Raw genomic sequence first — 56,320 nt, forward strand, 5'->3', positions numbered from 1 at the left:
ACAGCGGCGTCGAGGATAGGGACGATATCGACCGCGGCGGCTGTGGCTGGGGCGCTGGGCGGTTTGCTCTGAGCGGGGGAGGCCGTAGGCGCCGGACTGGGCGCTGCCGACGGCGAAACGGGAGCCTGGGCGGGCGGTGTCTTTGGCGCGCCGGCTGCGGCCGGTTCGGCTGCTTTTGCTTCTCCGAAGATTGCATGTTTGATCTTGTCGAAAATGCCCATCCTTGAATCTCCAGTTTCATTAAATGAGAACATGCTGAAACATGGAATGCCGGACGGACTTATCCAGACAAGAGAGAAGCTATTTTCGCAGGTCCAATCGTCGGCAGAAAAACAAATTCCTCGGATAGCTGTGCCCGATTTTTTTGAAGAGGTTCTGCGACAGGATGAAGATATGGAGTGCAACCGGAAGCTATAGTTTCGATCGCCGCTGCAAATGTCTCAGGATATGCTCCGTTTTGGCGCAATCGGTCAGGAAATTCGTATTTCGATAACCGTAAAGATCATTGCCGGCGATTAAATCGGCCAGCTGTGCGACGTGCTGAAACATTCCGCATCCCACCACGTTGCCTTGCCACGGATCGCCTGCAGTCAGCAGGCGTCCAAATGATCGAAGGTACGCGCGTCCCTCGATTTTCAACTGCCGGAGAGATCGCCGGCGAATGAAAACGGAGGAAGAAACATGACCCATAATCATCACGGACTATCGCTTGCGGTGCTTGCGTCGACTTGCGCCCTCCTTGCCATGCCGGCAGGCAAGGGGCATGCGGTCGATGTCGGCGTGTCGGTGACTACAGGCAATGCCGTCAGCGCCGATGCCGGCGCGTCGCTCGGCGGAGGGAGCGGCATCGCTGCAGACGCCGATGCCTCCGTCGGCGGCTCAGACGGCATCAATGCCGATGTGAGTGCTGATGCCGGTGGCGGCAGTGGTCTCGACGCAGACGCCAATGCCCGGCTCGGCGGTTCCGATGGAATTGACGCCAATGCCACGGCTTCGATCGGACGCAGCAGCCGGGTCGATGCCAATCTCGCTCTCGGCGGGGCGGAGGAGCAAGGCGGCGAAAGGTCCGCGGCTTACGGCACTCTCAACACCTCCGAGGCGCGTATCGTGGAACTCTTCCGCAGCAGGCCCGTCGAAGAACAGCGCAAGATGCTCGTTCGTTGCGTCGATCTCTCCGCGTCAGGCGGTGGCGATTCCGGCCTTGCCGGTCTCTGCAGTCTGTTGCAGGCGACGGCCTCCCGCTGAACATGAAAGACCCGCCGAACCCAAAGGGTGCGGCGGGTCCTAAACTTAGCGTTCCGGTCAGTGCAGGATCTGGCTCAGGAACAGCTTGGTGCGTTCGTGCTGCGGATTGTCGAAGAATTCGGCCGGCGAATTCTGTTCGACGATCTGGCCCTGATCCATGAAGATGACGCGGTTGGCGACCTGGCGGGCAAAGCCCATTTCATGCGTGACGCAAAGCATGGTCATGCCTTCCTCGGCAAGCCCCACCATGGTGTCGAGCACTTCCTTGATCATCTCAGGATCGAGCGCCGAAGTCGGTTCGTCGAACAGCATGATCTTCGGGCTCATGCAGAGCGACCGGGCGATCGCCACGCGCTGCTGCTGACCACCGGAAAGCTGACCTGGATATTTGTTGGCCTGTTCGGGGATCTTGACGCGCTTCAGGAAGTGCATGGCAATCTCTTCCGCCTGCTTCTTCGGCATCTTGCGCACCCAGATCGGCGCCAGCGTGCAGTTTTCGAGGATCGTCAGGTGCGGGAAGAGGTTGAAGTGCTGGAACACCATGCCGACTTCGCGCCTGACTTCATCGATCTTCTTCAGATCGTTGGTGAGCTCGGTGCCGTCGACGATGATCTGGCCCTTCTGATGCTCTTCCAGGCGGTTGATGCAGCGGATCATCGTCGATTTACCCGAGCCGGATGGGCCGGCGATGACGATGCGCTCGCCGCGCATGACCTTCAGGTTGATGTCGCGCAACACGTGGAAATCGCCGTACCACTTGTTCATGTTGATGATTTCGATCGCCACTTCCGTTGCGGAAACGGTGAGCTTTTTAGCTGGAACTTCAGCCATGATTGTTTTCCCTCATTCTTATCGTTTGTGGCCGGTGTCGAGGTGACGTTCGACGAATGCTGAATAGCGCGACATGCCGAAGCAGAAAAGCCAGAAGGCGAAGCCGGCAAATATCAGTCCCGTCAGCGGCGTTACTGCGGTCGCCCAGTTCGGATCGACGAAGTTGAGGCGAACGATGCCGAGAAGGTCGAACATGCTGATAATCGAAACCAGCGAGGTGTCCTTGAACATGCCGATGAAGGTGTTGACGATGCCAGGGATCACCAGCTTGATTGCTTGCGGCATGATGACCAACCGCATCTTCTGCCAGTAGCCAAGCCCCAGCGAATCCGCTCCTTCGAACTGCCCCTTGGGAATGGCCTGGAGGCCGCCGCGTATGACTTCCGCCATATAGGCGGAGGCAAAGATCGATACGCCGATGATCGCGCGCAAGAGCTTGTCCACCGTCCAGCCGGCAGGCAGGAAAAGCGGCAGCATGACGCTCGCCATAAAGAGGACCGTAATCAGCGGCACGCCGCGGACGACCTCGATGAAGACGATGCAGACCGTGCGGATGACCGGCATTTGCGAGCGCCTTCCGAGCGCCAGGATGATGCCGAGCGGGAAGGAGACGGCGATGCCCACGAAGGAGAGCACCAGCGTCACCAGCAGCCCGCCCCAGAGCGGTGTCTCGACGATTTCCAGCCCGAATCCGCCGTAAAGCAGAAAGAAGGAAACGATCGGCAGCACGCCGAAGAGCAGGAGGGCGTTGATGCCCTTGCGTGGCGCCGAGGGGATGAGCATCGGCACCAGCAGAAGTACGAAAAGAATGCCGACCAGCGTCGGGCGCCAGCGCTCGTCGAGCGGATAACGGCCAAAAATGAATTGGTCGAATTTGGCGTTGACGAAGGCCCAGCACGCACCGTTCCAGCCATCCGGCTGGATGCCGCCCTGTACGGCGGTGGCGCAGAAGGTGCGGTCCGGGCCGGTCCAAACCGCCTGCACGAAGAGCCAGTCGATCGCGTGCAGGAGGGCCCAGCCGACGACGACCAGCGCCAGGATGGTAAGGACCATGTCCTTGGGTGTCGCAAGCAGGTTGCGACGAATCCAAGCGACCATGCCTTTTTCTCCTGGGGGAGGCGGCTCGGGCGCCAGTATGGCGGTTCTGACGAAACTGTTGCTCATCTTACCTCTCCACCAGCGCCATCTTGGCATTGAACCAGTTCATGAACAGCGAAGTCACGATACTGAGGCCGAGGTAAACGACCATCCAGATCAGGATCACCTCGACGGTCTGACCGGTCTGGTTCAGCGTCGTGCTGCCGACGGCGACGAGATCGGCAAAGCCGATGGCGATCGCGAGCGACGAGTTCTTGGTGAGGTTGAGATACTGGCTGCTCAGCGGCGGAATGATGATGCGGAAAGCCTGCGGAATAACCACAAGCCGGGTGATCGACGAAGGGTACAGACCGAGCGCGGCTGCCGCTTCCGTTTGCCCTTTTGCCACGCCGCGGATACCCGAGCGCACGATCTCGGCGATGAAGGCCGCGGTGTAGAAGGAAAGCGCCAGGAAAAGCGACATGAATTCGGGGCCGACCACGGAGCCGCCGCTCAGATTGAATTTGCCCGCAATCGGATAATCGAAGGAGAGCGGCGCTCCGGCAACCAGGAAGGCGAGCAGCGGCAGGCCGATAAGCAGGCCGAGCGAAGCCCAGATCGTGTGGAACGGCTGACCCGTCGCAGCCTGCCGGCGATGCGCCCAGCGCGCGGTTATGACAACGGCGACGATCGCGATCAGGAAGGCGACGCCGACGATCCAGAAACCTTCTCCAAAGATCGGTTTCGGGAACGAGAGACCGCGATTGTTGAGGAAGGAGCCGAACGGCAGCTGCAGCGATTCGCGCGCATTGGGCAAAATCGCCAGAACGCCCGAATACCAGAAGAAGATCACCAGCAGCGGCGGGATATTGCGGAAGACTTCGACATATACCGTGCAGAGCTTGGCGATCAGCCAGTTCCGCGACAGGCGGCCGATGCCGATGATGAAGCCGATGATGGTCGCGGTGATGATGCCGGTCACTGCGATCAGGATCGTGTTCAGAAGGCCGACGAGCAGCGCGCGTCCGTAGGTCGAATCGCTGGAATAGGCGATCAGCGATTGACCGACCTCGAAGCCGGCGCGGCTGTTCAGAAAGCCGAAACCTGAAGCGATGTTGGCACGCGCCAGATTGACTGCCGTGTTGTGAGCAATCCACCAGATGAGGGTGACCAGCAACACGATGGTAAGAACTTGGAAAAAAATGCCCCGAATCTTCGGGTCGTAGAGGGCGGACTGGAAGCTCCAGCCGCTCCTAGGCAATGGTGCCGAATCCGCAACATGATGCGTCATGCCTGGCCAATTCCCCATGTTATGCGCTCCTTTTCGGAGCTTTTTTATAGGAGGAGGAAAGGCGGTTGCCCGCCTTTCCCGCTTTCATGCGTCGTGCCGATCAGCGAACCGGCGGAGCGTACTGGATGCCGCCCTTGTTCCACAGAGCATTGAGGCCGCGCGCAATCTTCAGCTGGCTGCCCTGGCCGACATTGCGCTCGAAGACTTCGCCGTAATTGCCGACGTTCTTGATGATGTTGTAGGCCCATTCATTGGTCAGGCCGAGATCGGTGCCGATCTTGGTGTCCGCCTCGACGCCGAGGAAGCGCTTGATATCAGGGTTCGGCGAGTTCTTCATGTCGTCGACATTGGCCTGGGTGATGCCGAACTCTTCAGCATTGATCAGCGCATAGCCAACCCAGCTGACGATATCGAACCACTGGTCGTCGCCCTGGCGAACGGCCGGGCCGAGCGGCTCCTTGGAAATGATTTCCGGCAGGATCGCATGCTCGTCGGGGTTCTTCAGCGTCAGGCGCAGCGAATAGAGACCGGACTGGTCGGTCGTGTAGACGTCGCAGCGGCCGGCGTCATAGGCCGCATTGACCTCATCCAGCTTTTCGAAAACAACAGGATTGTACTGGAGGTTGTTTGCCTTGAAGTAGTCGGCGAGGTTGAGCTCGGTGGTGGTGCCCGACTGTACGCAGACGGATGCGCCGGAAAGCTCGAGCGCCGACTTCACGTTCAGGCTCTTGCGGACCATGAAGCCCTGGCCGTCATAATAGTTGACGAAACGGAAGTTCAGGCCGAGAGCGGTGTCGCGGTTGATCGACCAGGTCGTGTTACGGGCCAGAACATCGACTTCGCCGGACTGAAGCGCCGGGAAACGGTTGGCGGCGCTGAGCGGGGTGAACTTCACCTTCGTGGGGTCGCCGAAGACGGCTGAAGCGACGGCCTTGCAGAAATCGACGTCGAAGCCGGCCCAATTGCCGGAAGCGTCGGGTGCAGCAAAGCCGGCCAGGCCGGTATTGACGCCGCATTGTACGAAACCCTTCGCCTTGACGTCACCGAGAGTGGTGGCCGAGGCTGCCGATGCGCCAAGTGCCAAAACCGCTGCGCCGATGGCGGCGGACAGGAGCTTATTCTTCATTTTCCCAACCTTTTTCCGTTGTCTTATCTTTATCTTGTGGGGAGTGCGCCTGAACGTTGCGTCGGCCTCCCCAAGCGTCTCGACACCCTCCCGGCGCGAGTGGGTCTATCACAGTCGCAAATGTCACTATGGTCAAGTGTCGCCATCAATAATTGCGGCAAAATTCAGAAATTTGGTCAATTGCGCCGCATTCATGGGCGGCTGGTCAGGAAATGGGCGTCCGATTGCGGAAAAATAACGCGAAAATCATACTTTTCGATGCGATCCGCCGCAAGGTCCCAGGGGTTGACCGGAGGCGGCGGGGCGTCCAAAAGTCTCGTTTTCGCGTCCCTTGCCAAAGGCTATTCCCGACATGAAAGACAAAGTCAGCTTGCTGCAGAATGCCGGCATCAACACCCGCCTGAGCCATATCGGCAACGATCCCTTCGACTATCACGGTTTCGTCAATCCGCCGGTCGTGCATGCCTCGACAGTGCTGTTTCCGAATGCCCGGACGATGGAGACGCGTTCGCAGAAATACACCTACGGGACCCGCGGCACGCCGACGACGGATGCGCTCTGCGAGGCGATCGACGCGCTCGAAGGTTCGGCCGGCACCATCCTCGTTCCCTCGGGGCTTGCGGCCGTCACCATTCCGTTCCTGGGTTTCGTCGCCGCCGGCGACCATGCTCTTGTCGTCGATTCGGTTTACGGTCCGACCCGCCATTTCTGCGACACGATGCTGAAGCGGCTCGGCGTCGAGGTGGAATATTACGACCCATCGATCGGCGCCGGCATAGAGGCGCTGTTCCGGCCGAACACGAAGATCGTGCACACCGAGGCTCCGGGCTCCAACACCTTCGAGATGCAGGATATTCCGGCGATCTCGGCGGTCGCCCACCGCCACGGCGCCGTCGTCATGATGGACAATACCTGGGCGACGCCGCTTTATTTCCGGCCGCTCGATCATGGCGTCGACATCTCCATCCACGCGGCGACGAAATATCCGTCCGGCCATTCCGACATTCTGCTCGGGACGGTGTCGGCCAATGCCGAGCATTGGGAGCGTCTGAAGGAGGCGAACGGGGTGCTCGGCATCTGCGGCGCACCCGATGATGCCTACCAGATCCTGCGCGGATTGCGCACCATGGGGCTGCGCCTCGAGCGTCATTATGAAAGCGCGCTTGCTATCGCCGAATGGCTGGAGGGCAGGGAGGATGTCGCGCGGGTGCTGCATCCGGCGCTGCCGAGCTTCCCCTCTCATCATCTCTGGAAGCGCGATTTCAAGGGGGCGAGCGGCATCTTTTCCTTCGTGCTTGCCGCCGATGGTCCCGAGCAGTCCAGGGCAAAGGCGCATGCCTTCCTCGATGCGCTGCGGATCTTCGGCCTCGGCTATTCCTGGGGCGGCTTCGAAAGCCTCGCTTTGCACGCCTATCTCAACGACCGCAGGGTCGCCAAGGCGCCGACCGACGGCGCGGTCATCCGCCTGCAGATCGGCATCGAAGATGCGGCCGACCTCAAGGCCGATATCGAGCGCGGGTTTGCGGCGGCAAGCGCCGTCTGAGGGCAGGCGTGGAGCGCCGCCGTCGCTTGCGGCACTCTATGGGCGCATAGCGCGATAGCCGTAGATCCAGTCGAGATCCGCCGCCAGGCTTTGCGGCGGCTTCAGCCCGAGCACGAGGTCGCGGCCGATCCGGATCGGCCCTCTCGCATGATAGGCAAACCGGTTGAAGGCGCCGCGCTGGCGAAGCTTGGCGATGCGCGGCGCGCGATGCCTTTCGAAATGCGCCAGCGCTTCGGCGACGGGACGATCCGAAAGAAACGCGGCAAGTTCGTAGGCATCTTCGATTGCCATCGCCGCTCCCTGGGCGGCAAAGGGCATCATCGCGTGAGCGGCGTCGCCGATCAGAACCGCCCTGCCGTCCTGCCACGCGCCTGATGTGGTTTCGAACAGCGGCCAGAAGGTCAGCTTCCGCTGCCTTTCGAGCAGCGAGACGATGGCCGCGTTCCAGCCGGCAAGACGCGATCGCAGCTGTGCGCGCTGCTCTGCCGTCGGCTCGCTTTGCCAGGCCTGCGGCGCAATGTTGCCGGCGGTGATTGCCACCATGTTGAAGCTGCCGGTCTCCTTCAGCGGATAGCTGACCAGATGCGCCGACCCGCCGAGGAAAGCGGAAACGCTTGTCCGCTCGAGGAAGCCGGGGGCTTCATCCTCGGCGATGGTGAAGCGGTAGGCGATATTGCCGGAAAAACGTGGCGAGGGGCTGCCCGCAATGGATTGCCGCAGCTTCGACCAGACGCCGTCGGCGCCGATGACGACATCGACCGGCCGTTCGGAAGGCGGCGGACCCGCTTCCATGCGCATGCCGAGACGAAGCCGGCAGAGCGGATCGGCTTCGACGGCGGCGAGCAGGGCTTTCTGCAACGTGGTGCGGTGCAGGACGCCATAAGGCGCGCCCCAGCGCTGCCGCGCGAATTTGCCTGCCGGCACTGCCGCAAGCTGGCGCAGAGAACTGCCCGAAATCAGTCGGATGCTCTCCGGTTCGAGCCAGATCTTGGAAAGCCCGTCGAGGATGCCGAGGTCGGCAAGAATGCGCGAGGCATTCGGCGAAAGCTGCAATCCGGCGCCGACTTCGGTGAGTTCGTCCGCCTGCTCGAAAATCTCCGAGCTGATGCCCCGGCGCGAAAGCGACAGCGCAGCGGTCAGCCCCGCAATTCCGGCGCCGATGATGGCGGCATGTTCGACCGGCATTGCCTGTCCGATCCGGATTCTGGTCGGGTTACGCCGCCTTCACATGGAAAACGCAGCCGGCCGGATTGGTCTGGCTGGGCTTGAGGGAAGAATTGAAGCGGTAGAGCGTCGAGCAGTAGGAGCAGACCTTCTCGTTATCGTCGCCCATGTCGATGAAGATGTGCGGGTGATCGAAGGGAGCCGAAGCGCCCGTGCACATGAATTCCTTGACGCCGACTTCGATGACGCGATGACCGCCGTCGTTCTGGAAGTGAGGAATGTTGTGGCCGGCCATGTCGCTCTCCGAATGCTTTGAAATTTGCGCGAACCTTATAAGCCTTCGCCGCAAATGTGTAGAGCCAAAGCGCCGCGGCAAGCACAGTTTTCAGCCACGGTTTTTGGCTTCACGCTGGCAGGCGGCTCGATTATGGTCGCGCCAAAAAGGAAGACCCGATGAACCTGAACACGCCAGTTTTTTCAAGCTTCACCCATGACGGATTGCGGCTCGTCTTTTTCGACGAAGGCGATCCCTCCGGTGTACCCGTCCTGTTGATTCACGGCTTTGCCTCGACGGCAAACGTCAACTGGGTGCATCCGGCCTGGCTGAAGACGCTCGGCGATGCCGGCTACCGGGTGATCGCCATCGACAATCGCGGCCATGGCGCGAGCGACAAGCCGCATGATGCCGAAGCCTATCGTCCATGGGTAATGGCCGCCGATGCGATCGCCTTGCTCGACCATCTCGGCATCGCCGAAGCCAACCTCATGGGGTATTCGATGGGCGCGCGCATTTCCGTCTTTGCCGCACTCGCCAATCCGCATCGCGTCCGCTCGCTGGTGCTCGGCGGCCTCGGCATCGGCATGACCGACGGCGTCGGCGACTGGGATCCGATTGCCGATGCGCTGCTGGCCCCGTCGCTGGACGTCGTGACGCATGGCCGCGGCCGCATGTTCCGCGCCTTCGCCGAACAGACGAAGAGCGATCGCACTGCGCTCGCCGCCTGCATTCGCGGCTCGCGCGATCTCGTCGCCCGCTCGGATATGGCCAAACTCGACATGCCGGCGCTGATCGGCGTCGGCACCAGGGACGATATCGCCGGCTCGCCGCAGCAGCTGGCGGCACTGATGCCCGAGGCCGAGGCGCTCGATATTCCCGGCCGCGATCATATGCTCGCCGTCGGCGATAAGGTTTTCAAGCAGGCGGTGCTGGCCTTCTATGCAAGGGTCGGCGAGGGCTGACATCATCGTGATGCCGAAAAGCCGTTCTAAAAAACCATGGTGACGGCACCCATTTATGTTATGGGCGTTTTCCACTATATACTGGCATTGCGAAAACGGCATTCCTGTTGGTAACGAGGAGAGCGGCGATGGTCGCCAAGACAGACATTCGTGCTTTTGAAACAGGCCATCCATTGAAGGTGATGGATCCCATCTGGGACAGCCTGCGCGAGGAAGCCCGCACTGCCGCCGAAACGGATCCGGTTCTCGCCGCCTTTCTCTATTCGACGGTGATCAACCACCGTTCGCTCGAAGAATGCGTCATTCACCGCATCTGCGAACGCCTCGATCACCCCGACATGCAGGCGATCCTCCTGCGCCAGACCTTCGAGGAAATGCTCGCCGATTGGCCGGAATGGAGCTCGATCCTGCGCGTCGATATCCAGGCGGTCTATGACCGCGATCCCGCTTGCCTGCGCTTCATGGAGGCGGTGCTCTATTTCAAGGGTTTCCATGCGCTGCAGACGCATCGTCTGGCCCATTGGCTGCTGAACCGCGGCAGGCGTGACTTCGCCCTCTATCTGCAAAGCCGCTCCTCCAGCGTCTTCCAGACCGATATCAATCCGGCCGCCCGTATCGGCAAGGGCATCTTCCTCGATCATGCCACCGGCCTCGTGATCGGCGAAACGGCTGTTGTCGGCGACAATGTCTCGATCCTGCATGGTGTCACGCTCGGCGGCACCGGCAAGGAGGGTGCCGACCGCCATCCGAAGATCGGCAGCGGCGTCATGATCGGCGCCGGCGCGAAGATCCTCGGCAACATCGAAATCGGCTTCTGCTCGCGCGTCGCCGCCGGTTCCGTCGTGCTCAAGGCGGTGCCGCCGAAGAAGACGGTCGCCGGCGTGCCGGCCAAGGTCGTCGGCGAGGCCGGTTGTTCCGAACCGTCGCGCAACATGGACCAGGTGATCGGCGCCGATATCTGAGCGCCTGTTGGAAAAAGGATAGGAAAAGCCGGCAGGAACCGAGCGGGGGACAGCCACTGCCCAAGCGGCAGCCCGCCTTTACACCGCTGCTTTTCCTGTGCAAGAAGCGGCCAATCAAGACCGCTTACGGAGATGACAGAGTGAAGCCTGAAGAAATCAAGAAGCTCGACGCCTATTTCAAGCGCATGTTCAACCCGCAGATGATCGTCAAGGCGCGTCCGCGCAAGAATGATTCTGCGGAAGTCTATCTCGGCGAAGAATTTCTGGGCGTCGTCTATATCGATGACGAGGACGGCGACCGCTCCTACAACTTTTCGATGGCGATCCTCGACGTCGATCTTTGATCGCGCTCGAAAGTTTCAAGAGGACCGGGCGGCGCGATCCGCCCGGTTTTTTTGTTTTTTTGCTTCTCAAGCAAATTTTTTTTAAAATCTCCGGTTGTGGCCATCTGATATATATTAGCAAAATCAGTTAAAGACGTACGTGCCCCGGCCCGCGGCCTTTGTTTTATTGTTGTCATGCAACCTCTGGGTTGTTTTGCGCTGCACAAGACTACTTGACTATTTGTGCATCGCAGCTACCCTGTCGCCATCCCACAGCCCAACGGAGGACGGTCATGTTCAACTTTGACGATGCAAACAAGAAGAGCAAGGAAGCCGTCGATACGGCGCTGAAAACCTATTCCGATACGGCGAGGGGCTTTCAGGCAATCGCCGCCGAAGCTGCTGAATATTCGAAGAAGTCCTTTCAGGATGCGGTGACGCATTTCGAAACGCTGGCCGGCGCCAAGAGCTTCGAGGCCGTGTTCGAACTGCAGACCAGCTACGTCAAGTCCAGCTATGAGAACTTCGTTTCCGAAGCCACCAAGCTCGGCGAAATGTACGCCGATCTCGCCAAGTCCGCCTACAAGCCTTACGAGGCTCCGATCGCCGCTGCCGTCGCCAAGACGGGCAGGCAGGCGCCGCCGGCAACGCCTGCCGCTGCATGAGTTGATTGCCACGGCGCAACCTGCGCGACATATTGAAATACCGGGGCCGGCTACGCATCTGTAGCCGGTCTTTTTTTGTTTCCACTTTCGCCACAGCGTCCGCTTGGATCGGCCCGGGGACTTTTTTAGTCTTTCCCGTGCATGCCGGCATTTCTTGATTGCAGTGTCTGACAGGGGGCTTAAAATCGGCCTATTATGAACTAAGTTAGTGTTTCAGATATTCGGCGGGAAAAGCACCCTCCCATGCTCCGCCGGATTGATCGAGGAATGAATGACAATGATCGCAAAGCCGATCCGGATGCAGAACGACAGCGAAAGGAACGGGGACAACGGAAATCGCGGAACCTCGGTCATCACACGCACGAAGCCGAAGACCAAGAAGCCCAACCTCTATCGCGTGCTGCTTCTGAATGACGACTACACGCCTATGGAATTCGTCATTCACATTCTGGAGCGTTTTTTTCAGAAGGATCGTGAAAGTGCCACCCGCATCATGCTCCATGTCCACAATCACGGCGTCGGCGAATGCGGAATATTCACATACGAGGTAGCGGAAACGAAGGTCAGCCAGGTGATGGACTTCGCCCGGCAGCACCAGCATCCGCTGCAATGCGTCATGGAAAAGAAGTGAGGATCTGAACGTGCCAACATTTTCGCCTAGTTTAGAGAAGGCGCTCCATCAGGCACTGACCTTTGCCAACGAGCGGCATCACGAATATGCGACGCTCGAGCATCTGCTGCTCGCCCTGATCGACGATGCCGATGCGGCCGCGGTCATGGGTGCCTGCAACGTCGATCTCGACGCGCTGCGCAAGACGCTCGTCGAATATGTCGATAACGAACTTTCCAATCTGATCACCGGATATGACGAGGATTCGAAGCCGACCTCCGGCTTCCAGCGCGTCATCCAGCGCGCTGTCATCCATGTGCAGTCTTCCGGGCGCGAAGAGGTGACCGGCGCCAACGTGCTTGTCGCGATTTTCGCCGAGCGCGAAAGCCATGCCGCCTATTTCCTGCAGGAGCAGGAGATGACCCGCTACGATGCCGTCAACTACATCTCGCATGGCATTGGCAAGCGGCCGGGCGCCTCTGAGGCCCGCCCTCCGCGCGGCGCCGAAGAGGAAGCCGAGAGCAAGCCGACGGCACGCGGCGGCGAGGAAGAGGGCGGCCCCAAGAAGCAGCAGGATGCGCTCAAGGCCTATTGCGTCAATCTCAACGAGAAGGCCAAAGGCGGCAAGATCGATCCGCTGATCGGCCGTCACGCCGAGGTGAGCCGTACCATCCAGATCCTGTGCCGCCGTTCGAAGAACAATCCGCTCTATGTCGGTGATCCCGGCGTCGGCAAGACGGCGATCGCCGAAGGCCTTGCCAAGCGGATCGTCGAAGGCAAGGTTCCCGAGGCGCTCGCCGATGCGACGATCTTCTCGCTCGACATGGGCACGCTGCTCGCCGGCACGCGCTACCGCGGCGATTTCGAGGAGCGCCTGAAGCAGGTCGTCAAGGAGCTGGAAGAATATCCGGGTGCGGTGCTGTTCATCGACGAGATCCATACGGTGATCGGCGCCGGCGCCACCTCGGGCGGGGCGATGGATGCGTCGAATCTTTTGAAGCCGGCGCTGTCATCCGGCGCGATCCGCTGCATCGGTTCGACCACCTACAAGGAATATCGTCAGTTCTTCGAGAAGGACCGGGCGCTGGTACGTCGTTTCCAGAAGATCGACGTCAGCGAGCCGTCGATCAACGATGCAATCGAGATCATGAAGGGCCTGAAGCCCTATTTCGAAGAGTATCATCACCTGCGTTATTCGAACGACGCGATCAAATCGGCCGTCGAACTCTCGGCCCGCTACATCTCCGACCGTAAGCTGCCGGACAAGGCGATCGACGTGATCGACGAAACCGGTGCGGCCCAGATGCTGCTGCCGCCGTCGAAGCGCCGCAAGCTGATCACCGAAAAGGAGATCGAGGCAACGATCGCCACGATGGCGCGCATTCCGCCGAAGACCGTCTCCAAGGACGATGAAGCGGTGCTCGCCAATCTCGAGCAGGAACTGCGCTCGGTCGTCTACGGCCAGGATATCGCCATCGAAGCCCTTTCGACCTCGATTAAGCTGGCGCGTGCCGGCCTGCGCGAGCCGAACAAGCCGATCGGCTCCTATGTTTTCTCCGGTCCGACCGGCGTCGGCAAGACCGAGGTCGCAAAGCAGCTGGCGTCATCGCTCGGCGTCGAGCTTCTGCGCTTCGACATGTCGGAATATATGGAGCGGCATACGGTCTCGCGTCTGCTCGGTGCACCTCCCGGCTATGTCGGTTTCGATCAAGGCGGTCTTCTCACAGATGGCGTCGACCAGCATCCGCATTGCGTGGTCCTGCTCGACGAAATCGAAAAGGCGCATCCCGACATCTACAACATCCTGCTGCAGGTCATGGACCATGGCACGCTGACCGACCATAACGGCAAGAAGATCGACTTCCGCAACGTCATCCTGATCATGACGACGAATGCGGGCGCGTCCGAAATGGCCAAGGCCGCGATCGGCTTCGGCTCGTCCAAGCGCACCGGCGAGGACGAGGAGGCGCTGACCCGTCTGTTCACGCCGGAGTTCCGCAACCGTCTCGACGCGATCATTCCCTTCGCCGCGCTGCCGACGGCTGTCATTCACAAGGTCGTGCAGAAGTTCATCATGCAGCTGGAGGCTCAGCTTTCCGAACGGAACGTGACATTCGACCTGCATGAGGACGCGATCGCCTGGCTGGCGGAAAAGGGTTACGACGAGAAGATGGGCGCCCGCCCGCTTGCCCGCGTGATCCAGGACACCATCAAGAAGCCGCTTGCCAACGAAATCCTCTTCGGCAAGCTGAAGAAGGGCGGCGTCGTCAACGTCACCGTCGGTCCGAAGGAAGACGGTAAGCCCGGCATCGTGCTGGAAGCCATACCGGATACGGCGCCGATCAAGCCGAAGCCTGAAGCCGAGGTCGTGCATCCCGAGGCCGACGGCGAGGGCGATGGCGAGCTGAAGACGAAGGCGGCCCCCAAGACCCGTGCCAAGACGGTCCCGCAGGCCGAGCCTGAAGTTCGCGACGCCCCGAAGAAGGGAAGCACGGTTCCGAAGGTTCCGCGCAAGAAGTGAGATCTTGCCACTGAATTGGAAAAGGCCGCGTCATCCGCGGCCTTTTTGATTTTCCGCTTTGTTTGTTAGCTAAGGGCGCAATGTAAAATCGCGCACGAAATCTGCAAAAAAGGCTGAGGCATGAACGGATCTTTTATGCACGGCGATCGTCTGGGGGATTTCGGAGAATGTTCCTTCCACGAGCCGGAAGCCTGAAATTCTTTCCGAAGTTTGGATGAGATATTCGGTCAGTCCAGCAGCCGCAGCGCACTGCGATTCGACAAGCAGATTGATGGCCGTTGCAGGGCTATCGGTGTGGGAGACTGAAGCTCTTTGAAGGATTCGTTCGAGCTGCTTCGTATAGGCTGCACTCCTTGCAGAGGCGATCTGGACTCCTTCGACGTCAATATCTTGGACACGCCGGAAGGACGAACTGTCAGGCACGAGATAGGTCGCTTTGACGGAGATGTATGGAGGTGAGAAGGAGAAGCGGTCGGCTCTTGATGGATCCGAGGCAATGAAAGCGATGTCCCATTCGTCGCCGTCGGCATTGGCAAGTATGTCGGCAGCCGAGCCGTACTGGATTAGAGAGAGGCCGCAATCCAATTGTTCGGCAATCTTGTGGGCTATCTGGGCGCTTGGACCGACCAGGGCGCCCGCCTCATCGTCCCATCGGACCAACGCCGCATTTGACATATTGATGGCGGCCCTGATAGCGCCGGTCGGCGCTATCTCAGCCAAAATCTGCTTCCGCGTCGACATCTTCGAACTCCCTAAGATGCGAACCTGGCCGCGAGCGCTTCGGATCCTCTTGCGAGTAGGGCGACATCTACACCGACTGCGGTAAACAGCGTCCCCAGCGAAATGCAGCGGGCTGCAAACTTCTCGTCGGGGGTGAGTATGCCCGTCGGCTTTCCAAGCGCCTTCAAGCGGCTTATCGCGTCCTCGACCGCCACAACCACTTCAGGGTGGCCCGGTTGACCAGGATGGCCAAAGCTCGCCGCGAGATCAGCCGGGCCGATGAAGATGCCGTCCACTCCTTCGACAGCAGCGATGGACTCGAGATGATCGAGCGCTTCCCGGGTCTCAATTTGAACAAGCAAGCATATCTCCTGCTCCGCGATCTGTGCGTAGTTCGAAACGCGCCCGAAGCGTGTGGCACGCGTCAAGGCGGAGACACCGCGAATCCCGCGCGGCGGATACCGTATGGCTGCTACGGCGGCCATCGCCTCCTCTTCATTCTGCACATACGGAACGAGCAGCGTCTGCACGCCGATGTCCAGGAACCGCTTGATCAGCACAGGGTCGTTGAAGGCAGGGCGTACGACGGGAGAAACGCTGTAGGGCGCGACCGCCTGCAATTGGGGCAGGACGGTGAGGACGTCGCTGGGAGAGTGCTCGGTGTCGAACAGCAACCAGTCGAAGCCCGCCGGCGCCACGATTTCCGCTGCGTAGCTTCCCGGAAGGCCGCACCATAGACCGATCTGGCTTTGCCCAGCCATAAGCTTCCGTTTAAAGTGATTGACGGGGAGTTCCATCGCAACCTCACACAAACGAAACGCCGATGGAGCCGACCGGCCCGTAATCAGCCTGGATGACATCGCCCTTGGCGATATCCACGGGGCGGGTGAACGAACCGGCAAGAACGATCTGGCCCTTCTTCAAGCCGCCTCCGACAGCATGGAGCTTGTTCACGAGCCATGCGATTCCGGCGGCTGGATGCCCCATGATGGCTGCGGAAACGCCCGACTCCTCGATGGTTCCATTTTTCGAAAGCGTTGCGCCGACCCAGCGGATATCGATATCCATCGGCCGGACGATACGACCACCCACGACGATCGCTCCGAAAGCCGCGTTGTCGGCGATCGTGTCGGTGATCGCTCTTGGCACTTCGGTTCGATAGTCGATGATTTCGAGAGCGGGAACGACAAATTCGGTCGCCCTCATCACGTCATAGATACGGGTGCTTGGACCTTCAAGATCCTCACCCATTACGAATGCGAGTTCGACTTCGAGACGAGGCTTGATGAACAGATCCGCTTTGATCTGCGCTCCATCATTGAAGAGAGCGTCGTCGAGAATGACGCCGTAATCGGGCTCCGTCATCTTCGAGGCCATCTGCATTGCCCGCGACGTCAGTCCGATCTTGTGGCCGACGATCCGTGCACCTTTAGCAATCCGCGCCTGCGCCCAGAGCGCTTGTATCTTGTAGGCGTCTTCGAGTTCCAGGTCCGGATATGTCTTGCTTGGCTGGATGATTGGCTTGCGTTCGACTTCGGCCCTCAGCAGCGCGTCGGCTGCCTCCTGGCGTTCCTTTTCCGTGATCATGATTTGGCTCTGCTGGTTTCGTTATTTGATCGGAGGGCGCGGCAGGGCTGCCTCACCCGGCTCCATGACATAGGTGTAGTCGAGCGAGAACCACGGTCCTGCGACGTCCGCGTCGGACGGGTGCGGTTCTTCATGCCGGACGAAGTTGCCCGTCAACGCCGCGGTCACGCCAAACTGCACGTCGGAGTCGATATTTGGATCGCTCGGGTCGAAGACCTGGGAGATGAGTGTCTTGTACCCGCGCTTAAAGATGAGTGCGTGCAGATGGGCGGGGCGATAGGGGTGACGGCCTTGCGCCTTGAGAAGGCGACCCACGACCCCGTCCACCGGGATCGGATAACCAACCATCTTGACCGTTCTGAACCAGAAGCGGCCTTCTTCGTTCGTGGTGAGCTTCCCACGGAGATTCATTTCTGCCTGATCGGGATCCTGGTTTTCGTAAAGACCGACAGGCGACGCATGCCACACGTCGACCTCGGCGCCTGCTACAGGCTTGCCGTCCCGATCGATCACCTTCGCATGGACGAACAAAGGCGTGCCTGGAGTCTCGGACCGGATGATGGTTCCACCGTTCTCCACTCGCGGAGAGTTAAGCCGCCAGAATGGTCCGAGCAACGATTGCGACGTCTCCGTCTGCCCTTTGTCACCGTTATTGAGCAGGCAGACGAGCGAAGAGACGCCGAGCGATCCTGCCATCAGCACGAACTCGTTGTGACTATCAGTCTGCAATTGGCCAATTTCGTTGAGGAGCGCTGTAGCCTCGCGGAATTCAGCTTCCGAAAGCCTGACCTCCCGTACGAACGCGTGGAGGTGCTTCACCATTGCGACGAGTATTTCACGCAGCCTGGGATCCGCGGTGTGGTTCATCACGGCGAGGACGGCAGGCGTCAACTCGCTCTCGGTTCTGATTGGCATGCTGCCACCTCCTCATGTCGCTCCAGTATCAAAATAATCGATTATTTGTCAAGCTGAGTAGCTGCTGCTCAACCGCTATGTTTGCCCTGTTTAACTGATAAAGACGAGTTAAAGTACTGGTATATAACAGAAATATTGTCTTCGGTGAGCGGATTTGTGGGGCAAAATCTGCTTTTCCCAGGGTCAAGTTGACATTAATAATCGTTTATTATATCGATCATCGAAAGTTTTGATTGTCTGGGAGGAGAGATGGACTCGAGCGACGACGGCGCCCGTGGCGCACTGACAGAAGAAGACGCGCCGTCCGCTGCTTTTGCCGACGATGGAAAAAACACCATCGGCAGCCAGCTCGCTTCGCGTCTTCGAGAGGCCATCATTTCCGGGGAACTGGAGGCGGGCAGCAAGATCAATCTCGACAGGGCGCGAAAGACGTTCAACGTCAGCCTGAGCCCCTTGCGCGAAGGCCTGGCCCGACTCATTTCCGACGGCTTGGTTGAGTTTCAGGACAATCGAGGCTATCGCGTCGCCCCGATCTCGCTTGCCAATCTCGAAGAAGTTACGACCCTTCGGGAGGAGCTCGAGGTCTTCGCGCTGCGCGAATCCATTCGCGTCGGCGACGTCGAGTGGGAGGGCAACATCATGCGTGCGCTCCATCGTCTGAACCGCACTGAGCGCGATGCCGCCCGTCCCGAAACCCTGGAACACTGGGAGGCGCTGCACCGCGAATTCCACCTCACCTTGATCTCGGGCTGTGGCAAGCCCCTGCTTCTTCACTTCTGCAATCTTCTGCTGAATCTGAACGATCGATACCGCCGCGCCTTCCTTGTCCGCACATCCGGGGACCGCAATGTAGGTCAGGAACACAGCGAGATTGCGCAGGGCGCCGTAGCACGCGACGTTGAATATGCTTGCGAGAAGCTGCGACAGCACATCCATCGCACCGGAACCAATCTTCGCAACCATCTTGCGACGAAAGGCGTCGTATGATGGCCGCCTCAAGACCAAAAGCGGCGCTCCCGATCGGCGTCGCGCACTTCTCGTCTATAATGCTGCCCCCTACGGAGTTCGCAAAGATTGCCGGACGCGCAGGTTTCTCCAGGGTCGGCCTCAGGCTCCATCCAGCCTTTCCCGGCGCGCCGTACTATGAACTGCCTGTCGGTAGCGCAGCAGCCAGCGAGTTGAAGGCTGTGCTTGCCGGTGAAGAAGTAGAGGTCTTCGATATCGAGTTCTTCGTCATCGATCCCTCTTTCGACGCGTCGTCGGTGGAGGCGACCCTCGCCGCTGCTGCGAACATTGGAGCGCGTCAGCTCAGCGTCTGTGGTGACGATCCGGATCATGCCAGACTGTTATCGAACTTTTCGGATTTCTGCGTCCTCGCGGGACGGTACGGCTTGGCGGTAGACATCGAAAACATGGGCTGGCGGGTGGTCAAAGCCTTTGAAGACAGCATCGACCTCGTGAGAGGGGCGGGGATGGATAATGCCGGCGTTCTCGTCGATGGCATTCATTTCTTCAGGAACGGCGCGGCTCTGGCAGACTTGCGGGCCAACCTCGACAAAGTGAAACATGTTCAACTATGCGACGTAGCCGGTCCGGCGCCGACAAAGCCGGAGGAAATGATCGCGGAAGCAAGAAGCGGCCGACTGCCTCCAGGCGAGGGGGAGCTGCCTTTGGGCGATTTGGTTGCCGTGGTCGGCACCGCCGCTTCCATCTCGGTGGAGGTGCCTCTGGTCGGATCCGTGGCGCCGGAGGTTCACCTCAAACATCTTTTCAACTGCGCGGAAAGAACGGTCAGACCGGATCGATAGTCCGGCGCGGATGCAAATGATCCGCACCGGAAGGAGGAAATCATACATGGGTTATACATTCGAATTTGGTGCGGTCTTTGACCGCGCCCCGGAGTTGCTTTGGGGTTCGCTCGGTACGATCGGTCTGGCGCTGGCCGGAATGCTCCTCGCGCTCCTAATCGGCATTCTCGGCGTTGCCGCAAAAACGTCCAAGATCCCGCTCGTTCGAGCTCCCGTGACCGGGTTCGTCGAAGTCGTCCGGAACACGCCTTTCCTCGTGCAGATTTTCTTCATCTATTTCGCGCTTCCCTTGATGGGGATACGCCTGAACCCGACCGTCACTGCGATCATCGCGCTCGGCATCAACGGCGGTGCATACGCGATCGAGATCATCCGCGGCGGCGTCGAGAGCATCAGCAAAGGTCAGATCGAGGCAGGCTTCGCGCTTGGCCTCCATAAGGGCGATGTCTTCCGGCTGATCGTGCTGAAGCCGGCTCTCCGGGCAATCTACCCGTCGCTCACAAGTCAGTTCGTGATGCTGACCCTCACGACCTCTGTCTGCACCTCGATCGCAGCCTACGAGCTAACATCGGCGGCGCAGAGAATCGAATCCGATACGTTCCGCAGCTTCGAGGTCTACTTCACCGTAACCGCCATCTACCTCGTCATTTCGACCCTGATGATGGGTATGTTCGCCCTCATTTCCCGCCACCAGTTCAATTACCCGACGCGATAGGAGGCACTTATGAGTCCCATCGGCGAAAACGAATTTCTCTTCATCTTGCAGGGCCTCAAATGGACCGTACTGCTAGCGATCATCGGCTTTGTAGGTGGAGGCGTGTTCGGGATATTGATCGCCCTGGCGCGCACATCGAAAAATCGGACCGCGCGCATTGCGACTTCGGGCTACATCGCACTCTTCCAGGGCACGCCGCTTCTGATGCAGCTTTTCGTCGTGTACTACGGCGTGGCGTTGCTCGGCATTGACGTCAATGCCTGGCTCGCGGTGGCTATTGCCTTCACTCTTCATGCGAGTGCCTTCCTCGGCGAGATCTGGCGCGGCTCCATCGAAGCCGTTCCGAAAGGTCAGAGCGAAGCCGCAAACGCGCTTGGCCTGCACTACGTATCGCGGATGAGGGACGTCATCCTTCCGCAAGCCCTGAAAATCTCCATGCCTGCGACCATCGGCTTCCTAGTCCAGCTCATCAAAGGAACCTCGCTCGCCGCGATCGTCGGCTTTATCGAGCTGACCCGAGCTGGACAGATTATCTCGAACCAGACCTACCGGCCGCTCCTCGTCTTCGGGATCGTCGGCGTGATCTATTTCATCATTTGCTGGCCGCTGTCGCACCTTGGAAGCGGCCTCGAAAAACGGATGGCGAAAGCAGTCCGCTAACCGCTTCGTTAGAAGCAAAACCAAAGAGGAGGAGTAAGCAATGCAGATCAACCGTAGGAAATTTCTGGGAGTCGCTTTTGCAACGGCCGCTTTCGCCACCATCGGCGCCGCCGCCGCATCGGCCGCCACGGTCGAAGAGATCAAAGCCAAGGGCACTCTCGTCGTCGGCATTCAGGGCGACAACGCACCATGGGGCTTTGTGAATACGAGCGGCAAACAGGACGGCTTCGACGCCGACATCGCGACGCTGTTCGCCAAGGAACTCGGCGTGAAGGTCGAGTTCCAGCCGCTCGCGGTCGCCAACCGAATTCCGGCGCTGACGACGGGGAAGGTGGATATCCTGTTCGCCACAATGGCCATGACCGAGGAGCGTGCCAAATCGATCCAGTACAGCAAGCCGTATGCGGCGAACACAATTTCGCTCTATGCCGCCAAGGCCGATGCCGCAAAGGCGCCGGCCGATGTAGCTGGCTGGGAGATCGGTGTGCCGAAGTCGAGCTCGCAGGATAAGGCTGTGACGGACGCCGTAGGATCGACTGCAACGATCCGCCGCTTCGACGATGACGCCGCCACGATCCAGGCTCTCATTTCGGGACAGGTAAAGGCTGTCGGCGGCAACCAGTTCTACGGACAGAGGCTCGATGCGGCCAGCGCCGGGACTTACGAGCGTAAGATCGACTTCCTGAAGACCTATAACGGCGTCGGAACTCGCCTTGGCGAGAAGGACTGGAACGAAGCCGCCAACAGCTTCCTCGACAAGATCAAGGCAAGCGGGGAGCTGGCGGCCATCACCAAGAAGTGGATGGGCATCGACCTTCCTACATTCCCAGAATCCATCCCCAACATCCCGTTCACCGTCAAGTAAAGCATACATGGAGGGCGCCGTGCTCAATTCTTCAAACGATCAGTCGACGTTGATTTCACTCGAGAAGCTGGAGAAATGGTACGGCTCCTTCCATGCTCTGAAAAACATCAGCCTGTCGGTTCGCAAAGGCGAGAAGATCGTCCTTTGCGGCCCATCGGGTTCTGGCAAATCTACTTTGATCCGCTGCATCAACGCGCTTGAGACGATCCAGGACGGGAAGGTCGTCGTCGAAGGACAGCTGCTGGATGGCAGCACCAAGGCTGTGGACACGATCCGACGCGAAGTGGGCATGGTGTTCCAGAGTTTCAATTTGTTCCCTCACATGACCGTACTTCAGAACTGCACGCTAGCCCCCATGCGCGTTCGCGGCACCAGCCGCGCCGACGCCGAACGACTGGCACGAAAATATCTGGAGCGTGTCCGTATTCTTGATCAGGCGGAAAAATATCCCGCCCAGCTTTCCGGAGGCCAGCAGCAGCGCGTCGCGATCGCGCGTGCGCTCTGCATGGAGCCGAAAGTGATGCTGTTCGATGAGCCCACGAGCGCGCTAGACCCCGAGATGGTCAAGGAAGTGCTAGATACAATGATCGGGCTCGCACGCGACGGCATGACCATGATCTGTGTCACCCATGAAATGGGCTTCGCCCGCCAGGTAGCAGACAGGGTCATCTTCATGGCCTCCGGTGAGATCATCGAAGAGGCTGAACCCGAGATTTTCTTCAAGGCTCCTCAGCACGAGCGCACCAAGGCGTTTCTCGGCGAAATACTTGCCCATCACTGATTTGGTAGAGCTATCAAAATGGACAACAGGAAATTTCATGTCGGGCTGATCGGAGCGGACGTTCAGATGTCGAAGTCGCCGGCTCTCCACGAGACCGAAGCATATCAGCTTGGACTGGAATATCGGTACGAGCTTCTCGATCTGGCCGAGCGTGGTCTCCCTGCATCTGCGCTGCCAGATCTTCTCGACGAGATCGAACGCCGGGGTTTTGCGGGAAGCAACATCACTCACCCGTGCAAGCAGACCGTTATCACTCACCTTACCGATCTGTCGGAAGATGCCCGTATGCTCGGTGCAGTCAACACGGTCGTGCTTCGCAATGGAAGGCGGATTGGGCACAACACCGATTGGTATGGCTTTTATAAGAATTTCGAGCGCGGATTGCCCGATGTTGCCAAAACACATGCGGTCCTGCTTGGCGCAGGCGGCGCGGGGGTCGCAGTCGCGCACGCAGCCATCAAGCTCGGAATCGAGCTGCTCTCGATCTTCGACCAGGACGCAAATCGCGCCGCCACGCTTGCCGATCAGCTCAATCAGCGCTTCTCAAAAAGGTGCGCTCAGCCGATCAGGGATGTCAGCGCCACGCTCGCTTCGGCCGACGGGCTGATCCACGCCACGCCGACGGGTATGCGAAGCCATCCTGGCATTCCGATCGACCCGGAAGCGCTTCAGTCGCGTCACTGGGTGGCTGATATTGTCTACATGCCCGTCGTGACCGAACTTCTGGCTTTGGCCGAGAAGAAGGGCTGCAGAACGCTGCCCGGTGGTGGAATGACGGTATTCCAGGCCGCCGCGGCGTTCGAATTGTTTACCAGCGTGCAGCCGGACGCGGAACGAATGTCGCGTCATTTCGAAGAGTTGTGCTGAGCTGGAGGACATGCGATGCCGCATATCATCATTGACTATAGCAGGGGCGCTGCCGAACGCGTCGTTATTGACGAGCTGACCAGAGCAGTGCATCGCCGAGTCCGCGACGGGGGCCTCGTAAAGCCTACTATAGTTCGCACATTCGCCAGGGAAGCGACTTTCTCCTGCGTCGGTGACGAACATGCCGACAATCACTTCATTCAAATAATTGTGCGTGTGGCTCCCGGACGGCCGATGGAGACCAAACGAGAACTGCTGAAAGCGGTTCTCGACGCCGCTCGGAATGTCGCAGCAGCCGCACTGCAGGAAGGGCGGCTTGGGCTTCGCGCCGATCTCTACGAATCCGATCCGAATTTCGCATTCCAGGAAATAGCACTCGCCTGAACTCGTCGGTGCTTTCACAAGGGTAATTGCAATGAGCCTGATCTATGTTCTTAACGGCCCAAATCTCAACCTACTGGGCAAGCGCCAGCCTCACATCTACGGCCACGAGACACTGGCCGACGTCGAGGCCTCCTGCCGGAGGCTGGCATCGGAACTCGGACACGAGCTCCGCTTCCACCAGAGCAACCGCGAATACGAAATCATCGACTGGATCCATGAAGCGCGTGAGAATGGTGCCGGCATCGTGATCAATCCTGCTGCATTCACGCACACGTCGCTTGCCATCCTCGACGCTCTGAATACGTTCGAAGGTCCCGTCATCGAGATCCATATCTCCAACGTGCATAAGCGCGAAAGCTTCCGCCATCACTCCTTTGTCTCCCACCGGGCAGACGGCGTAATCGCCGGCCTTGGGACAGAAGGCTACCAGCTCGGTATCCGCCGCGTGGCGACAATGCTAAAGACCCCGAAGAACGGCTAACGCATAATGGTCGACCGGGTCAAACTAGCGGTCCTCGGGGCGGGGCTGATTGGAAAGCGTCCTATTCGACAGTCTTGGAAGAACCCGCGGGGCTTTGATTGAGAAGCCGGCGGAACACACTTTCAGCGCGCGTTGCGCCGCCCTGAAGCACGTCACGTGCTACCTATGCCAGAGCTGCCCTGATCTTTTCGGCATTGGCGGCAAGCACCGCGCCGTCCTCCATCTTGCCGGAATGCGGCTTGAGCGCCACGCCTTCATGACGGGGAATGATGTGGAAATGCAAATGGAACACCGTCTGCCCGGCGGCTGGTTCGTTGAATTGGGCGATAAACACACCATCGGCATCGAACACCTCTTCGAGCGCCTTGGCGACCTTCTGCACGACGGTGATGGCATGGGCGAGGGTAGCGGGATCGGCATCGAGGATATTGCGTGAAGGCGCCTTCGGAACGACGAGCACATGGCCCGGCGCCTGCGGCATCACATCCATGAAGGCGACGGTATGCTGATCCTCATAGATACGGTGCGAGGGGATTTCGCCGCGCAGGATCTTGGCGAAGATGTTGTTGTCGTCATAAGCGGCCGGCTTGGTCATCGCGAAATCTCCTCACTTTCTATTTGATCGGGTAGCGCGCTCGGCAGGGCGGCGTCAATCCTCCTGCTGGCGCTCGCCCTTGCGGAAGGGGCTGTGCTCGGCCAGCAGCTCGCCCATCTGTTCGACATCGGCGCGCTCGCGGGCGAGATAATCGCCGATCGCCCGACGAAGGCCGGCATGGGCGACATAATGGGCCGAATGCGTCGTCACCGGTAGGTAGCCGCGGGCGAGCTTGTGTTCGCCCTGGGCGCCGGCCTCGACCCGCTTCAACCCTTTCGTAAGGGCAAAATCGATCGCCTGGTGATAGCAGACCTCGAAATGCAGGAAGGGGTGATCCTCGATGCAGCCCCAGTGACGGCCGTAGAGCGTCTCGCCGCCGATGAAGTTGATCGCGCCGGCGACGTAGCGCCCGTCGCGCTTGGCCATGACGAGCAGGATGTCGTCGGCCATGCGCTCGCCGATCAGCGAGTAGAATTTGCGGGTGAGGTAGGGCCGGCCCCATTTGCGCCCGCCGGTATCCATGTAGAATTTGAAGAACTGGTCCCAGATGCGTTCCGTCAGGTCGCTGCCGGTCAGCCAGTCGATGCTGATGCCGTTTTCGAGTGCGGCCCGGCGCTCCTTGCGCAATGCCTTGCGTTTGCGCGAGGCGAGCGTTTCGAGGAATTCCTCGTGATTGGCATAGCCGTCATTGATGAAATGGAACTGCTGGTCGGTGCGGTGCAGATAGCCGTCCATCTCGAAGACGCCGATCTCTTCATCAGGGACGAAGGTGACATGGGCCGAGGAGATGCCGAGCCGGCGCACGACCTCCTTCAGGCTTTCGGCGATCGCGCTCTGGATCGGCAGCCGCTGCAGCCCCTCGGCGACGAGAAGCCGCGGACCCGTCGCCGGAGTGAATGGGATAGAGCATTGAAGTTTGGGATAATAGCGCCCGCCGGCCCGCTCGAAGGCATCGGCCCAGCCATGGTCGAAGACATATTCACCCTGGCTGTGGTTCTTGAGGTAGCCGGGCAGGGCGCCGATCAGGTCACCGCGATCGGTCTCGAGCAGCAGGTGATGGCCGAGCCAGCCGGTCTCGGCGGTGGCCGAACCGGATTCTTCCAGCGATGACAAAAAGGCGTGCGAGACGAAGGGATTGTAAGCGATCGTGGTGCCGCTCTTCGATGCCCCGGAAAGCCTGGACCAGCTCTCCGGGGAAATCGCCGTGAAGGAATGTTCGACGCGAATGGTGAGGTCGTCAGTCATGGGGCAAATGCGAAGCCTGTGGGAGCGCGGTTTCGGCTTTCCCTCAATCTGCGCATGATCTTGGCCAAAAAGCGAGCGTCAAACCGCCACACGCGGGTCGAAGCCTTCGAAGGTCATCTGGTCCGCATTGGCGAAGGTCCGCCGGCGGGCGTCTTCGTCGCGCACCGTCCAGGTGATGACGGGAATGCCCTTTTTGCGTTCGCCTGATATGAAGGCATTCGGCAGGTCGTCGTAATAATAGGAGATGAAATCGAGACCGATCTCCAACGCCTTGGCATGCGTTGCGAACTCCTCCGGCGTGTTGCCGTTGGCGGTCAGCCCGAGCGGGTAGGGGGAGCCGAGCGCCTTCAAATCGCGCAGCAGCCAGTGGTCGAAGCTCATCAGCGCCACCTTGCCCTCATAACCCTGAAGCACTTCGAGAACAGATTCGGCAAACCCTTCATCATCGGCCTCGCGGCCCTTCAGCTCCAGCACCAGCGGCACCTTGCCCCGGACGAGATCGAGAAGCTGGCTGAGCGTCGGCACCTTGTCGCTGGTGCCGCCGACGGCGATCAGTCCGAGTTCCCTGGAGGTGCGCTCCCGGATGTCGCCGGTGAGACTGCACAGGCGCTGCAGGTCCTCGTCGTGAAAGATGATCGGCACGCCGTCGGAGGCGTAATGCAGATCGCATTCGATCGCAAAGCCCGCTTCGACGGCGCGCGAAAAGGCCGAAAGCGTGTTTTCCCAGACGAGCTTATTGAGGTCGTGAAAGCCGCGATGGGCGACCGCCACGTCCTTGATCCAGGCCGCATTCGTCATTCTGCGATTTCCATGATAGCATCGATCTCGACGGCGGCGTTCAGCGGCAGGGCTGCCATGCCGACGGCGGCACGCGCATGTTTGCCGGCCTCGCCGAGCACGCCGGCAATCAGGTTCGACGCGCCGTTGATGACGAGATGCTGCTCGACAAAGTCGGGCGCCGAGGCGACGAAGCCGTTCAGCTTGATGACGCGCCGGATGCGGCCGAGATCGCCGCCAAGAGCGGCCTTCGCCTGGGCGAGGATATTGATGGCGCAGAGTTCGGCGCCGCGCTGGCCCCTTGCAACATCGACCGTCTTGCCGAGATGGCCGGCGACGGCGATCTTGCCGCCTTCGAGCGGCAGCTGGCCGGAAATGTAGAGAAGATTGCCGCTGATGACATAGGGAACGTAATTTGCGGCAGGGGCCGCGGCTTCGGGCAGGGTTATCCCCATCTCAGTCAGGCGCGCTGCAATTTCATCGGACATTTTCGTCTCCGCTTTTGTTGTCAATGTTTCAAAAATTATGCATCAAGACTAGAATCTTTAATATGACAGCTTCGAGCCTCGATTTGGCCGAAAGAGTTCATATAACATCGCGGCCGAGTCCAACAGGAGTGAATGAATGTTCCGATCGTCGCTTGCCGCTCTGCTTCTTGCCAGCGTCTCCGCCAATGCATGGGCGGGTGCGCCTGCGGCAAGCGCTGCGGCCGCGACCGGCCTCATCGCCCATCGCGCTGTCTACGATCTCGAATTGAAGGACGCTTCGGACCGCTCCGGCATCGCCGGCATGTACGGCCGCATGGTCTATGAGTTCGACGGCAGCTATTGCCAGGGCTTTACCACCAATTTCCGCTTCGTGACACAGATCGACACCGGCGACAGCGTGCGCGTCAGCGACCAGCAGACGAAGACCTTCGAGAACCTGAAGGACGGCAAGTTCACCTTCGACACCAAATCCTTCACCGACGACCAGCTCGACAAGGAGGTCAACGGTGCCGCTCAGGATCAGCCTGACGGCGTCAAGGTCGATCTCAAGCAGCCGGCGAGCCGCGAGCTGCAACTGGCCGAAAGCCGCTTTCCCACGGAACACATGCTCGATGTGATCCAGAACGCCAAGGACGGCAAGCGCTTCTTCGAGGCGCGCGTTTTTGACGGTTCCGATGACGGCGACAAGGCGCTGGCGACGACGACGATCGTCGGCAAGCAGCAGACGCCGGTTGCCGAGGAGGCCGATGCCGGCAATGCCGGCGCCTTCTCCAAGACCGCGTTCTGGCCGGTGACGATCGCCTATTTCAACGAGAATGCGAAATCCGATTCGCTGCCGGTCTATCGCATGTCCTTCAAGCTCTATGAGAACGGCATCACCCGCGACTTGACGATGGATTACGGCGATTTCGTTCTGACGGGCAAGCTTGCCAAGCTGGAACTGCTCGAGCGCAAGGCCGAGGCTTGTCAGTAGCGGCTTTTCCGCTGTCATAAAACTGTATCATAAAGTTCATTATTGTGTGGGCGACCAGCGATGATTGAGTCGCCTTCTGTCGTCCTGCTCTTCGGATCGGTGCGATCCCAGCGGCCAGTCCATCGCGACGGGGCCTGTAATTTCAAAAGAGGCCTCCAGACAATTACGCGCCGAAAGCCTGGAAAGCCCGCCTCATGGCCGAGACCGATCTCGCGACTGTTCAGAATGCCGCCCTGCCGGTAGTTGCCGCCGATCCGGCGGAAATTGCCCGCATTTCCGATGGCATCGATATCTCCGACCGCGCCGGCATTTCGGTCTATGGTGACCGCGCCCAGCAGTCGGTCAGCGACTATGCCGACAGAATTCTGCGCGAGGTCCGCAACAAGGATCTCGGCGAGATCGGCCGGCTGCTGACCGACATCATCATCAAGTCGAAGAACCTCGATCCGGCATCCCTGAAGGACAAGGGTTTTCTCAGCCGTATGTTCCTTTCGGCGAAAGCGCGGCTCGAACGGTTCAAAGAGGAGTTCGAGGACGTGGCCGGCCAGATCGACCGGATCGGCCTGGAACTCGACAGACACAAGGATACGCTGAGGCGCGACATCGCGCTCCTCGATGATCTGCACGAGGAAACCAAGCAATCGATCATGCGGCTGGATGCCTATGTGCAGGCCGGCAAGACGTTCGCCGAGCGTTTCCGCAGCGTCGAGCTGCCGAAACTGAAGGCGCAGGCCGAAGCGGCGGCGACCGGTCCCGGCGGCGGCATGCTGGAGGCGCAAACCTATCAGGACAGCCTGCAGGCGCTCGACCGGCTGGAGAAGCGGGTCTTCTATCTGCAGCAGGCGCGCCAGCTCGGCATCCAGCAATTGCCGCAGATCCGCATCGTCCAGTCGGGCGACGAGACATTGATCGAGAACCTGCAGGCAACCTCCGCACTGACCGTCCCGGCCTGGAAGCAGAAGATGGTCATCCTGCTCGGCCTGACGCGGCAGAAATCGGCGCTCGACCTGCAGAAGGCGGTGACGGATGCCACCAACGACATGATCCGCCAGGCATCCGAGATGATGAAGGACCAGGCGATATCAATTGAGCAGCAGTCGCAGCGCGGCATCGTCGATATCGACACGCTCGCCAAGGCGAACAAGGATCTGATCGATACGATATCAGGGGTGCTTCGGGTTCAGGAGGAGGGACGTCGCAAGCGGGCGCTCGCCGAACAGCAGATGGAGCAGATGACGATCGAGCTCAAGAAAGCGATGACTCAGGCGTGATCGACAGAACGACGATGCGAGCGCTGCTTTCAGGCCTGGCACTTCTTGCCGCCCTGGGCCTTACCGGCTGCAATCCCTTCGGCCAGGGGCCGGAGTTCTCAATCGTGTCGGGCTCGGAAAATACCGTCCTGCAGCCGATCGTCGAAGAGTTCTGCAAGCAGAAGAACGCCACCTGCACCTTCAAATATGAGGGCACGCTTGATATCGGCCTGGCGCTGCAGAGCGACCAGGGTGTTGCGCAGGATGCGGTCTGGCCGGCCTCCAGCGTCTGGGTCGACATGTTCGACACCCGGCGCCGGGTCAAGAACCTGACCTCGATCGCCCAGACGCCGGTGGTATTGGGGGTGCGCAGGTCGAAAGCCGAGCAGCTCGGCTGGATCGGCAGGGACGTGTTCATGAAGGACATCCTGGCGGCGGTCGAGAGTGGATCGCTGAAGTTCCTGATGACGTCGGCGACACAATCCAATTCGGGCGCCAGCGCCTATCTCGCCATGCTGTCGAGCGCGCTCGGCAACAAGCCTGTGATCGAACCCGGCGATCTCGACGATAAAAACGTGCAGGAGAGCGTCCGGTCGCTGCTTTCGGGTGTTGTGCGCTCGTCCGGTTCCTCCGGGTGGCTTGCCGATCTCTACGTCGATTCCGCCGGCAAGGGTACGCTCTACGACGCGATGTGGAATTACGAGGCGGTGCTGAAGGAAACCAACGACAAGCTCGCCACCCTGTCGCAGGAGCCGCTTTATGCGATCTACCCGGCCGATGGCGTGGCTATGGCGGATTCGCCGATCGGCTTCGTCGATCATGGCCGCGGGCCCGAAGTCCAGACATTCTTCAACGATCTGCTCGCCTATCTCCGCTCAGGCCCCGTGCAGCAGCGCATCGCCGATACCGGCCGGCGCATCCCGTTGACCGACGTCGCCGCCAAGCCGGAGCCGAACTGGAATTTCGATCCGACCCGGCTGGTGACGGCGATCCGCATGCCCGAGCCGGGCGTCATCCGCCAGGCGCTCACCCTTTATCAGGCGGCGTTGCGCAAACCGTCGCTGACGGCCCTCTGCCTCGATTTTTCCGGTTCGATGCAGGGTGACGGCGAGGACCAGCTGCAGAAGGCGATGCGTTTCCTCTTGACCCCCGACGAGGCGAGCAAGGTGCTGGTGCAGTGGTCGCCGGCCGACCAGATCATCGTCATTCCCTTCGACAGCAGCGTGCGCAACATGTTCATGGCAAGCGGAAATCCGCTGGAGCAGGAGGGGCTGCTGAACGAGATTTCTAGGCAGAAGGCGGACGGCGGCACCAATATGTATGCCTGCGCCGAACGGGCTTTGCAGCAGATCGCCAGAACCGACAGGCTCTCGACTTATCTGCCGGCCATCGTCATCATGACCGACGGCAAGTCCGATGATCAAGCTCAGGCCTTCATGAGCGAGTGGAACGCGATCGAGCCGCATGTACCGATCTTCGGCATCACATTCGGCGACGCCGACAAGACCCAGCTCGACGCCCTTGCCAAGCAGACCTCGGCGCGCGTATTCGACGGCGGTTCGGATCTTGCTGCCGCCTTCCGCACCGCGCGCGGTTACAATTAGGACAGGCATGCGCAACTGGCTCGGCAATGACGGCAACTGGATCGCGGCGGGATTGGCGGCGGCCATCACCGTGCCGCTGTTGAGCTTTGTCGCCGGCATGCCCTTCTGGATTGCCGCCATCATCGCCCTTCTGGTCTTTGCCGGGCTCGTCATTCTGCTGGCGCCGCGCCGGCTGTTCGAAGGCCTCGATCTCAAGCGCATCGGCAGCGGGCGCGTCGCCTTTGCCCGCGACCTCCTGGAGGCGGCCGTTCCCTTTGCTGAAAGGCTGGAGACTGCCGCCGATGCGATCGGCGACAAGCAGGCGGCGACGGCTGTCCGGCACCTTGCCGAAATCGCCGCCGACGTCTTTCGCAAGGTCGAGGCCAAGCCCGAAAGCGCCAATGCAGTTCGCCGGTTTCTCTCTTATTATCTGCCGCGTGCGGCCGAGGTGGCGGAGGGATTTGCCGTGATCGAAGCCAAGCGGGTTCCCGACACGAAGCAGTTGGGGGAAGTGCGCGGCGTGCTGGTGAAGCTCGAAGAGGCCTTCGTTCATTACGCCGACAGCCTCGTCGACGAGGAACTCGGTACGCTCGACACTGATCTGCGCCTCATCCAGGCATCGCTCAAAGAGGATATCGGACGCTGATGGCCCTTTCTCGTCGCGCCTTTGGAGTGGGACTGCTCGGAGCCGGTGTCGCCGGCACCGGCGGTTATTTCGCCGTGCGGGACCGGCCGGAATTGCAGGGCCTGCTGGGCAGCCGCACGACGCTGTTCGGTTTCGTCGGCGGCGAGAAGGAGGCCTTCCTTGCCGACCCCGACGTCATCAGGGCGCTCGGCGCCTACGGATTGACGATGGATAGCCGCGTCGCCGGCTCGGTCGAGATGGTGCGCGAACAGGCGCTGCTGTCACAGCATCCGCAATTTCTGTGGCCGTCGTCTTCGATCATGGTCGATATCGCCCGGCAGAACGGCATCGCTATCCGCAACGACCGCGTCGTGCTGAATACGCCCGTTGTCGTCTATTCCTGGCAGCCCGTGGTCGATGGGCTGATGAAGGCGGGGCTGGTGACGGTGACCAGCGAAGGTCATCATCAGCTCGATCTGAAGGCGCTGCTCGAGGCGATCCTTGCCGGCGCCGACTGGTCGAAGCTCGGCGTCAATTCGCTGTATGGCCGCGCCCGTATCGTCTCGACCGATCCCAACCGCTCCAATTCCGGCTTCATGTTCGCCGGCCTGGTGCTCAGCCTTTTCAGCGGCAATGTCGCGACATCGGCTGATCTCGCTGCATTCGGCGGCAAGGTGCAGGCGATCTTCCGCAACATGGGCTTCAAATCGCCGTCGTCAGGAAAGCTTTTCGATCAGTATCTGGCCGGCGGCCTCGGCGGCGAGCCGATGATCGTCGGCTATGAGAATCAGCTGGTCGAATGGATCCTCGCCGATCCCACGCGCTGGGATCGCATCAAGACGAGCACGGGCGCAAAGCCGGTGGTGCTCTATCCGCGTCCGACCGTCTATTCCGCGCATCCGCTGATCGTCGTCGACGAAAATGCCAACCGGCTGATCGAGGCTCTGACCAGCCCGCGGCTGCAGGAACTTGCCTGGACCAAACACGGCTTCCGCGGTCCCTTGGGCACAGCGACGGGCAATGCCGACAGCGCCATCGGCAACCTGCTGCCGGCCGAGGTCGACGCCATTCTGCCGATGCCGGACGCAGGCGTCATGCTGTCGCTGCTGTCGACGCTGGCAAGCTGAGCGGCGGCATTCGCAGGGCAGGGCAGCGTCGGGATGCGCGGCGGAATCCCTGTTTTTATGCCGAATGGAATGTTTTCCTTGCTTTTATGCCGAACCGAATGTATGGGCACCGGCATTCCACACGTAAGGCATGGGATCGTCCGGGAGAAATCCGGGCTGTTCCGCCGGTGGCATCCTCGAAGAGGGTGCTGTTCGTCTTGCGGAGGTTCAACCGGAAAAGGAGTAACAAGGCATGGCATTGCCTGATTTTTCTATGCGCCAGCTTCTTGAGGCAGGCGTCCACTTCGGCCACCAGACCCATCGCTGGAACCCGAAGATGAAGCCGTATATCTTCGGCGACCGCAACAACATTCACATCATCGATCTGGCCCAGACCGTTCCGATGCTGTCGCGCGCCCTCCAGGTCGTCAGCGACACCGTTGCCCGCGGCGGCCGCGTTCTCTTCGTCGGCACCAAGCGCCAGGCGTCCGAGATCATCGCCGACAGCGCCAAGCGTTCGGCCCAGTACTACGTCAACTCGCGCTGGCTCGGCGGCATGATGACGAACTGGAAGACGATCTCCAACTCGATCCAGCGCCTGCGCAAGCTCGATGAGATCCTTGGTGGCGAAGCCCAGGGCTTCACCAAGAAGGAACGCCTGAACCTCGAGCGCGAACGTGAAAAGCTCGACAAGGCTCTCGGCGGTATCCGCGATATGGGCGGCACCCCCGACCTGATGTTCATCATCGACACCAACAAGGAAAAGATCGCGATCGACGAAGCCAAGCGCCTCGGCATCCCGGTTGTCGCCATCATCGACTCGAACTGCGATCCCGACCTGATCGACTATCCGATCCCGGGCAACGACGACGCATCGCGCGCAATCGCTCTTTACTGCGAGCTGATCTCCCGCGCTGCCATCGACGGCATCGCTCGCCAGCAGAGCTCTTCCGGCCGCGATCTCGGCGCATCCTCCGAAGTTCCGGTCGAGCCGGCTCTCGAAGAAGCAGCCGAAGGCTGATGAAAGCGGGCGGATCGGAAGTTCCGCCAAAGCTTGCATGGACTGGGGAAGGCCGCTCGCGACTCATCGAAGTTCGGCGGCCTTGCCTGTTTCAGGGCGAAGGCGTCAGATGCCTCGCCAGATAAGTTTCGTTATGGCGCGTCTTCATCACGCTGTCATACATACAGGTACATTTCGTGCCTCAATCCGGTGCCGCGCCGCGCTTTGCGGCCCACCGTTTGAACCGACAAGAGGAAGATAATGAGCGAGATTACGGCTGCAATGGTGAAGGAACTGCGCGAAAAGACCGGCGCAGGCATGATGGACTGCAAGAAGGCGCTTGCCGAAACCAATGGCGACATGGAAGCGGCGATCGACTGGCTGCGCGCCAAGGGCATCGCCAAGGCCGACAAGAAGTCCGGCCGTACCGCTGCCGAAGGCCTCATCGGCGTTTCGAGCGAAGGCACCAAGGCCGTCGTCGTCGAAGTCAACTCCGAAACCGACTTCGTCGCCCGTAACGACGCCTTCCAGGATCTCGTCCGCGGCATCGCCAAGGTCGCCGTCTCCACCAACGGCAGCGTCGAGGCCGTTGCGGCCGCGACCTACCCGGCGTTCGGCAAGTCGGTTTCCGACACGATCAAGGATGCGATCGCAACGATCGGCGAGAACATGAACCTGCGCCGCTCGGTCGCTCTCTCCGTCGAGGACGGCGTCGTTGCCACCTATATCCACAATGCCGTTTCCGACGGTCTCGGCAAGCTCGGCGTTCTCGTCGCGTTGAAGTCGACCGGCGACAAGGAAGCCCTGAACGCAATCGGCCGCCAGGTCGCCATGCATATTGCGGCGACCGCACCGCTGGCGATCCGCCCTGAGGAAGTCGATGCCGCCGTCGCCGAGCGCGAGCGCAACGTCTTCATCGAGCAGTCGCGCGCTTCCGGCAAGCCGGACAATATCATCGAGAAGATGGTGGAAGGCCGCATGCGCAAGTTCTTCGAGGAAGTCGCCCTTCTCTCGCAGGCTTTCGTCATCAATCCTGATCTGACCGTCGCAGCCGCCATCAAGGAAGCTGAAAAGGCCGTCGGCGCTTCGATCGAAGTTGCCGGCATGGCCCGTCTTCTGCTCGGCGAAGGCGTCGAGAAGGAAGAGACCGATTTCGCAGCCGAAGTCGCGGCTGCCGTCAAGGGTTGATCTTCCAGCCATAATTCTGAAAACAAGAAGGGCATCGCGTGACAACGCGGTGCCCTTCGTGTATCGGGCATTCACGGCAATTTACGAGGAGCCAAGATGTCTTTAGAGCCTGTCTATAAACGCGTTCTGCTCAAGGCTTCCGGCGAAGCGCTCATGGGTGCCCAGGGTTTCGGGATCGATGTCACGGTGGCGGACCGCATTGCATCCGATATCGCCGAGGCAAGGCATATGGGCGTGGAAGTCGGCGTCGTCGTCGGTGGCGGCAATATTTTCCGCGGTGTCGCGGTGGCATCCAAGGGCGGCGACCGGGTGACCGGCGACCATATGGGCATGCTCGGCACCATCATCAACGCGCTGGCGCTGGCGACCTCGCTGCGCAAGCTCAACATCGACACCGTGGTACTTTCGGCCATCTCCATGCCGGAGATCTGCGAAAGCTTTTCGCAGCGTGCGACCCTCTATCATCTGTCGATGGGACGCGTAGTGATCTTTGCCGGCGGCACCGGCAACCCCTTCTTCACCACCGATTCCGCCGCGGCACTCCGCGCCGCCGAAATGGGTGCGCAGGCGATCTTCAAGGGCACGCAGGTCGATGGCATCTATACCGCCGATCCGAAGAAATATCCCGACGCGACGCGGCTTGATCGGCTGACGCACCAGGAAGTACTGGACAGGGGGCTTGCGGTGATGGACGTTGCCGCCGTGGCGCTCGCCAGGGAGAATTCCATTCCGATCATCGTCTTCTCGATCCACGAGAAGGGCGGTTTTGCCGAAATCTTGACGGGCGGTGGCCTCAAGACCATCGTCTCCGACAACTGATACACGCTGCGCCTTTTCGGGTGCAGGTCTCGCTAGAACATGATGATGTCGGGCCTGGTTGGCCTCAGATCTGAATTATGTTCTATATTAGATAGTTAGAGCATGATGTCGTCACCGATGACACGTTTGGGCATCATGCTTTCGACGGGAGCATCGACATGAGTGAAGGTATCGATATCAAGGAACTGAAGCGCCGCATGGATGGCGCAGTTTCCGCATTCAAGAGCGACATCGCATCGCTGCGCACCGGCCGTGCCTCGGCCAACATCCTCGATCCGGTGACGATCGAGGCCTATGGTTCGCGCGTACCGCTGAACCAGGTCGCAAACATTACCGTGCCCGAGCCGCGCATGCTGACGGTTTCCGTCTGGGACAAGTCGATGGTCAGCGCCGTTGAGCGCGGCATCCGCGAATCCAACCTCGGTCTCAACCCGATCGTCGACGGCCAGAGCCTGCGCATCCCGCTGCCGGAGTTGAACGAGGAGCGTCGCAAATCGCTCGTCAAGGTGGCTCACGACTATGCCGAAAAGAGCAAGGTCGCGATTCGCCATGTCCGCCGCGACGGTATGGACGGCCTCAAGAAAGCCGAAAAGGATGGCGTAATCGGCCAGGACGAGAGCCGTGCGCAGTCGGAACGCGTACAGAAGATGACGGACGAGACGATTTCCGAAATCGACCGCTTGCTTGGCGAGAAGGAAAAGGAAATCATGCAGGTCTAGTGGATCTGTGGCTTTGCCTGGAAAGACCGGACGGGAAATGTCGGAATCTGTATTTTTGACTGTGCCAGAGCATGTTGCCATCATCATGGATGGCAATGGCCGCTGGGCCAAGCAGCGTGGCCTGCCGCGCACGATGGGCCACCGCAAGGGCGTCGAGGCTGTGCGCGAGACAGTGCGCGCGGCCGGCGCGGCCGGCATAAAATATCTGACCCTGTTTGCCTTCTCCTCGGAGAACTGGCGCCGGCCCGAGGCCGAAGTCTCCGATCTGCTGGGTCTGCTCAAGGCTTTCATCCGCCGCGACCTGGCCGAACTTCATCGCCAGAATGTGCGCATCAGGGTGATCGGCGATCGCCACAGCCTGCGCAGCGATATCCTCGGCCTGCTGCTCGAGGCGGAGGAGACGACGAAGGACAATACGGCGCTGACGCTGGTCATCGCCTTCAATTACGGCTCGCGCGATGAAATCTCCCGCGCCGTGGCGAGCCTGGCGAAGGACGTCGAGGCCGGTCGCCTGAGGGCGCAGGACATCACGCCTGCGTTGATCGACGCCCGTCTCGACACGGCGGGTATCCCCGATCCGGATCTCATCATCCGCACCAGCGGCGAGGAGCGGCTTTCCAATTTCCTGCTGTGGCAGGCCGCCTATTCGGAATTCATCTTCGTTCCGGAATATTGGCCGGATTTCAGCCCCGAAATCTTCCGCTCGGCGCTTGAAAAATTCGCCTCCCGCGACCGGCGCTTCGGCGGCCTGTCGTCGCAGGCAGCCGCGGTTGGCACCTGATGCAGCAGGAACTGAAACTGCGCATCGCTTCAGGGCTGATTCTCGCAGTCGTCGTTCTTGCCGCCACCTGGTATGGCGGCCTTGCCTTCCGCATCCTGGCGGCCGTGATCGGCCTGCTGATCTATTATGAATGGTCGAAAATATCGGGCGTCGCGCGTGACTGGGTTGCCAATGGCGTCGGCTGGATCGGCGAGGCGGCGATCGCTTTCCTGGTGCTTGTCGGCAATTTCGAATTCGCCGCCGGCATGCTGGCCGGTGTCACCGCCGTCGGCATCGCCCTGATCATCCTGCACGGCACCAGCCGCTGGTTCCCGGCGGGCCTGTTTTATGCCGGCGCCACTGGCGTGGTGCTCGCCGGGATCAGAGGCGACGATCGGCCGGGCCTTTATGCCATGCTCTTCGTCTTTGCCGTCGTCTGGGCAACCGATATCCTCGCCTATTTCGTCGGCAGGGCTCTTCGCGGACCGAAGCTTGCCCCGTCGATCTCGCCCGGAAAGACGTGGTCCGGCGCTATCGGCGGCGCCGTTTCGGCGGTCGCAGCCGGCGTCGTTCTTGTCCATTTTCTTGTTCCGGGCGCGGAGGTCGTTGCTGCCGGCGTGGCGCTCATTCTGTCGGTTTGCAGCCAGGCCGGCGATCTTTTCGAATCTTTCATCAAGCGAAAATTCGGGGTCAAGGATTCAAGCCACCTCATCCCGGGCCATGGCGGCGTCATGGATCGTGTCGACGGACTGATTTTCGCCTGTTTTTCGGCGTTCTTGCTTGCTGGGCTTTTTTCCCTGATAAAGGGGGGCGGGATGACATCGCTCGGCGCGGCATTGTTCGGCCTTTGATGACGCCGCAGCCTGACGGAAGGAACTAATGGACGTGATGACAGGCATATATGCATTTGTGATGGGGAACATCGTCACCTTCATCCTGGTGCTCTCGCTGCTCGTCTTCGTGCATGAGATGGGGCATTATCTCGTCGGACGCTGGAGCGGCATTCGCATCATCGCCTTTTCCGTCGGCTTCGGCCCGGAGATATTCGGCTTCACCGACCGCCACGGAACACGCTGGAAGATTTCGGCAATCCCGCTTGGCGGTTACGTCCGTTTCTTCGGCGATGAGGATGTTTCGAGCAAGCCCGACAACGATGGGATCGCCGCCATGTCCGAGGAGGACAGGGCGCGCTCCTTTGCCGGCGCCAAGCTGTGGAAACGCGCCGCGACCGTCGCCGCCGGCCCGATCGCCAATTTCCTGTTGGCGATTGTGATCTTCGCTGTTCTCTTCACCGTCTATGGCCGCATGATCGCTGACCCGGTCGTTGCCGAGGTCAAGCCGGAGAGCTCGGCCGCCGTCGCCGGGATTCTTCCCGGCGATCTCTTGATTGCCATCGACGGCGACAAGGTCGAGACCTTCGATGAGGTGCGCCGCTATGTCGCCATGCGTCCGAGCCAAAGGATCGTCGTCACGATCGAGCGCGGCGGCCAAAAGCTCGATGTGCCGATGGTGCCGCAACGCACCGACACGACCGACCAGTTCGGCAATAAGATTGAACTCGGCCAGATCGGCATCATCACCAACAAGGAAGCCGGCAATTTCCGCCTGCGGACCTACGCCCCGCTTGAGGCTGTGCGGGAAGGGGTGATCGAAAGCGCAGGCATCGTCACCGGCACCTTCAAATATATCGGAAATATCTTCGCGGGATCGATGCGGGCCGATCAATTGGGCGGTCCGATCCGTGTGGCGCAAGCTTCCGGACAGATGGCAAGCCTCGGGCTTGGCGCAGTGCTGCAGCTTGCCGCGACACTTTCGGTTTCGATAGGATTGCTTAACCTGATGCCGGTTCCGGTACTTGATGGCGGCCACCTGATGTTCTATGCGGTGGAGGCGGTGAGGGGCAGACCCCTGGGCTCCAAGGCTCAGGAAGTTGCGTTTCGCATCGGCTTGGCAATGATACTGACATTGATGGTTTTTACGACCTGGAACGACATAAGCGTGAGCTCAGGGTAAACGCGCAAGGTAAGGGAATTACTATTTATTTACGATGTTTCAAGGCTGTAGTGGCGAATGGGTCACGCTTCGAAATGAAGTAAACAGAAATTAACGCCCTCCCTTGCTTGTATGTCAAAAGCGGGTAAAACGACACACGTGACCGGAATCGGGTTCTCCCGGGGACGGGGACGAGGGAAAAAAGGTAATAGGTGAAATGAAGGCTGGTTCAAAGTTTTTGAACGCAGTATCGGCGGTTGCGCTGTCTGCTAGTGTTGTTGCTTCGGGCGCAGGCGCTTTGACGTTCGTTTCCGCTACGGCCGCCGAGGCCGCGGTTATCCAGCGCATTGATGTGCGCGGCGCCAGCCGCGTCGGCGCGGAAGCTGTCCGGTCGAACCTGACCATCACGCCCGGCAAGAGTTTTTCGAACACAGACATCGATGACTCGGTCAAGCAGCTCTACGGCACCGGTTACTTCTCCGACGTCAAGATTTCGGTCTCCGGCGGCACGCTCGTCGTCAATGTCCAGGAAGCCCAGCTCGTCAATCAGGTCGTCTTCAACGGCAACCGCAAGATCAAGGACGACAAGCTCGCGACGATCGTCCAGACCCATGCTGCCGGTCCCTACAGCGACACGCAGATCCAGTCCGACATCCAAGCGATCAAAGATGCCTATGCCGCCACCGGCCGCAGCGAAGTCGAAGTGACGACGCAGGTGGTGCCGCTCGGCGAAGGTCGCGTCAATCTCGCCTTCGTCATCAACGAAGGTGACCGCACCAAGATCGATTCGATCAATTTCGTCGGCAACAATGCCTACAGCGCCGGCCGTCTGGCTGCCGTCATCAATACCAAGCGTTCGAACTTCCTTTCGTTCCTGACCCGCAAGGACGTCTATAACGAAGACAAGCTTCACGCCGACGAAGAAGCGCTGCGCCAGTTCTATTACAACCGCGGCTATGCCGATATGCGCATCGTCTCTTCCGATGCGAGCTTCGACGAGGCAACCAACAAGTACACGCTCACCTTCAACATCGAGGAAGGTCAGCGTTACGACTTCGGACCGGTGACCGTCCAGTCGACCGTCGAAGGCGTCGGCTCTGATCAGTTGCTGCCGCTGGTGCGCACCAAGGAAGGTCATGTCTACAGCGCCAAGGAGGTGCAGAAGTCGATCGAAGCGATCTCCGATCAGGTGGCCTCTGCCGGTTATCCCTTTGCGCGCGTCACGCCGCGCGGTAACCGCGACCTCAACAACAACACGATCGGTGTCGAATATCTGGTCGACCAGGGCGAGCGCGCCTATGTCGAGCGCATCGAAATCCGTGGCAACAGCCGCACGCGCGATTACGTCATCCGCCGCGAATTCGACATGAGCGAAGGCGACGCCTTCAATCAGCAGATGATCACCAAGGCCAAGCGCCGCCTCGAAGCGCTCGGCTATTTCTCCTCCGTCAATATCTCCACCCAGCCGGGCAGCTCGCCGGATCGCGTCGTGGTGGTCGTCGACGTGCAGGATCAGTCCACCGGTTCGTTCGGCGTCGGTGCGGGTTATGCCGCCGGCGGTGACGGCCTGCTGCTCGAAGCGTCGATCGAAGAGAAAAACTTCCTCGGCCGCGGCCAGTACATCCGCATCTCGGCCGGCGGCGGTCAGGAAGGTTCGCGCGCCTACGGCGTCAGCTTCACCGAGCCCTATTTCCTCGGCTATCGTCTGGCGGCGGGCTTCGACGTCAACCACAGCGAGACGTCGAGCAACGACAACTACGATTACGAGGAAACCAGCGTCGTCCTGCGCGTCACCGCGCCGATCACCGAGGATCTGGCGACGACCTTCCGTTATAACTACAAGCAGATGAAGTATGACGCTGATGACAGCGATCTTTCCGACCTGTCGGCTCCGTATCAGCACCTCGTCGAGGACAGCCCGTGGACGCGGTCTTCCATCTCGCAGACGCTGACCTACAACACGCTCGACGACACGGTCCTGCCGCGCGAAGGCATCTACGCGACGGCGACGCAGGAAATTGCCGGTCTCGGCGGCGACTCGCAGTTCTACAAGATCTACGGCAAGGCCCGTTACTACCACCTGCTCGCTGACGATGCCGATATCATCGGCTCGGTTTCGGCCTCGGCTGGTTATGTCGTCGGCTTCGGCGAGCATCTGAACGTCTTCGACCAGTTCACGTTGACCAACGGCGACATTCGCGGGTTCGAAAACAAGGGCATCGGCCCGCGCGTTTCCGGCACCAACGACGATCCGCTGGGCGGTACGACGTATTTCACGGCATCGGCCGAAGCAACCTTCCCGATGCCGGGCTTCCCGCGTGACTTCAATCTGCGCGGCGCGGTCTTCGCTGATGCGGGCACGTTGTTCGGCAACGACGTCGACCTCAGGGGTGACGGCATCGAAGGCGAAGACGCCTCGCTGCGTGCTTCCGTCGGTGTCGGCGTCGTCTGGCAGTCTCCGTTCGGTTCGTTGCGTCTGGATTACGCAATTCCGGTCCTCAAGGAAGACTTCGACAAGACGCAAAACTTCAAGTTTGGCATCAACAACCAATTCTGATATCGGCAGTCCGGAACTGTAAGACTCAATTCCGTTCTGGAGCATTGCCGATGGAGCAAAACGTTTTTTTTCTGCCCCATGAAGGTCTGAAGCTCGCTGAGCTGGCAGAGTTTCTTGGGGCGGAACTCGCCAATTCCGATCATGCCGACATCATCGTTCGCTCCGTCGCTCCCATCAACCGGGCGCGGGCGGGCGACGTCTGTTATATCCTGTCGCGCCGCAGCCGGGACGAGCTGCTGACCTGCCAGGCCTCGGCGGTGATCTGCGACAAGGCGCTCGCCGACCTCGTACCTCAGCATATCCCGATCATCCTGTCGTCCAATCCGCATGCGGCTTTCGCCATGGCAGGCGGCCTGTTCTACCCGGCGGCACTGCGCCCGGTCACCATTTCGCCGGGTGAAGGCGAGATCGCGCCGAGCGCGGTGATCGATCCGAGCGCCAAGCTGGAAAAAGGCGTGATCGTCGAGCCGCTGGCGGTTATCGGGGCGCATGCCGAGATCGGCGAGGGCACCCGCATCGGCGCGCACAGCATCATCGGCCCAGGCGTCAAGATCGGCCGGGATTGTTCGATTGCAGCCGGCGCCAGCATTCTCTGCGCGCTGATCGGCAACGGTGTCATCATCCACAACGGCGTTCGCATCGGCCAGGATGGTTTCGGGTATGCGCCGGGTCCGCGCGGCATGATCAAGATCGTCCAGATCGGCCGGGTGATCATCCAGGATAATGTCGAGATCGGCGCCAATACCACGATCGACCGCGGCGCCATGGATGATACCGTGATCGGCGAGGGCACCAAGATCGACAACCAGGTCCAGATCGGCCACAACGTTCAGATGGGCCGCCATTGCGCCATTGTCGCGCAGGTCGGCATTGCCGGCAGCACGAAGATCGGCAACGGCGTGCAGATCGGCGGCCAGGCCGGCATCAAGGGCCATGTCACGATCGGCGACGGCGTGCAGATCGCCGCCAAAAGCGGTATCATGACCGATCTTGCCGCCGGCGGGCAATATGGCGGCGTACCGGCTCGTCCGCTGAAAGACTATCTGAGAGAGGCGGCGCAACAAGTGTCGAAGTCCAAGTTGCGCGGGCGGAACCCTGGAGGCAAGGAAAATGACTGAGGAAGCCACGACGACGCTTTCTTCGGCTGACATCATCGAGATCATGAAGCTGTTGCCGCATCGCTATCCGTTTCTGATGGTCGACAAGATCATCGAGATCGATGGCGACAACGCGGCGATCGGCATCAAGAACGTCACGGTGAACGAGCCGCATTTCACCGGCCATTTTCCGGAGTCGCCGATCATGCCGGGTGTGCTGTTGATCGAGGGCATGGCGCAGACGGCGGGTGCGATCTGTGCCAAGAAGGAAGGCCAGCCGGGCAACCTTGTCTACTTCATGACCATTGAGAATGCGCGTTTCCGCAAGCCGGTTGTGCCCGGCGATCGCGTCGAATTCCATGTCAAGAAGCACAAGCAGCGCGGCAATATCTGGAAATTCCATTGCGACGCCAAGGTGGACGGCGCGCTTGTCGCCGAGGCCGATATCGGCGCGATGATCGTTCGTAAGGATCAGGCATGAGTACGATTGCCGAAAGCGCCCGCATTCATCCGATGGCCGTCGTCGAAGACGGGGCCACGATCGGTGAGGGCGTGAAGATCGGTCCCTTCTGCCATGTCGGGCCGCACGTCGTCCTGCATGACAATGTCGAGCTCCTGGCGCATGCGATCGTCACCGGCCGGACCGTGATCGGCAAGGGCACGCGCATCTTCCCGATGGCGGTCGTCGGCGGCGATCCGCAGAGCGTGCATCATGCCGGCGAAGAGACGACGCTTTCGGTCGGCGCCAACTGCACGATTCGTGAAGGCGTGACGATGAACACCGGCACCGCCGATTTCGGCGGCCAGACAATCGTCGGCGACAACAATCTGTTCCTGGCCAATTCGCATGTGGCGCATGACTGCCGGGTCGGCAACCACGTGATCATGTCGAACAACGTCATGCTCGCCGGCCACGTCGTCATCGAGGATCGCGTCATTCTCGGCGGCGGCTCGGCCGTTCATCAGTTCACCCGCGTCGGCCGCCAGGCCTTCGTCGGCGGGCTGTCGGCAGTCAGTTACGACGTCATTCCCTACGGCATGCTGAACGGCAATCCCGGTCTGCTGGGCGGTCTCAATGTCGTCGGCATGACGCGCGCCGGCATCGACCGCGCCGTCATCCACAGGGTGCGCCGCGCCTACAAGGCGATCTTCGAGGGAACGGCCTCCGTGCGTGAGAACGCCGCGGCCATCCGCGAGGAATATGCCGATTGCGCAGAGGTGATGCAGATCCTGGATTTCATCGCCGCCGAAAGCGACCGCGCCCTGTCCTCGCCGACCCGAGGTCAGAAGGGCTAGCCCGTGGCTTTATCAGGCGACACCGCGGCGGGCCGGCTGGCGATCATCGCCGGCGGCGGCCTTCTGCCTTCCTACGTCGCGGAAGCCGCACGCGCAGCAGGCGAAAATCCTGTTATCGTCGCCCTGAAGGACGAAAGCGACCGGCGTTGGGAAGGCTACGACCACGCTATAATCGGCATCGGCGATTTCGCCGCCCTCGATAGTCTTCTCAACCGTTATGGCATCGGCCGCGTGGTGATGTCGGGCAGCGTGCGCCGCCGGCCGGAATGGCGTGAGGTGCGCCCGACGCTGCGTATTCTGATGAAGGTGCCGGCCGCGATCCGCACCCTGCTCTCCGGCGGCGACGATACGGTCCTGCAGATGGTGATCCGGCTGATCGAGGGAAATGGCCGGCGTGTCGTCGGCGCCCATGAGATCGCCCCCGACCTGCTGGCTTCCGTCGGTCCGCTTGGCGCCGTGGCACCCGGTGACGAAGATCGGCGCGATATCAGCCGTGCTGCCGAAGCCGCCGAGATGCTCGGCCGGCTGGATGTCGGGCAGGGCGGCGTCAGCATCGGCGGGCGGGTTGTCGCGATGGAAGGTCTTGAGGGCACCGATGAGATGCTCGACCGCGTCGCCGGGCTCAGAGCCGCCGGGCGCATTTCGACGCGCCGCCGCGGCGTGCTCGTCAAGCTCTGCAAGCCGCAGCAGGATATTCGCGCCGACCTGCCGGCCATCGGCGTTTCCACGGTGCTGAACGCCGGTAAAGCCGGCCTTGCCGGTATCGCCGTCGAAGCCGGCCGCTCGCTGGTGCTCGATCGTGCTGCCGTCATCCGCGCCGCCGACGAGGCCGGACTTTTCGTCTGCGGCATTGATCGCGGTCTTCCGGAATGGGGGCTGGAATGACCGGCGCGCCGCTGAAGATTGCCGTCATTGCCGGTGAGGTGTCGGGCGATCTCCTCGGCGCCGACCTCATCGCCGCGCTGAAGCGCATCCATGGCGGACCGGTGGAACTTGTCGGTGTCGGCGGGGAGGGTCTGCAGGCGGAGGGCTTGCGATCCCTGTTCGATTTTTCCGAACTGTCGATCATGGGCATCACCCAGGTGCTGAGCCGGCTGCCGAAGCTGTTTGGCCTGATCCGCCGGACAACGGCTGAAATCATCGCCGCAAGGCCTGACATTCTGCTCATCATCGACAGCCCGGATTTCACCCATCGCGTGGCAAAGCGTGTCCGCACGGCGCTGCCGGATTTGCCTGTCGTCGATTATGTCTGTCCGAGCGTCTGGGCCTGGAAGGAATATCGCGCCGAGCGCATGCTTGCCTATGTCGATCACGTGCTCGCCGTCCTGCCTTTCGAACCGGCGACGATGCAGCGCCTCAAAGGCCCGGCAACGACCTATGTCGGGCATCGCCTGACCGCCGACCCTGCGCTCCTGGAGACCCGACGCCTGCGTGCGGGAAGACGGCCCGGCAACGGCACAATCCTGCTTCTGCCCGGCTCACGCTCCTCGGAAATCCAGAAGCTCCTGCCGCATTTCGAGGTGGCGGTGAGCGAACTTGTCGCCCGCAATGGACCGATGCGCTTCATCCTGCCGACGATGCGACACAAGGAAGGGCTTGTGCGCGAATTGACGGCGAAATGGGCGGTAACGCCGGAGATCGTTGTCGGCGCGGAAGCAAAGTGGAAGGCTTTCGTCGAGGCCGATGCAGCCATGGCGGCATCCGGAACCGTTATTCTCGAACTGGCGCTCGCCGACGTTCCCGTCGTCTCCGCCTACAAGGTCGACTGGATCATGCGGCTGCTGACATCGGGCATCAAGACCTGGACAGGGGCGCTGCCGAACCTGATTGCCGATTACGCGGTCGTGCCGGAATATCTGAACGATGTCGTTCGCGGCGCAAGCCTCGCACGCTGGATGGAAAGGCTGTCGGCCGACACTTACCAGCTCAAGGCGATGAAGGAAGGTTATGAGCTCATCTGGCAGCGCATGCAGACCGAAAAGCCGCCGGGCGAATATGCTGCCGAAATCCTGCTCGACGTGCTGAAAAAGAAAAAACCCGGTCGTTTCTGACCGGGTTTTCTTTTGAGCCGATTGGTCTGAAGCGATCAGCGCTTCGAAACCGGGATGTAGTCGCGCTTCGGTTCGCCGACATAGAGCTGGCGCGGACGGCCGATGCGCTGCTCCGGATCCTCGATCATCTCGTTCCACTGCGCGATCCAGCCGACGGTGCGGGCAAGCGCGAAGAGCACGGTGAACATGGTCGTGGGGAAGCCCAGCGCCTTCAGCGTGATGCCGGAATAGAAGTCGATGTTCGGATAGAGCTTCTTCTCGATGAAATATTCGTCGGTGAGCGCGATGCGCTCGAGCTCCATCGCCACTTCGAGCAGCGGATCGTCCTTGATGCCGAGTTCGCCGAGTACTTCATGCGTCGTCTTCTGCATGATCTTGGCGCGCGGGTCGTAGTTCTTGTAGACGCGGTGGCCGAAGCCCATCAGGCGGAACGGATCGTTCTTGTCCTTGGCGCGGGCGATATATTCCGGAATATGATCGACGGTGCCGATCTCGTTCAGCATGTTGAGTGCTGCTTCGTTGGCGCCGCCATGCGCGGGGCCCCACAGGCAGGCGATGCCGGCCGCGATGCAGGCGAACGGGTTGGCGCCCGACGAACCGGCGAGGCGCACGGTCGAGGTCGACGCGTTCTGCTCGTGATCGGCATGCAGGATGAAGATGCGGTCCATGGCGCGGGCAAGCACCGGGTTGACCACATATTCCTCGCAGGGAACGGCAAAGCACATGCGCAGGAAGTTCGATGCATAGTCGAGGTCGTTCTTCGGGTAAACGAAGGGCTGGCCGATATGGTACTTATAGGCCATGGCGGCCAGCGTCGGCATCTTGGCGATCATCCGCAGGCTGGCGACCATGCGCTGATGCGGATCGGTGATATCGGTCGAGTCGTGATAGAAGGCCGACAGCGCGCCGACGCAACCGCACATGACGGCCATCGGATGCGCATCGCGGCGGAAGCCGGTGAAGAAGCGGCTCATCTGCTCGTGCACCATGGTGTGATGCGTGACCCGATAGTCGAAGTCCTTCTTCTGCGCGGCCGTCGGCAGTTCGCCGTAAAGCAGGAGGTAGCAGACCTCGAGGAAGTCGCCATGTTCGGCGAGCTGCTCGATCGGGTAGCCGCGGTGCAGCAGCACGCCTTCGTCGCCGTCGATATAGGTGATTTTCGATTCACAGGATGCGGTCGAGGTGAAGCCCGGATCGTAGGTGAAGGAAGCGGTGTTCTTGTAGAGAGCACCGATATCGATGACGCTTGGACCGATCGTGCCGCTTTTGACGGCGAGGTCGACTGATTTGTCACCAATTTTTATTGTTGCGCTTTGATCCGTCATGCTGATCCTCCGAAATGTCGGTGGCGCCACAAAAGCGCCATAGGGGTTAAGCGTCCTTACCGATAGCTATATGATCGCGAAGCTAATGCCAAGTTACCGTGACGGCATTTTGTGCATTGCGGCATCACCTTTTAGGCACTGCAGCGATGAGCGGCACGCATAGCGGAAACCGATGATTCGACTGGTCTTTTCGCATTTGCGATTTTCGCTCGTATTTCAATCGATTATGCTTGCCGGATTTGCCCAGAGGTTGCATTCTGGGTGCCTGGGCAGGGTAAGTTCGGGCGGCGCATGCAGGAATTGACGACAGTCGAATTGCGGCCGCAAGCGGGCGTCGGTCTTGCCGATCCGGCCGATCTTCCTGCCCCTGCCGTGGTGATGCGGCCGGCGAGAACCCAGTCCGCGATGTCGTTGCGCCATCGGCTGCCGGCGGCAATGAGACAAGCGCTGCGTGCTGGCGGCCGGATGCTGAGCGAGGAGGCCGACCACGGCCGCCTGCTCCTGTTCTCGCCGGTCTTCCTCGGTGCCGGCGCGGCATTCTGGTTTCTTGCGGCAACGGATTTTCCGCTCCTTCCATCGTTGCTCTGCCTGTCGGTGCTGATGTTTGCGGTGGTCGTCGCCGGCCGCAGCCGGCCGGCCTTGCGGGCGACGCTTATGGCGCTTGCCCTCGTGGTATGCGGCATGCTCTGCGCGCAGCTCGAAAGCTGGCGGGCCTCGACCGTCATCCTCGATTCATCCGTGACGACGACGGTGACCGGCCGCGTCGAGCGGCGCGAAGGCGACGATCGCGGGCGGTGGCGCTATGTTCTTGCCGTCACCGGCACCGAGGCGCCACAGGTGAAGCGGCCGCCGAGGCGCATAACCGTGATCGCCCGCGGCGCCGATGCGCCCTTCGAGATCGGTGACGTCATCACCGGCCGAGCACGGTTGACGCCGCCGGCGGGGCCGGCGCTTCCCGGGCTCAACGACTTTTCCTTCGGTGCCTATTTCGATGGCATCGGCGCCAACGGCTTCTTCTACGGTGCGCCCGAGAAAGTCGATTCGCAGGCAGGCCCGCAGCCTGCGAGATCGACGTCCGAAGCTCTGCTCGAATGGCTTTATCAGTTGCGCAGCGGCATCGGCGATCGCATACGCTCGATCCTGCCCGGCGACACAGGCGCTTTTGCCGCTGCTCTGGTGACTGACGAGCGGCGCGCCATCTCGAAGGAAACGACGGAGGCGCTGCGCCAGTCCGGCCTTGCGCATATCGTGGCGATCTCGGGCCTCAACATGGCGTTGTCGGCCGGCATCTTCTTCGTCGGTTTCCGGATGCTGCTCAGCCTCGTTCCTGTTGTCGCTCAAGCCTATCCGACAAAGAAGCTCGCCGCGGGCGGCGCGCTCCTCGCCGTCACGGCCTACTTCCTGATCTCAGGATTCGGGGTTTCGGCCGAACGCGCCTTCATCATGATGGCGATCATGCTGATTGCCGTCTTCTTCGATCGGCCGTCGATCAGCCTGCGCAATGTCGTTCTCTCGGCGCTCGTCATCATCGCCATTTCACCCTCCGAAGTCTTGGGTCCGAGCTTCCAGATGTCCTTTGCCGCGACTTTGGCACTGGTATCGGGCTATCAGCTGTGGAAGGACCGGCGCGTCCGGGAAAACCCGTTGCTGAAGCTGCCGGTCCTGCGGCCGGTCGTGGCGATCGCCGGTTTCTTCGGCGGCGTCTTCCTGACCTCGTTGATCGGTGGCTTTTCCACGGCGCTGTTTTCGATCGAGCATTTTCATCGCCTGACCGCTTATGGCCTGCCGGCAAACCTTGCGACGATGCCGATCATCTCCTTCATCGTCATGCCGGCCGGGCTGCTGGCTATGTTGCTCATGCCGTTCGGTCTGGACGCTCCGCTCTGGAAAGTGGTCGGTTTCGGCCTCGATCTGGTGATTGCGGTCGCCAAGACGGTGTCCGGCTGGGGCGGCGACATCGGCCTCGGCCGCTTGCCCGCCTGGTATTTCGCGGTCGCTGTGGCAGGCTTTCTGCTGCTGACGCTGCTCCGCACCCGGTTGCGCCATGCCGGCACATCGATCCTCGCCGGTTCGACGCTCATCCTGCTGATTCTGCCAGGGTCCCGGCCGCCGGATCTGGTGATTTCAGAGGATGGTGGTCTGGTCGCGCTCATCGCGCCGGCGGCACTGGCTTCCAACCGTGAAAACCCGCCGGACTTCATCTTCGACCAGTGGCAAAGAGCGCTGGTCCTGCCGAGGCACCACCCGCCGAAGATGCTGGATGGTCCTGCCATCCCGCCACCGGGTGAAGACCGCCGCGTCAGGCTGTCCCGCGACCAGCAGAATGACGCGAGGACGGCGATGGCGACCGCTGTAGCCGGTGGTGAGGTAAATCGGTTTTCCTGCGTGAAGAAGGCCTGGTGTATAGTCAGGCTCGGCAATGGCCATGTCGTCGCCGTCATCGACAACGCCGCCTATCTCGGCCCGGCCTGCGACGCCGGCGAGATTGTCGTGACCGCGGTGCGCCTGCGTTTCGACCGTTGCCGCTCGGGTGCGACACTCTTCACCGGCGAGACGCTGCGTAGGACCGGTTCCGTCGAACTGCGTTTTGCACAGGAGGGATTCGAGGTCGCAACCGCATTCGATGCTTTGTCGCGTCCATGGATGCGCCATCGAGCCTATGATTGGCGCAAAGACAGTTTTACCGAAACCGGCCCGTCCGCTGTCAGTGATAACGGCGAATGAGGCCGACCAGCTTGCCCTGCACCTTGACCCGGTCGGGCCCGAAGATACGGGTCTCGTAAGCCGGGTTGGCGGCTTCGAGGGCGATCGAGGCACCCTTGCGGCGAAAGCGCTTCAGCGTCGCTTCCTCGTCGTCGACCAGCGCAACGACGATATCGCCGGGACTTGCGGTGCTGCCGTTGCGGATGATCACCGTGTCGCCGTCGAAGATGCCGGCGTCGATCATCGAATCGCCCTTGACCTCCAGCGCATAATGTTCACCCGAGCCGAGCATGTCTGAGGGAACGACGATGTCGTGCGTGTTGTTCTGGATCGCCGAGATCGGAACGCCGGCGGCGATCCGGCCCATGACCGGCACGGACACAGTGTTGCCGTTGTCGGCGATCGGCTTTGCGGCAGCGGGGGCGGCGACCGGTTGGGGCTTGCCGAGGCTGCCTTCGATAACACTCGGTGAAAAACCGCGGCGCGGCTGAAGACTGGGGCTATAGGCCTCCGGCAGCTTGATCACTTCCAGGGCCCGGGCCCGGTTCGGTAGGCGGCGAATGAAACCACGTTCCTCCAGCGCCGTGATCAGGCGATGAATGCCGGATTTCGAGGCGAGATCCAGGGCATCCTTCATCTCGTCGAAAGAGGGCGGAACGCCGGATTCCTTCATGCGCTCATGAATGAAAAGGAGAAGCTCCTGTTGTTTGCGCGTGAGCATCGACGTCAGACCCCGTGATTGAAACAAATCCAGAACAGACACTATATGTTCCATATGTGTTCCGCAAGTAGCTAAATTTCCGTAAAACTTCGCGCCAACTCGTCGAGATTTTTATTTTCATTCGCCGGATTGGCGCACATGTCTTGCATTGAGGGTGGTGCTGTCGCACATCTCTGGCGTGTCAGGAGGGATATCATGATCGCACATTCCGCCAAACCGCACCCGCTGGATCATGTCGTGCTGCCCGTCGTCAATATCGACCTGGCGCGCGAAAGGCTCGGCAAGCTCGGCTTTACCGTCGCCGCCGATGCGCGCCATCCGTTCGGAACGGAAAATGCCTGCGTCTTTTTCGCCGACAAGACCTATATCGAGCCGCTCGGCGTGGCGAGTGTCGAGGAGAGCGAGGCAGCGGCCCGCCACGGCAATGTCTTCATCGCCCGCAATCGCGCCTTCCGCTTCCGCTGCGGCGAGGAGGGACTTTCGGCGTTGGCCTTCCTCACCGAGGATGCCGGCCTCGATCATCGGCGATTCGTGGGTAGCGGCGCGAGTGCCGGCGAGATGTTGCAGTTCAGCCGGCCGATGCGGATGCCGGACGGTTCGGAAAGCGTCGGCAGCTTCAAACTGGCCTTTTCAGGAGATCTGCGCGCGCCCGACTTCTTTCTCTTCACCTGTCAGCGCATCAATTCGTTCCCGGCCGGTCGTGCCGCTCTGGAGACGCATGCCAATGGCGTGACCGGCATTGCCGAGATCGCCCTTTGTTCGCCGGAGCCGGCTGCATTTGCCGCCTTCGTTGGTCTTGCGGTCGGGCAGACGGTGGTGGAGAAAACCGGTTTCGGCATGAAGATCGCGGCATCCAATGCCAAGATCAGCCTGATGACGCCGGAAGGGCTGGAGGCCTATTTCGAGCTTGTCGTTTCCGCCGCCGATCGTGGCCTGCGCGGTCAGGCAATCCTCTTCACCGTCACCGATCTTGCCGTGACAGAAGCGCATTTGGCTGCTAACGGAGTGACATACACACGCAAGAACAATCGCATTCTGGTGAAGCCCACGCCCGGGCAGGGCGCGCTTTTTGCCTTCGAGGAACCACGATGAGCACTGATACCAATTCCGAGGTCAAGATCGGCGAAGGCGAAGGCCAGGTCACCTTTTCCAATACCGGGCGCCTGTCGCTGATTGCCGGCCCCTGCCAGATGGAGAGCCGTGACCACGCCTTCATGGTCGCCGGTACGCTGAAGGAGCTCTGCGCAAAGCTCGGTATCGGCCTCGTCTACAAGAGTTCCTTCGACAAGGCGAACCGCACCTCGCTCTCGGCAGAGCGCGGCATCGGGCTTGAAAAGGGCATGGAGGTCTTCGCCGACCTGAAGAAGGAATTCGGCTTTCCCGTCCTGACCGACGTTCACACCGCCGAGCAGTGCGCCGAGGTGGCGGAGGTGATCGACGTTCTGCAGATCCCCGCCTTCCTCTGCCGCCAGACCGATCTTCTGATCGCCGCTGCCCGGACCGGCCGCGTCGTCAACGTCAAGAAAGGCCAGTTCCTCGCCCCCTGGGATATGAAGAACGTCCTGAAGAAGCTCAATGCCAGCGGCAATCCGAACGTGCTGCTGTGCGAGCGCGGCGCTTCCTTCGGCTACAATACGCTGGTTTCCGACATGCGCTCGCTGCCGATCATGGCGGCGATGGGCGCGCCCGTCATTTTCGATGCGACCCATTCCGTCGCCCAGCCGGGCGGGCAGGGCGAATCCTCGGGCGGTCAGCGCGAATTCGTTGAAACGCTGGCGCGCGCAGCCGTGGCGACGGGAATTGCCGGCGTCTTCCTCGAAACCCACCAGGACCCTGACAACGCGCCGTCCGACGGCCCGAACATGGTTTATCTCAAGGACATGCCGCGCTTGCTTGAGAAGCTGCTTGCCTTCGACGCGGTCGCCAAGGCTTGATGTTCAACAGGCTGACATGATCGTGGTTTAGGCCACGTCAGAACGCTGCTTCGCAGGCGGGAATTGCGGCATTGTAATTTGCCCGCCTTCGATTATGACAGGCTTCGAACGATTGATCACCCACCGAGCAGGAAGAACCCATGACTGCAATCACCGATATCATCGCCCGCGAGATTCTCGATAGCCGTGGCAATCCCACCGTCGAAGTCGACGTCTACCTCGAAGACGGCAGCATGGGCCGCGCGGCCGTTCCCTCTGGCGCCTCGACGGGTGCCCATGAGGCGGTCGAGCTGCGCGACGGCGGCAAGCGCTACCTCGGCAAGGGCGTCGAAAAGGCGGTCGAGGCCGCCAACACCGAGATCTTCGACGCCATCGGCGGTATCGACGCCGAAAACCAGATCCAGATCGACAACATCATGATCGAACTGGACGGCACGCCGAACAAGTCGCGTCTCGGCGCCAACGCCATCCTCGGCGTGTCGCTCGCCGTCGCCAAGGCTGCCGCCCAGGCCTCCGGCCTGCCGCTCTATCGTTATGTCGGCGGCGCTTCGGCGAGCCTGCTGCCGGTGCCGATGATGAACATCATTAACGGCGGCGCTCATGCCGACAATCCGATCGACTTCCAGGAATTCATGATCCTGCCGGTCGGCGCCGATACGATCGCCGAAGCCGTGCGCATGGGTTCGGAAGTCTTCCATACGCTGCGTAAGGAGCTTGCCGCCCAGGGCCACAACACCAATGTCGGCGATGAAGGCGGTTTCGCACCGGGTCTGAAGAGCGCTTCGGAAGCCCTCGACTTCATCGTCAAGTCGGTTGAGAAAGCCGGCTACAAGCCGGGTGAGGACATTTACCTCGGCCTCGACTGCGCCTCGACCGAATTCTTCAAGGACGGCAAATACGTTCTCGAAGGTGAAGGCCGCACGCTCGAATCGGGCGCCATGGCCGAATATCTGGCCGAGCTCGCCGGCAAATACCCGATCATCTCGATCGAGGACGGCATGGCCGAAGACGACTGGGACGGCTGGAAGGCGCTGACCGACCTGATCGGCAATAAGACGCAGCTCGTCGGCGACGATCTCTTCGTCACCAACTCCGCCCGCCTTCGCGACGGCATTCGCATGGGTGTCGCCAACTCGATCCTCGTCAAGGTCAACCAGATCGGTTCGCTGACGGAAACCCTCGACGCGGTCAATACGGCGCACAAGGCGGCCTACACCGCCGTCATGTCCCATCGCTCCGGCGAAACCGAGGATTCGACCATTGCCGATCTCGCGGTTGCCACCAACTGCGGCCAGATCAAGACGGGTTCGCTGTCGCGTTCCGACCGCCTTGCCAAATACAATCAGCTGATCCGCATCGAGGAAGGCCTCGGCCCGCAGGCGCAGTATGCCGGCCGCTCGATCATCCGCGGCTGATCGAATCTGAACGTCAATGGCTTAACCCGCGCCCTCCCGGCGCGGGTTTTTTATTGCTCATATTTACGGTCAACGAACGGTTAATCTCTGCGCGTTATGCTGAACGAATTGGTAATGCGTTCAAGAGCATACGTGTATGTGGACAAAGCATCATAAGAAGAGAAAGTTCGGCCGGTTCGTCATCCCGGCCATGACGGTCGCCTTCCTCTCCTATTTCGGTTATCATTGCGTTCACGGCGATTACGGCCTGCGGGCGACGGAGACGTTCGAGCGTCAGCGTGTCGCGCGCGAAAAAGAGCTTGCGGTGTTGAAGGCGAAGCGCGAACATCTGGAAAGCCAGGTCGCGCTCCTCAGTGACGGTTCGCTCGACAAGGACATGTTGGACGAAAAGGCGCGATATCAGCTGAATATGTCGCGCGCGGACGAGATCGTCATATTCAACCACTACTCCAATTAACCGGAATTCAGTTAATTCTTATTTCTTCTTTATTTCCAATAGCTTAGTGCCGAATACGAGCCATGCAATTATGGCATTGCTGTGGTCAAATTTCTTCCCTATGGTACGCGCCACCGAGAAACGACAAACCCATAGGGAGGGTTGAATGGCGCCGCGAAAGACCGCGACCGTTTCCAGCCGCAAAACTGCAGCAAAACCAGCAGCCAAAGCATCGAATGGAGGCCCGGTAGCCGACTTCGATCGGGATGAGGAACTCAAGGCCTATCGCGAGATGCTTTTGATCCGCCGCTTCGAGGAGAAGGCCGGTCAGCTTTACGGCATGGGCTTCATCGGCGGCTTTTGCCATCTCTACATCGGTCAGGAAGCTGTCGTCGTCGGCATGCAGATGGCGCAGAAGGAAGGCGACCAGGTCATCACCGCCTATCGCGACCACGGCCATATGCTCGCAACCGGCATGGAAGCGCGCGGGGTCATGGCTGAGCTGACCGGGCGCCGCAGCGGCTATTCCCACGGGAAGGGCGGCTCGATGCACATGTTCTCGAAAGAGAAGCATTTCTACGGCGGCCACGGCATCGTCGGCGCCCAGGTTTCGCTCGGAACCGGCCTTGCCTTTGCCAACCATTACCGCGGCAACGGCAATGTCTCGATCGCCTATTTCGGTGACGGCGCCGCCAACCAGGGCCAGGTCTACGAGAGCTTCAACATGGCCGCTCTCTGGAAGCTGCCGATCGTCTATATCGTCGAGAACAACCGCTACGCCATGGGCACCTCGACGGCCCGCGCCACCGCACAGTCGAACTACTCGCTGCGCGGCTCCGGCTTCGGCATCCCCGGCATCCAGGTCGACGGCATGGATGTGCGCGCCGTCAAGGCGGCGGCCGACGAGGCGCTCGAACATTGCCGCTCCGGCAAGGGCCCGATCATTCTCGAAATGCTGACCTATCGTTACCGCGGCCACTCCATGTCGGACCCGGCGAAATATCGCTCCAAGGAAGAAGTGCAGAAGATGCGCTCCGAGCAGGATCCAATCGAGCAGGTTAAGGCGCGCCTCATCGAAAAGGGCTGGGCCTCGGAAGACGATCTGAAGGCGATCGACAAGGATGTCCGCGACATCGTCGCCGACAGCGCCGATTTCGCCCAGGCCGATCCGGAGCCGGATGCATCCGAGCTCTACACCGACATTCTGCTCTAATCGGGGGAGGGAACCCATGCCTATCGATATCCTCATGCCCGCCCTCTCTCCGACGATGGAAGAAGGCACGCT

The 56,320-nt window shown here is 60.7% G+C and carries 59 protein-coding genes (2 of these 59 cut by a window edge); 42 read left to right on the forward strand and 17 right to left on the reverse strand.

The features are described from left to right. Positions 1–221 carry the 5' end (the start) of a DUF3597 domain-containing protein gene (locus CO671_RS18285; RefSeq protein WP_097607082.1) on the reverse strand. 223 nt of this gene lie to the left of the window's left edge, so 221 of the gene's 444 nt are visible here — the first part of the coding sequence; the start codon lies at positions 219–221; its stop codon lies off the left edge, out of view. A gap of 460 nt (positions 222–681) precedes the next feature. Between CO671_RS18285 and CO671_RS18290 the strand changes: the two genes are divergently transcribed. Then, the gene (locus tag CO671_RS18290; protein ID WP_097607083.1) at positions 682–1,245 is read left to right on the forward strand and encodes a hypothetical protein; all 564 of its coding nucleotides are present in this window, start codon (positions 682–684) and stop codon (positions 1,243–1,245) included. 57 nt (positions 1,246–1,302) lie between these two features. Here CO671_RS18290 and CO671_RS18295 read toward each other — a convergent pair whose 3' ends face one another. From CO671_RS18295 to CO671_RS18310, 4 genes are all read right to left on the reverse strand, one after another. Beyond that, on the reverse strand, positions 1,303–2,076 hold the full coding sequence (locus CO671_RS18295; RefSeq protein ID WP_097607084.1) for an amino acid ABC transporter ATP-binding protein: 774 nt from the start codon (positions 2,074–2,076) through the stop codon (positions 1,303–1,305). A gap of 18 nt (positions 2,077–2,094) precedes the next feature. Next, on the reverse strand, positions 2,095–3,240 hold the full coding sequence (locus CO671_RS18300) for an amino acid ABC transporter permease (protein ID WP_097607085.1): 1,146 nt from the start codon (positions 3,238–3,240) through the stop codon (positions 2,095–2,097). A gap of 1 nt (position 3,241) precedes the next feature. After that, on the reverse strand, positions 3,242–4,444 hold the full coding sequence (locus CO671_RS18305) for an amino acid ABC transporter permease (protein WP_097607086.1): 1,203 nt from the start codon (positions 4,442–4,444) through the stop codon (positions 3,242–3,244). 100 nt (positions 4,445–4,544) lie between these two features. Next, positions 4,545–5,570 carry an amino acid ABC transporter substrate-binding protein gene (locus CO671_RS18310; protein WP_097607087.1) on the reverse strand — a complete coding sequence of 342 codons (1,026 nt, stop codon included), beginning with the start codon at positions 5,568–5,570 and terminating at the stop codon, positions 4,545–4,547. 352 nt (positions 5,571–5,922) lie between these two features. Between CO671_RS18310 and CO671_RS18315 the strand changes: the two genes are divergently transcribed. Continuing rightward, a complete protein-coding gene (locus tag CO671_RS18315) occupies positions 5,923–7,113 on the forward strand; it encodes a cystathionine beta-lyase (protein ID WP_010030120.1) in 1,191 nt (396 codons plus the stop codon). 36 nt (positions 7,114–7,149) lie between these two features. Here the strand turns inward: CO671_RS18315 and CO671_RS18320 are convergent, their stop codons facing one another. Further along, positions 7,150–8,298: an FAD-dependent monooxygenase gene (locus CO671_RS18320; RefSeq protein ID WP_010030119.1), complete on the reverse strand. Its 1,149-nt coding sequence runs from the start codon at positions 8,296–8,298 to the stop codon at positions 7,150–7,152. A gap of 28 nt (positions 8,299–8,326) precedes the next feature. Further along, on the reverse strand, positions 8,327–8,572 hold the full coding sequence (locus CO671_RS18325; RefSeq protein ID WP_008526950.1) for a zinc-finger domain-containing protein: 246 nt from the start codon (positions 8,570–8,572) through the stop codon (positions 8,327–8,329). 158 nt (positions 8,573–8,730) lie between these two features. Here CO671_RS18325 and CO671_RS18330 point away from each other — a divergent pair, with 158 nt between their 5' ends. From CO671_RS18330 to clpA, 6 genes are all read left to right on the forward strand, one after another. After that, entirely contained in the window at positions 8,731–9,516 is a 786-nt protein-coding gene (locus CO671_RS18330; protein ID WP_097607088.1) for an alpha/beta fold hydrolase, read from the forward strand. A gap of 128 nt (positions 9,517–9,644) precedes the next feature. Next, positions 9,645–10,478 carry a serine O-acetyltransferase gene (gene cysE / locus CO671_RS18335; RefSeq protein WP_004675925.1) on the forward strand — a complete coding sequence of 278 codons (834 nt, stop codon included), beginning with the start codon at positions 9,645–9,647 and terminating at the stop codon, positions 10,476–10,478. Positions 10,479–10,618: 140 nt separating this feature from the next. Continuing rightward, on the forward strand, positions 10,619–10,822 hold the full coding sequence (locus CO671_RS18340) for a DUF3126 family protein (protein ID WP_038688627.1): 204 nt from the start codon (positions 10,619–10,621) through the stop codon (positions 10,820–10,822). Positions 10,823–11,094: 272 nt separating this feature from the next. Next, on the forward strand, positions 11,095–11,466 hold the full coding sequence (locus CO671_RS18345) for a phasin family protein (protein ID WP_097607089.1): 372 nt from the start codon (positions 11,095–11,097) through the stop codon (positions 11,464–11,466). Positions 11,467–11,743: 277 nt separating this feature from the next. Continuing rightward, the gene (clpS, locus tag CO671_RS18350) at positions 11,744–12,097 is read left to right on the forward strand and encodes an ATP-dependent Clp protease adapter ClpS (RefSeq protein ID WP_008526939.1); all 354 of its coding nucleotides are present in this window, start codon (positions 11,744–11,746) and stop codon (positions 12,095–12,097) included. A gap of 10 nt (positions 12,098–12,107) precedes the next feature. After that, positions 12,108–14,597, forward strand: a complete 2,490-nt coding sequence (clpA, locus tag CO671_RS18355; protein ID WP_097607090.1) for an ATP-dependent Clp protease ATP-binding subunit ClpA — start codon at positions 12,108–12,110, stop codon at positions 14,595–14,597. A gap of 69 nt (positions 14,598–14,666) precedes the next feature. On the opposite strand, the gene CO671_RS18360 is transcribed toward clpA, so the two are convergent. From CO671_RS18360 to CO671_RS18375, 4 genes are read right to left on the reverse strand one after another with little or no spacing between them, the layout of a single operon-like run. Further along, entirely contained in the window at positions 14,667–15,338 is a 672-nt protein-coding gene (locus tag CO671_RS18360; protein WP_010032718.1) for a transporter substrate-binding domain-containing protein, read from the reverse strand. An 11-nt stretch (positions 15,339–15,349) separates the two neighbouring features. Beyond that, positions 15,350–16,114 (reverse strand): 4-hydroxy-2-oxoheptanedioate aldolase, encoded by a 765-nt coding sequence (gene hpaI, locus CO671_RS18365; RefSeq protein WP_097607091.1) that lies wholly within the window; start codon positions 16,112–16,114, stop codon positions 15,350–15,352. A 7-nt stretch (positions 16,115–16,121) separates the two neighbouring features. After that, a complete protein-coding gene (hpaH, locus tag CO671_RS18370; protein ID WP_097607092.1) occupies positions 16,122–16,904 on the reverse strand; it encodes a 2-oxo-hept-4-ene-1,7-dioate hydratase in 783 nt (260 codons plus the stop codon). Positions 16,905–16,925: 21 nt separating this feature from the next. Beyond that, positions 16,926–17,819 (reverse strand): intradiol ring-cleavage dioxygenase, encoded by an 894-nt coding sequence (locus CO671_RS18375; protein ID WP_097607093.1) that lies wholly within the window; start codon positions 17,817–17,819, stop codon positions 16,926–16,928. 249 nt (positions 17,820–18,068) lie between these two features. Here CO671_RS18375 and CO671_RS18380 point away from each other — a divergent pair, with 249 nt between their 5' ends. The 9 genes from CO671_RS18380 to aroQ are packed head-to-tail and all read left to right on the forward strand — an operon-like array spanning position 18,069 to position 24,380. Further along, positions 18,069–18,806, forward strand: a complete 738-nt coding sequence (locus CO671_RS18380; RefSeq protein WP_097607094.1) for a GntR family transcriptional regulator — start codon at positions 18,069–18,071, stop codon at positions 18,804–18,806. Next, a complete protein-coding gene (locus tag CO671_RS18385; RefSeq protein ID WP_170965001.1) occupies positions 18,806–19,627 on the forward strand; it encodes a sugar phosphate isomerase/epimerase in 822 nt (273 codons plus the stop codon). The genes CO671_RS18380 and CO671_RS18385 overlap by 1 nt, the downstream gene beginning before the upstream one ends. Positions 19,628–19,673: 46 nt before the next feature. Next, positions 19,674–20,342: an amino acid ABC transporter permease gene (locus tag CO671_RS18390; protein ID WP_097607096.1), complete on the forward strand. Its 669-nt coding sequence runs from the start codon at positions 19,674–19,676 to the stop codon at positions 20,340–20,342. 9 nt (positions 20,343–20,351) lie between these two features. Further along, positions 20,352–21,002: an amino acid ABC transporter permease gene (locus tag CO671_RS18395; RefSeq protein WP_097607097.1), complete on the forward strand. Its 651-nt coding sequence runs from the start codon at positions 20,352–20,354 to the stop codon at positions 21,000–21,002. Positions 21,003–21,042: 40 nt separating this feature from the next. Beyond that, entirely contained in the window at positions 21,043–21,867 is an 825-nt protein-coding gene (locus CO671_RS18400) for a transporter substrate-binding domain-containing protein (RefSeq protein ID WP_097607098.1), read from the forward strand. 19 nt (positions 21,868–21,886) lie between these two features. Further along, positions 21,887–22,648, forward strand: coding sequence for an amino acid ABC transporter ATP-binding protein (locus CO671_RS18405; protein WP_097607135.1), 762 nt, complete (start codon positions 21,887–21,889; stop codon positions 22,646–22,648). 18 nt (positions 22,649–22,666) lie between these two features. Then, positions 22,667–23,515, forward strand: a complete 849-nt coding sequence (locus CO671_RS18410; RefSeq protein WP_170965003.1) for a shikimate dehydrogenase — start codon at positions 22,667–22,669, stop codon at positions 23,513–23,515. Between the two features lie 15 nt (positions 23,516–23,530). Beyond that, entirely contained in the window at positions 23,531–23,899 is a 369-nt protein-coding gene (locus tag CO671_RS18415) for a 5-carboxymethyl-2-hydroxymuconate Delta-isomerase (RefSeq protein WP_097607100.1), read from the forward strand. A gap of 31 nt (positions 23,900–23,930) precedes the next feature. After that, positions 23,931–24,380 carry a type II 3-dehydroquinate dehydratase gene (aroQ, locus tag CO671_RS18420; RefSeq protein WP_097607101.1) on the forward strand — a complete coding sequence of 150 codons (450 nt, stop codon included), beginning with the start codon at positions 23,931–23,933 and terminating at the stop codon, positions 24,378–24,380. 163 nt (positions 24,381–24,543) lie between these two features. On the opposite strand, the gene CO671_RS18425 is transcribed toward aroQ, so the two are convergent. The 4 genes from CO671_RS18425 to CO671_RS18440 form a co-directional block, all read right to left on the reverse strand. Continuing rightward, positions 24,544–24,975, reverse strand: a complete 432-nt coding sequence (locus tag CO671_RS18425; RefSeq protein WP_097607102.1) for an HIT family protein — start codon at positions 24,973–24,975, stop codon at positions 24,544–24,546. 54 nt (positions 24,976–25,029) lie between these two features. Further along, positions 25,030–26,220 carry a GNAT family N-acetyltransferase gene (locus CO671_RS18430; RefSeq protein WP_097607103.1) on the reverse strand — a complete coding sequence of 397 codons (1,191 nt, stop codon included), beginning with the start codon at positions 26,218–26,220 and terminating at the stop codon, positions 25,030–25,032. 78 nt (positions 26,221–26,298) lie between these two features. Beyond that, a complete protein-coding gene (locus CO671_RS18435) occupies positions 26,299–27,018 on the reverse strand; it encodes a glycerophosphodiester phosphodiesterase (protein ID WP_097607104.1) in 720 nt (239 codons plus the stop codon). Further along, complete coding sequence (locus CO671_RS18440) at positions 27,015–27,485, reverse strand: RidA family protein (protein WP_097607105.1); 471 nt, start codon at positions 27,483–27,485, stop codon at positions 27,015–27,017. The genes CO671_RS18435 and CO671_RS18440 overlap by 4 nt, the downstream gene beginning before the upstream one ends. Before the next feature lie 136 nt (positions 27,486–27,621). Here CO671_RS18440 and CO671_RS18445 point away from each other — a divergent pair, with 136 nt between their 5' ends. The 18 genes from CO671_RS18445 to lpxB all read left to right on the forward strand — a co-directional run bounded on the left by CO671_RS18445 (position 27,622) and on the right by lpxB (position 46,501). Next, positions 27,622–28,458 carry a cell envelope integrity EipB family protein gene (locus CO671_RS18445; protein WP_097607106.1) on the forward strand — a complete coding sequence of 279 codons (837 nt, stop codon included), beginning with the start codon at positions 27,622–27,624 and terminating at the stop codon, positions 28,456–28,458. Positions 28,459–28,652: 194 nt separating this feature from the next. Beyond that, positions 28,653–29,729 carry a toxic anion resistance protein gene (locus tag CO671_RS18450; RefSeq protein ID WP_097607107.1) on the forward strand — a complete coding sequence of 359 codons (1,077 nt, stop codon included), beginning with the start codon at positions 28,653–28,655 and terminating at the stop codon, positions 29,727–29,729. Between the two features lie 14 nt (positions 29,730–29,743). Next, the gene (locus tag CO671_RS18455) at positions 29,744–31,312 is read left to right on the forward strand and encodes a substrate-binding domain-containing protein (RefSeq protein ID WP_097607136.1); all 1,569 of its coding nucleotides are present in this window, start codon (positions 29,744–29,746) and stop codon (positions 31,310–31,312) included. Positions 31,313–31,319: 7 nt separating this feature from the next. Further along, positions 31,320–31,937 carry a 5-bromo-4-chloroindolyl phosphate hydrolysis family protein gene (locus CO671_RS18460; RefSeq protein WP_097607108.1) on the forward strand — a complete coding sequence of 206 codons (618 nt, stop codon included), beginning with the start codon at positions 31,320–31,322 and terminating at the stop codon, positions 31,935–31,937. Further along, positions 31,937–33,043 carry a substrate-binding domain-containing protein gene (locus CO671_RS18465; protein WP_097607109.1) on the forward strand — a complete coding sequence of 369 codons (1,107 nt, stop codon included), beginning with the start codon at positions 31,937–31,939 and terminating at the stop codon, positions 33,041–33,043. The genes CO671_RS18460 and CO671_RS18465 overlap by 1 nt, the downstream gene beginning before the upstream one ends. 232 nt (positions 33,044–33,275) lie before the next feature. Next, positions 33,276–34,043: a 30S ribosomal protein S2 gene (rpsB, locus tag CO671_RS18470; protein ID WP_008526906.1), complete on the forward strand. Its 768-nt coding sequence runs from the start codon at positions 33,276–33,278 to the stop codon at positions 34,041–34,043. A gap of 240 nt (positions 34,044–34,283) precedes the next feature. After that, on the forward strand, positions 34,284–35,210 hold the full coding sequence (tsf, locus tag CO671_RS18475; RefSeq protein WP_097607110.1) for a translation elongation factor Ts: 927 nt from the start codon (positions 34,284–34,286) through the stop codon (positions 35,208–35,210). A 96-nt stretch (positions 35,211–35,306) separates the two neighbouring features. Next, the gene (pyrH, locus tag CO671_RS18480) at positions 35,307–36,029 is read left to right on the forward strand and encodes a UMP kinase (protein ID WP_010029145.1); all 723 of its coding nucleotides are present in this window, start codon (positions 35,307–35,309) and stop codon (positions 36,027–36,029) included. Between the two features lie 158 nt (positions 36,030–36,187). Further along, complete coding sequence (gene frr, locus CO671_RS18485) at positions 36,188–36,748, forward strand: ribosome recycling factor (protein WP_004678618.1); 561 nt, start codon at positions 36,188–36,190, stop codon at positions 36,746–36,748. Positions 36,749–36,785: 37 nt separating this feature from the next. Next, on the forward strand, positions 36,786–37,529 hold the full coding sequence (locus CO671_RS18490) for an isoprenyl transferase (protein WP_097607111.1): 744 nt from the start codon (positions 36,786–36,788) through the stop codon (positions 37,527–37,529). Continuing rightward, positions 37,529–38,359: a phosphatidate cytidylyltransferase gene (locus CO671_RS18495; RefSeq protein ID WP_097607112.1), complete on the forward strand. Its 831-nt coding sequence runs from the start codon at positions 37,529–37,531 to the stop codon at positions 38,357–38,359. The genes CO671_RS18490 and CO671_RS18495 overlap by 1 nt, the downstream gene beginning before the upstream one ends. A 28-nt stretch (positions 38,360–38,387) precedes the next feature. Next, complete coding sequence (gene rseP / locus CO671_RS18500) at positions 38,388–39,521, forward strand: RIP metalloprotease RseP (protein ID WP_097607113.1); 1,134 nt, start codon at positions 38,388–38,390, stop codon at positions 39,519–39,521. Positions 39,522–39,717: 196 nt separating this feature from the next. Further along, complete coding sequence (bamA, locus tag CO671_RS18505) at positions 39,718–42,057, forward strand: outer membrane protein assembly factor BamA (RefSeq protein WP_097607114.1); 2,340 nt, start codon at positions 39,718–39,720, stop codon at positions 42,055–42,057. A gap of 50 nt (positions 42,058–42,107) precedes the next feature. Further along, a complete protein-coding gene (gene lpxD / locus CO671_RS18510; protein WP_097607115.1) occupies positions 42,108–43,175 on the forward strand; it encodes a UDP-3-O-(3-hydroxymyristoyl)glucosamine N-acyltransferase in 1,068 nt (355 codons plus the stop codon). Further along, the gene (gene fabZ / locus CO671_RS18515; RefSeq protein WP_004678630.1) at positions 43,168–43,635 is read left to right on the forward strand and encodes a 3-hydroxyacyl-ACP dehydratase FabZ; all 468 of its coding nucleotides are present in this window, start codon (positions 43,168–43,170) and stop codon (positions 43,633–43,635) included. Before lpxD ends, fabZ begins: the two co-directional genes overlap by 8 nt. Then, complete coding sequence (gene lpxA / locus CO671_RS18520) at positions 43,632–44,450, forward strand: acyl-ACP--UDP-N-acetylglucosamine O-acyltransferase (RefSeq protein ID WP_097607116.1); 819 nt, start codon at positions 43,632–43,634, stop codon at positions 44,448–44,450. The genes fabZ and lpxA overlap by 4 nt, the downstream gene beginning before the upstream one ends. A gap of 3 nt (positions 44,451–44,453) precedes the next feature. Then, positions 44,454–45,335 carry an LpxI family protein gene (locus CO671_RS18525; RefSeq protein ID WP_097607117.1) on the forward strand — a complete coding sequence of 294 codons (882 nt, stop codon included), beginning with the start codon at positions 44,454–44,456 and terminating at the stop codon, positions 45,333–45,335. Continuing rightward, positions 45,332–46,501, forward strand: a complete 1,170-nt coding sequence (lpxB, locus tag CO671_RS18530; protein ID WP_097607118.1) for a lipid-A-disaccharide synthase — start codon at positions 45,332–45,334, stop codon at positions 46,499–46,501. Before CO671_RS18525 ends, lpxB begins: the two co-directional genes overlap by 4 nt. A gap of 35 nt (positions 46,502–46,536) precedes the next feature. Here the strand turns inward: lpxB and gltA are convergent, their stop codons facing one another. Further along, on the reverse strand, positions 46,537–47,826 hold the full coding sequence (gltA, locus tag CO671_RS18535; RefSeq protein ID WP_008526864.1) for a citrate synthase: 1,290 nt from the start codon (positions 47,824–47,826) through the stop codon (positions 46,537–46,539). Between the two features lie 291 nt (positions 47,827–48,117). Here gltA and CO671_RS18540 point away from each other — a divergent pair, with 291 nt between their 5' ends. After that, positions 48,118–50,550 (forward strand): ComEC/Rec2 family competence protein, encoded by a 2,433-nt coding sequence (locus CO671_RS18540; protein ID WP_097607119.1) that lies wholly within the window; start codon positions 48,118–48,120, stop codon positions 50,548–50,550. Here the strand turns inward: CO671_RS18540 and lexA are convergent. Continuing rightward, positions 50,531–51,250, reverse strand: a complete 720-nt coding sequence (lexA, locus tag CO671_RS18545; protein ID WP_064683609.1) for a transcriptional repressor LexA — start codon at positions 51,248–51,250, stop codon at positions 50,531–50,533. The genes CO671_RS18540 and lexA overlap by 20 nt on opposite strands. Positions 51,251–51,445: 195 nt before the next feature. On the opposite strand from lexA, the gene CO671_RS18550 reads away from it, so the two are divergent. The 6 genes from CO671_RS18550 to CO671_RS18575 all read left to right on the forward strand — a co-directional run. Then, on the forward strand, positions 51,446–52,342 hold the full coding sequence (locus CO671_RS18550) for a VOC family protein (RefSeq protein WP_097607120.1): 897 nt from the start codon (positions 51,446–51,448) through the stop codon (positions 52,340–52,342). Then, positions 52,339–53,184, forward strand: coding sequence for a 3-deoxy-8-phosphooctulonate synthase (gene kdsA, locus CO671_RS18555; RefSeq protein ID WP_097607121.1), 846 nt, complete (start codon positions 52,339–52,341; stop codon positions 53,182–53,184). The genes CO671_RS18550 and kdsA overlap by 4 nt, the downstream gene beginning before the upstream one ends. Positions 53,185–53,324: 140 nt before the next feature. Then, entirely contained in the window at positions 53,325–54,599 is a 1,275-nt protein-coding gene (gene eno / locus CO671_RS18560; RefSeq protein WP_097607122.1) for a phosphopyruvate hydratase, read from the forward strand. 136 nt (positions 54,600–54,735) lie between these two features. Continuing rightward, entirely contained in the window at positions 54,736–55,056 is a 321-nt protein-coding gene (locus CO671_RS18565; protein ID WP_097607123.1) for a septum formation initiator family protein, read from the forward strand. Positions 55,057–55,201: 145 nt separating this feature from the next. Next, positions 55,202–56,248 (forward strand): pyruvate dehydrogenase (acetyl-transferring) E1 component subunit alpha, encoded by a 1,047-nt coding sequence (gene pdhA / locus CO671_RS18570; RefSeq protein ID WP_003579069.1) that lies wholly within the window; start codon positions 55,202–55,204, stop codon positions 56,246–56,248. Between the two features lie 16 nt (positions 56,249–56,264). Next, positions 56,265–56,320, forward strand: partial view of a pyruvate dehydrogenase complex E1 component subunit beta gene (locus CO671_RS18575; RefSeq protein ID WP_097607124.1) — the 5' portion only. The gene runs 1,342 nt beyond the window's last position; only the first 56 of its 1,398 coding nucleotides appear in the window; its start codon is at positions 56,265–56,267; its stop codon lies beyond the right edge, outside the window.

Source organism: Rhizobium sp. M10, from assembly GCF_002531955.1.
In the GTDB taxonomy this organism is placed as follows: domain Bacteria; phylum Pseudomonadota; class Alphaproteobacteria; order Rhizobiales; family Rhizobiaceae; genus Rhizobium; species Rhizobium etli_C.

Coding starts and splice junctions, on each gene's coding strand:
- CO671_RS18290 (WP_097607083.1), top strand. CDS start 682: ATGACCCATAATCATCACGGACTATCGCTTGCGGTGCTTGCGTCGACT.
- CO671_RS18295 (WP_097607084.1), bottom strand. CDS start 2,076: ATGGCTGAAGTTCCAGCTAAAAAGCTCACCGTTTCCGCAACGGAAGTG.
- CO671_RS18300 (WP_097607085.1), bottom strand. CDS start 3,240: ATGAGCAACAGTTTCGTCAGAACCGCCATACTGGCGCCCGAGCCGCCT.
- CO671_RS18305 (WP_097607086.1), bottom strand. CDS start 4,444: ATGACGCATCATGTTGCGGATTCGGCACCATTGCCTAGGAGCGGCTGG.
- CO671_RS18310 (WP_097607087.1), bottom strand. CDS start 5,570: ATGAAGAATAAGCTCCTGTCCGCCGCCATCGGCGCAGCGGTTTTGGCA.
- CO671_RS18315 (WP_010030120.1), top strand. CDS start 5,923: ATGAAAGACAAAGTCAGCTTGCTGCAGAATGCCGGCATCAACACCCGC.
- CO671_RS18320 (WP_010030119.1), bottom strand. CDS start 8,298: ATGCCGGTCGAACATGCCGCCATCATCGGCGCCGGAATTGCGGGGCTG.
- CO671_RS18325 (WP_008526950.1), bottom strand. CDS start 8,572: ATGGCCGGCCACAACATTCCTCACTTCCAGAACGACGGCGGTCATCGC.
- CO671_RS18330 (WP_097607088.1), top strand. CDS start 8,731: ATGAACCTGAACACGCCAGTTTTTTCAAGCTTCACCCATGACGGATTG.
- cysE (WP_004675925.1), top strand. CDS start 9,645: ATGGTCGCCAAGACAGACATTCGTGCTTTTGAAACAGGCCATCCATTG.
- CO671_RS18345 (WP_097607089.1), top strand. CDS start 11,095: ATGTTCAACTTTGACGATGCAAACAAGAAGAGCAAGGAAGCCGTCGAT.
- clpS (WP_008526939.1), top strand. CDS start 11,744: ATGATCGCAAAGCCGATCCGGATGCAGAACGACAGCGAAAGGAACGGG.
- CO671_RS18360 (WP_010032718.1), bottom strand. CDS start 15,338: ATGTCGACGCGGAAGCAGATTTTGGCTGAGATAGCGCCGACCGGCGCT.
- hpaI (WP_097607091.1), bottom strand. CDS start 16,114: ATGGAACTCCCCGTCAATCACTTTAAACGGAAGCTTATGGCTGGGCAA.
- hpaH (WP_097607092.1), bottom strand. CDS start 16,904: ATGATCACGGAAAAGGAACGCCAGGAGGCAGCCGACGCGCTGCTGAGG.
- CO671_RS18375 (WP_097607093.1), bottom strand. CDS start 17,819: ATGCCAATCAGAACCGAGAGCGAGTTGACGCCTGCCGTCCTCGCCGTG.
- CO671_RS18380 (WP_097607094.1), top strand. CDS start 18,069: ATGGACTCGAGCGACGACGGCGCCCGTGGCGCACTGACAGAAGAAGAC.
- CO671_RS18385 (WP_170965001.1), top strand. CDS start 18,806: ATGGCCGCCTCAAGACCAAAAGCGGCGCTCCCGATCGGCGTCGCGCAC.
- CO671_RS18390 (WP_097607096.1), top strand. CDS start 19,674: ATGGGTTATACATTCGAATTTGGTGCGGTCTTTGACCGCGCCCCGGAG.
- CO671_RS18395 (WP_097607097.1), top strand. CDS start 20,352: ATGAGTCCCATCGGCGAAAACGAATTTCTCTTCATCTTGCAGGGCCTC.
- CO671_RS18400 (WP_097607098.1), top strand. CDS start 21,043: ATGCAGATCAACCGTAGGAAATTTCTGGGAGTCGCTTTTGCAACGGCC.
- CO671_RS18410 (WP_170965003.1), top strand. CDS start 22,667: ATGGACAACAGGAAATTTCATGTCGGGCTGATCGGAGCGGACGTTCAG.
- CO671_RS18415 (WP_097607100.1), top strand. CDS start 23,531: ATGCCGCATATCATCATTGACTATAGCAGGGGCGCTGCCGAACGCGTC.
- aroQ (WP_097607101.1), top strand. CDS start 23,931: ATGAGCCTGATCTATGTTCTTAACGGCCCAAATCTCAACCTACTGGGC.
- CO671_RS18425 (WP_097607102.1), bottom strand. CDS start 24,975: ATGACCAAGCCGGCCGCTTATGACGACAACAACATCTTCGCCAAGATC.
- CO671_RS18430 (WP_097607103.1), bottom strand. CDS start 26,220: ATGACTGACGACCTCACCATTCGCGTCGAACATTCCTTCACGGCGATT.
- CO671_RS18435 (WP_097607104.1), bottom strand. CDS start 27,018: ATGACGAATGCGGCCTGGATCAAGGACGTGGCGGTCGCCCATCGCGGC.
- CO671_RS18440 (WP_097607105.1), bottom strand. CDS start 27,485: ATGTCCGATGAAATTGCAGCGCGCCTGACTGAGATGGGGATAACCCTG.
- CO671_RS18445 (WP_097607106.1), top strand. CDS start 27,622: ATGTTCCGATCGTCGCTTGCCGCTCTGCTTCTTGCCAGCGTCTCCGCC.
- CO671_RS18450 (WP_097607107.1), top strand. CDS start 28,653: ATGGCCGAGACCGATCTCGCGACTGTTCAGAATGCCGCCCTGCCGGTA.
- CO671_RS18455 (WP_097607136.1), top strand. CDS start 29,744: ATGCGAGCGCTGCTTTCAGGCCTGGCACTTCTTGCCGCCCTGGGCCTT.
- CO671_RS18460 (WP_097607108.1), top strand. CDS start 31,320: ATGCGCAACTGGCTCGGCAATGACGGCAACTGGATCGCGGCGGGATTG.
- CO671_RS18465 (WP_097607109.1), top strand. CDS start 31,937: ATGGCCCTTTCTCGTCGCGCCTTTGGAGTGGGACTGCTCGGAGCCGGT.
- rpsB (WP_008526906.1), top strand. CDS start 33,276: ATGGCATTGCCTGATTTTTCTATGCGCCAGCTTCTTGAGGCAGGCGTC.
- tsf (WP_097607110.1), top strand. CDS start 34,284: ATGAGCGAGATTACGGCTGCAATGGTGAAGGAACTGCGCGAAAAGACC.
- pyrH (WP_010029145.1), top strand. CDS start 35,307: ATGTCTTTAGAGCCTGTCTATAAACGCGTTCTGCTCAAGGCTTCCGGC.
- frr (WP_004678618.1), top strand. CDS start 36,188: ATGAGTGAAGGTATCGATATCAAGGAACTGAAGCGCCGCATGGATGGC.
- CO671_RS18490 (WP_097607111.1), top strand. CDS start 36,786: ATGTCGGAATCTGTATTTTTGACTGTGCCAGAGCATGTTGCCATCATC.
- CO671_RS18495 (WP_097607112.1), top strand. CDS start 37,529: ATGCAGCAGGAACTGAAACTGCGCATCGCTTCAGGGCTGATTCTCGCA.
- rseP (WP_097607113.1), top strand. CDS start 38,388: ATGGACGTGATGACAGGCATATATGCATTTGTGATGGGGAACATCGTC.
- bamA (WP_097607114.1), top strand. CDS start 39,718: ATGAAGGCTGGTTCAAAGTTTTTGAACGCAGTATCGGCGGTTGCGCTG.
- lpxD (WP_097607115.1), top strand. CDS start 42,108: ATGGAGCAAAACGTTTTTTTTCTGCCCCATGAAGGTCTGAAGCTCGCT.
- fabZ (WP_004678630.1), top strand. CDS start 43,168: ATGACTGAGGAAGCCACGACGACGCTTTCTTCGGCTGACATCATCGAG.
- lpxA (WP_097607116.1), top strand. CDS start 43,632: ATGAGTACGATTGCCGAAAGCGCCCGCATTCATCCGATGGCCGTCGTC.
- lpxB (WP_097607118.1), top strand. CDS start 45,332: ATGACCGGCGCGCCGCTGAAGATTGCCGTCATTGCCGGTGAGGTGTCG.
- gltA (WP_008526864.1), bottom strand. CDS start 47,826: ATGACGGATCAAAGCGCAACAATAAAAATTGGTGACAAATCAGTCGAC.
- CO671_RS18540 (WP_097607119.1), top strand. CDS start 48,118: ATGCAGGAATTGACGACAGTCGAATTGCGGCCGCAAGCGGGCGTCGGT.
- lexA (WP_064683609.1), bottom strand. CDS start 51,250: ATGCTCACGCGCAAACAACAGGAGCTTCTCCTTTTCATTCATGAGCGC.
- CO671_RS18550 (WP_097607120.1), top strand. CDS start 51,446: ATGATCGCACATTCCGCCAAACCGCACCCGCTGGATCATGTCGTGCTG.
- kdsA (WP_097607121.1), top strand. CDS start 52,339: ATGAGCACTGATACCAATTCCGAGGTCAAGATCGGCGAAGGCGAAGGC.
- eno (WP_097607122.1), top strand. CDS start 53,325: ATGACTGCAATCACCGATATCATCGCCCGCGAGATTCTCGATAGCCGT.
- CO671_RS18565 (WP_097607123.1), top strand. CDS start 54,736: ATGTGGACAAAGCATCATAAGAAGAGAAAGTTCGGCCGGTTCGTCATC.
- pdhA (WP_003579069.1), top strand. CDS start 55,202: ATGGCGCCGCGAAAGACCGCGACCGTTTCCAGCCGCAAAACTGCAGCA.